The organism is Variovorax boronicumulans, from assembly GCF_019352895.1.
GTDB lineage: Bacteria > Pseudomonadota > Gammaproteobacteria > Burkholderiales > Burkholderiaceae_C > Variovorax > Variovorax boronicumulans_A.
The window spans coordinates 274,134-322,121 of sequence record NZ_JAAAFX010000014.1 but is presented as its reverse complement, the minus strand read 5'-3'; the positions used below and the strand labels follow the sequence as shown (position 1 = coordinate 322,121).

The following is a 47,988-nucleotide window of genomic DNA, read 5'->3' as shown; positions in this document are numbered from 1 at the left end:
CAGCCGGCGGGCGGCGTGGTCGGCGATGGCGCGGGTTCGTTGAGCACGTCGTGCAGGATGGCCGACTGGTAGAGGCCGCGGTTGATGGTGCCGCTCTCGAGCCGCACCACATAGGGCACGCTCTTGCCGTTGACCGTGAGGTAGGTCATGTTGGCCGGATAGGCCGTGATCGACGAGGGCTCGAAGCGCGTGTTGCCGCCGCTGCTGTTGCGGTAGTAGTAGTCGACCCGCGTCTCGACCGAGCACTTGCCGTCGTCCAGCGATTTGAGCGGCTGCCCGCCCATGCGGGTGAAGGTGGCGTAACCGCACACGAAGGGTTCCTCATGCGGGCCCGAGATCACCGGGCCGGTGACCGGGTAGGCCGTGAGCGACAGCGTGGTGCTGTAGTCGCCATAGCGCGTGACCAGCTGGTTCTCGCCGACCTTGAGCCCCGTGACCTTGCCCAGCAGGCGGCCGTCGGCGGGGTTGCGGGCGAAGGCGGCCGTCACGTCACGGCCGTCGACCGTGACCGACAGCGTGCTCAGTGGCTTGTCGCTGAGCAACTGGAGTTCGACCAGCGCATCGTCGCCGGTCACGAGCTTCGGCGAGGACGACAGCACGCTGACCTTGACGGTCGCATCCGCCGGCGCACCGGGGTTGGGGCTGCCGGGGTCCGGCACGGGCGTGACCGGGTTGCCGCCGGTGGGTGGGCTGGTGCCGCCGCCGTCGTTGCTGCTGCCGCCGCAGGCCGACAGGATCAGCGCGGCCAGCAGGGCGCTGACGCGTGCCGAGTTCCTGCCGAAGCGGGAGGTGTTTTGGAATCTCATGCTCAAGGTCTCCGTCTTTTTTGTGAAGGGAAAAGGTTCGGCCCATGCGGCGGCGCGACTCGGCGAGAAACCGGGTCGTCGCTCCGGGCGTGCGGCGTCAGTGCGGGGGCGGGAAGAAAGGCGCAGGCGCCGACCTCGCCCGTGAAAGCGATGCCGGGGGTGCGCGGGTCGTGCAGTGCTGCATGCTCATCGGTGTCTCCATCCTCGGGTGTTGTGCCTGTTCAATAGCAACCGACGTGCCACGCCACACACGCGATGCAAGTGATTGAATTCAAAGGATTTTTTTCCGCAGCGTCGTGGTTTTCCCGCGCTGCGGCGGATGAAAATCCGGCCACGCGGCGAGCGCCCTGTCCGGGAATCCGCACGCCCGCCGCAGCCATGGCGGCGCTGGCGACCGCGGGCGCTTCAGGCGAAAAAAAACCGCCCGAAGGCGGTTTTCCGAGGCGGCGGTGTCAGCACCGGGGCGATGTCACCACTTGTCGTCGCGCGCCGGCGCCACCGCGGGTGCCTCGCTGCGCGCCGCTGCCGGGCGTGCCGGCCGGGGCTTGGCCGCAGCCGCGGGCGCCGCTGCGGTGTCCGTCGCCGCCGCCACACGCGCCGTCACCAGGCCGCGCAATTGCAGCGCGCCGGGCTGGAGCCCGTCGAGCGGCATCTGCACGCGTTCGAGCCGGCCCTGCGCCATGGTCGGCGTCACGCGGTCGATCACCACTTCGCAGCAGTCGGATTCGACCCGGCCCAGCGACTGGTTGGTCTGCGGGTCGAACATCTCCTTGCCCATGTAGGCCAGCTGGTAGCGACCGCCTTCGCGCACCGCCTGGCCGCCCTGGCTCAGCACCACGGCGTTGCCGTCGCGCGAGATCACGGTCACCGGGTAGGTGCGCGAAACGATGCCCGAGACGATGCGGTTGGCGATCTCGCTCTGCATGCCTTCGCTGACCTGCGCGCCGTCGATGCCCGAACCCAGCGTGGTGGCCGCGACCTTGGGCGCTTCGCCGCGCAGCGACTCCGACAGCATGACCTGCCGCGTCGCCACGTTGACCAGCTTCTGCGAGACAGCCCAGCCACCCGAGTAGCTCACGAGTTCGCGGTCGCTGGTCTGCAGCTGGCGCGCGTGGCGGTTGTAGGCAAAGGAAGTGATCTTGCCGACCCAGATCACGTCGGCGCTCATGGCCTGGCCCAGCTTGCCGAACTCGGCGCGCGGCGCCTGGCCCGAGCTGATCATGTCGAGCTCCTGTGCCACCTCGCCACCCATGTCGCGGTCGAGCACGGTGAAGCGCCCGGTGTTGGTCAGCGCGGTGAGGATCTGCTGGCGCAGGTCCTCGGCCACCTTCTCGGACGGCACGCTGCGTCCGCCCATCGGGAAGGACGCGGTGTCGTAGCGCAGCGGCGCAATCACGATCTTGAGCTTCTTGCTGTCGGCCGCGGGCGGCGTGTACTTGGCGACCGAGGCCTCGATGTCGGCCTGGTAGAAGCCGCGGCTGTCGGGACCGTCGAGCGCGTTGACCTTGAAGCCGGTGATGGCGCCCCCGGCGCTCTGCACCACCTGCTCGGCGAAGGCCGTGCCGCGCAGGGCATCGGTGTTCCGGCCACGCGACAGCGTCAGCGTGACCTTGAGCTGTTCGGAGCCCAGGTCCATGGTCGTGCCGTTGACCATCTTGAGCGCCAGGCGCATCGCTTCGTCGACGGCCTCGGCCGCGCTGGCACCCGTGCCCTGCGCGTTGACCGTCACCGAGCCGACCTTGCCGGCGTCGGGCAGTGCGGACACGGGCGACGCAGCCGGTGGCGGCGCGACAGGCGCGGGCGGTGTGTCGACCACGGCCGGCACCGGCTTTTTCTTGCCGGTGTACTTGTCGAGCAGGGTCTGGGCCTGGTCGCAGGCCGAGACCGAGAAGGCCAGCGACAGCGCCAGCGTCAGTCGGAGGGTGCGCATGGGATCAGAACGCGCCCAGCGCCTTGGTCGCGTCGGTCGGCACGGGGATGTCGTGGCTCTTGGCGTACGCCGTCGAGTAGCTCAGCGTGTCGTAGACGTTCTTCGCATTGCTCGGGAAGTTGGTCACCACGTAGGCACCCGCGTTGAGCTTGGTCATGGCCAGCATCGGCGAGGCCTTGAGCGTGTTGCTGAAGGCCAGCACGTGCGGGCGCAGGCCGACGTACTTGACCACGCCCAGGCCCAGCGAGGCCATGCCCGACTGGTAGAGCGCCTGCGACTGCGCATCCATCTTCAGGTTGCCGTCGTTGAGGCGGGCACTGATCTCCTTGGACGAATCGCTCTGGATCTTGTCGGCGTCCGACAGGTTGCCCTTGGTCGCGCCGTCGCCCAGCGCATCGGCGGTGGACTTGAGCTTGGCGGCCGATTCCTTGAGGCCGACGGCCTCGGCCATCTTCGACTGCGCGACCAGCACCTCCTTGTTGGCCGACACGTAGGCGCGCACCAGCGAGTCCTGCTCGGCACCCTGGTCGCCGCCGCCCGAGGCCGCGCCACCGGTGATGCTGCTGATCGAGGGCATCGAGAATTGCGCGAAGGCGCAAGGAGCGATGAAGGCTGCGGCGAGTGCGATGGCGGTCAGTTTCTTGGACATGTTGTTGTGTTCTTTGGAGTGAAAGAAAAAAGAAGAGAAGGAAGGTGTGCGGTGTTCAGCGCAGGCCGAGGTTGGTGACCTGGCTCACGAGTTCGCGCGCCGCGCTGTCGGCGGCCTTCTTGAGCGCGTTGCCGCGCGCTTCGGCTTCGGTCGGGCCGACGCCGGCGTACTGCACCGGGCCGACCGTCGAGATGTTCTCGGGGATGCCGCTGGTGAGGTCGAGGATCTTGCCGGTCACGGTCACGGCCACGCGCTGCAGGCCGCTGGACGGATCGGTGTCGGTCATGCCGACATCGAGCGTGCCGAAGGCCAGGTAGGGCACCTGGGCCGCCTGCAGGCCGCGCACCACGTCGCGCAGCGTTGCGGGGTCGAGGTCGTTGCCGGTCTTGTAGTCGTTCTCGACGTTCTTGATCTTCATCAGGCCGTTGGTGTAAGGCTCGACGAAGCCGGCCTCGAGCACCTTGAAGCCGGCCGAGGCGAAGATGCCGGTGAACACCGAATTCAGGTTGGCGCTCGGGAAGATGCGCCAGGTCGATTCGCTGGACTTGCGGGTGGTGCTGCCGCCGGTCTCGATGGTGTCGGTGCGCTTGGCTTCGAACGCCGTCTCGCGGCTGCGCGATGCGTTGGTGCCGATCTGGCCGCCACGGATCGATTCGCCCTCGGCGCCGCGGCGCTTGTCGGAGCCCCGCGCATCGACCTTCACGCCGCGGTCCACGCGCTGGTAGACGCGGTCGTCGAAGGTCTTCTCGGAGTCGACCTGGCGCGACACGAACAGGAAGGTCAGCTTGGAGCGGTCGCCCTTGGCCGTGGCCGTGGTGGCCGATCCGGCCTTGACCGCATTGCGCAGCTTGGCGACGTTGATCGAGGTGCGCACCGTGACGGTGTAGACGCGCTTGTCGGTCTGGTCCTGCTCGTCGAGGACGGTCGCATCGAGGATGAACTTGTCGAGGTTGGCGCCCACGCGCTCGCGGATCGCGTCGAAGTTGGCCGACTCGGACTCGCCGGCTTCGGCGTAGTAGAACTCGACCGCCTTGACCTGCGCCTCGCGCATCGCGCGTTCCTTGACCTCGGGGCTGGCCTTGCTGCCGAACACCGAGCCCTCGTAGGTCACCGAGGCCTTGCCGCGTGCGGTCGCGACCTGCGCGTGCGCGCTCAGGCCCATGAAGAACAGGCCGAAGGCGAGCAGCATCAGGACGATGCTGCGCATCGGGTTGCGCGCGATCGGCGCGGCGAGTGGCAAGGCTATTTGCATGACTGGAGTACCTCTTTGGTGGCGGTGATTTGCTTGTCGATGTCCGAGGCGGCGGCCGCATCCTTGAGCCACGGATCGTTGCCTCCGGCGAGCACGCCGGAGAGCTTGGTGAACAGGCCGCGCAGGCTGTCGCTGTAGGCGGGGAAGTCGTCCACGCTGCGCTGCGAAGAAGGCACGGTCTTGACTTCGCCGTTCTTGAATTCCGAGTTCATGTAGACACGGTTGGCCAGCGGCTGCTGCACCTTGATCGCAACTTTCGAGGCGTAGATGTAGCTGGTGCCGGCCGCGACCTTGGCATGCTCGAAGCGCCCGAAGCGCGTGAGGTCCACCGAGATCGCGTAGTCGGGCTCGGGCAGCTTGAGCTCGTACACCGAGCCGTCGGCCACGCGCATCGACATCACCTTGCCGATCGCGTAGCCCTTGGCGTAGGGCAGGATCGGCACGCCGGTGCGGCTGGAGATCGACTCGGCCAGCATGTCGGCGACCCAGGTCTCGGCCACGCCGGGCTGGCTCGCGAGTTCGGCCGGCAGCAGCTTGCGCACCTCGTCGCTCACGCTGGCCTGCGACACCTGCAGGAAGCGCGGCACCTGGGCCGGCAGGCTGGCGCGCGCGAGCGCTTCGGAGAAACGGCTCAGGATGCCGGGCGTGGTGCCCGCACCCAGGTAGAGCGTGCGCACGCGCTCGGCGATCTCGTCGTCGGTGGGCGCATGGTCGAGCAGGTCGACGTAGGCCACGCTGAACGGATAGGCGCGCAGCACGGTCATGGTCTTGAAGTCGAAGAACATGGCCTGCGCGCGCAGCTGGATGAAGACCTTCGACAGGCCGCCGAAGCGCTCGGTCGACACGGTCTCGCCGTTGAGCATCAGCGCGACGGCGACGGCCTGGTCGCGGCCCTTGAGCTCCATCAGGTTGGCCGTGTCGAGTTCGAAGGCGGTCGGCGGCTGGGCCGCGACCACCTGCCGGATCAGGCCGTTGATGCCGCCCGCGCCCAGCGATTTGTCGAGGCGCTGCGAATGCGGGAAACGGGCCGCGATGCTGGCCGCATCACCCGAGTAGGCAAAGCCGGCGAGCGAGACGCTCAGCGCGGATGCCTGGCCGACAAGGCCTCCCCAAAACAGAAAGAGAAAAGCCATCCACCTGCAATGCCGAACCATCCGTCCCCCTCGTTGTAAAGTTCGGCGAGTCTATGTGAATAAGTGTTTTTTCCCCTGTCAGACAAAGGCCTTTTCAATGAAAAAAGCCAGCGATGTGCTGGCTTTTCCGGATGCATTCGAAAGGCTTACTTGAGGGCCTTGTAGCGCATGCGCTTGGGCTTGGCGCCCTCTTCGCCGAGACGCTTCTTCTTGTCGGCTTCGTACTCCTGATAGTTGCCGTTGAAGAAGGTCCACTGGCTGTCGCCTTCGGCCGCGAGGATGTGCGTGGCGATGCGGTCGAGGAACCAGCGGTCATGGCTGATGACCATCACAGTGCCGGCGAATTCGAGCAGCGCGTCTTCGAGCGCACGCAGGGTTTCCACGTCGAGGTCGTTCGACGGTTCATCGAGCATCAGCACGTTGCCGCCGGCGATCAGGGTCTTGGCCAGGTGCAGGCGACCGCGTTCGCCACCCGACAGCGTGCCCACCTTCTTCTGCTGGTCGGCGCCGTTGAAGTTGAAGCGGCCCGCGTACGCGCGGCTGGCCATCTGGAACTTGCCGACGTTGATGATGTCGAGGCCGTTCGAGATGTCTTCCCATACGGTCTTCTGGCTGGCCAGTTCGTCGCGGTGCTGGTCGACGAAGGCCGCACGCACGGTGGAGCCGATCACGACTTCGCCGGTGTCGGGTTGTTCCTTGCCCGCGATCAGCTTGAACAGCGTCGACTTGCCGGCGCCGTTGGGGCCGATGATGCCGACGATCGCGCCCGGTGGCACGGTGAAGCTCAGGTTGTCGATCAGCATGCGGTCGCCGAAGGACTTGCTGACGTTGTGGAACTCGAACACCTGCTGGCCCAGCCGCTCCGCCACAGGAATGAAGATTTCCTGCGTCTCGTTGCGCTTCTGGTATTCCATGTCGCTGAGCTCTTCGAAGCGCGCAAGACGCGACTTGCTCTTGGCCTGGCGAGCCTTCGGGTTCTGGCGTGACCATTCCAGTTCCTTCTTCAGCGCCTTGGCATGGGCTTCTTCGCTCTTCTGCTCCTGCGCCAGGCGTTCGCCCTTCTGCTCGAGCCAGGTGCTGTAGTTGCCCTTCCATGGGATGCCGCGTCCGCGGTCCATTTCCAGGATCCATTCGGCCGCGTTGTCGAGGAAGTAGCGGTCATGGGTGATGGCCACCACGGTGCCGGTGAAGCGCTTGAGGAAGACTTCCAGCCACTCGACCGATTCGGCGTCCAGGTGGTTGGTGGGTTCGTCGAGCAGCAGCATGTCGGGCTTGGACAGCAGCAGGCGGCACAGCGCCACGCGGCGCTTCTCGCCGCCCGACAGCAGGCCGACCTTGGCGTCCCACGGCGGCAGGCGCAGCGCGTCGGCCGCGATCTCGAGCTGGTGCTCGGAATCGGTGCCGGCGGTGGCGATGATGGCTTCGAGCTGGGCCTGCTCGGCGGCCAGCGCGTCGAAGTCGGCGTCTTCGGCACCGTAGGCGATGTAGACCTCCTCGAGCCGCGCCTTGGCCGCGAAGACGGCGCCCATCGATTCCTCGACCGATTCGCGCACCGTGTGCTCGTTGTTGAGCTTGGGTTCCTGTTCGAGGTAGCCGATCGACAGGCCCGGCATCGGCAGCGCCTCGCCTTCGTACTCCTTGTCGACGCCGGCCATGATTTTGAGCAAGGTGGACTTGCCGGAACCATTGAGGCCGAGCACGCCGATCTTGGCGCCGGGGAAGAATGAGAGCGAAATGTCCTTCAAGAGCTGCCGCTTGGGCGGCACGGTCTTGCTGACGCGGTTCATCGAATAGACGTATTGGGCCATATCTCTTGCAGTGTGGAGCAGGTTGGAACAAGGGCCGCGCGACGCGCTGCGGGCGGTCAGCGAGGGGCGGCGAACCTTCTATTATCCCCAATGGCGCAGACGCCCCCGCCCGCGCCGCCCGGTTCTGGCACCGGGGCCGAGGTTTTACGACCGCACACCCGCCCGCCGCAAGGCCTTGCGCAAGATGTTTCCAGGCGTGGCGCCGACTCGTGCGACAATGGGCCTTCGTTGCCGGGTCCAGTTGCCCGCAACAGCGGCTCTTCTGCCGGGGACAAGAAGGCTTTGCGCACACCCATGCGACTGGCTCTCGGCTCCCACCCTTGATACATCAGCCTTGACTGACCGGGTCGCCCCAACAAAGGGCACCACGGTGGGCCGATGCCACTGCGCCATGCAAGGCGCTATTGCTTCCAAATGACTTTTGAAGATCTGAAGTTGGCCCCGGCCATCCTGAAGGCTGTGCTCGAGCACGGCTACGACACGCCCACGCCCATCCAGGCCCAGGCGATCCCCGTGGTGCTCGAGGGCCACGACCTGCTCGGCGGCGCCCAGACCGGCACCGGCAAGACCGCGGCCTTCACGCTGCCCATGCTGCACAAGCTCACCATGAGCCGCAGCGCCACCAACAAGTTCGGCGGCGTCGGCATCCGCGCCCTGGTGCTGACCCCCACGCGCGAACTCGCGGCCCAGGTCGAAGAGTCGGTGCGCACCTACGGCAAGTACCTGCAGCTCGACTCGACCGTGATCTTCGGCGGCGTCGGCATGAACCCGCAGATCAGCAAGCTCAAGAAGGGCGTCGACATCCTCGTGGCCACGCCAGGCCGCCTGCTCGACCTGCAGCAGCAAGGCATGCTCGACCTGTCGCAAGTGCAGATCCTGATCCTCGACGAAGCCGACCGCATGCTCGACATGGGCTTCATCCACGACGTGAAGAAGATCCTCGCGCTGGTGCCCAAGGACAAGCAGAGCCTGCTGTTCTCGGCCACCTTCAGCGACGAGATCCGCGACCTGGCCGCCCAGCTGCTCAAGAACCCGCAAAGCGTGCAGGTCACGCCGCGCAACACCACCGTGCAGCGCATCACCCAGGTGATCCACCCGGTGGGCCGCGGCAAGAAGAAGGCCCTGCTCGCCCACATCATCAACGAGCACAATTGGAGCCAGGTGCTGGTGTTCACGCGCACCAAGTTCGGCGCCAACAACGTCGCCGAATTCCTGACCAAGAACGGCATCGAGGCGATGGCGCTGCACGGCAACAAGAGCCAGAGCGCACGCACCCAGGCCCTGGCCGGCTTCAAGACCGGCGCCATCCGCGCGCTGGTGGCGACCGACATCGCGGCCCGCGGCATCGACATCGACGAACTGCCGCACGTCGTGAACTACGAAATCCCCAACGTCAGCGAAGACTATGTGCACCGCATCGGCCGCACCGGCCGCGCGGGCAACAGCGGCGAGGCGGTAAGCCTGGTCTGCCTGGACGAAGAAGGCTTCATGCAGGAGATCGAGCGCTTCACCAAGCAGCAGATCCCGGTGAAGATCGTCGAAGGCTTCGGCCCCGAAGAAGGCGAACACGCCGAGCCGATCGCCATGGGTCGCCAGACGATCTGGGGCGGCGCCGGTCGTCCGCCGAGCCGTGACGTGATGCAGGCGGCCGCCAAGGCCGCTCGCACCGAGATGCTGCAGCGCGTGCGCGACAACAAGGCCGGCCAGGGCGATCGCTCGGGCGGCGGCGGCGGCGGCGGTGGCGGTGGCGGTCCCCGTCGCGGCGGCGGTGCGGCACCCCAGGGTGCACGCAGCGGCGGCGGCGGCCAGGGTCCTGCACGGGGCCAGGCACCGCGTCCACAAGGCGGTCCGGGTCGCGGCCCGCAGGGTCCGGCGCGCGCGCCGCACCATGCGCCGCAAGGCCTGCCGCATGACGAGCGCCAACCGCGCCATCACGGCAACAGCCACAGCCCGACGCAAGCCAACCAGGTCGCGCACCTGCGTGCCGAAGCGGTCGGCGGCGGCGACGGTCAGCCCGATCCGCTGCGCACCAGCGTCGACAGCATGGGCGGCGGCCGTGGCCGCCGTGGTGGTGGCGGCGGCGGTGGCGGCTACGGCGGCAACCGCTCGGGCGGCGGCGGTGGTGGTGGTCGCTCCGGCGGCGGCGGTGGTTACGGCGGTGGCGGCGGTGGCCGTTCGGGCGGCGGCGGTGGCCGGTCCTTCGGCCGCTGAGCCGGGACCGCGGCCTTCGGGCCGCGTCACTCGCTGACTCACACAAGGGCGCTTCGGCGCCCTTTTTCCTTGGCGGGCCCCGATCGCGCTGGGGGAGCGATGGGCGGGCCGCGGCCTTCGCCGTGGTGTCACACACGCGGCGAACAATGCCCGCTTCCACGCTCGCTCTCCCCCACGATCATGAGACTTCTGCGCCCCGCATCGCGCCCGGCCGGCCGACGCTTCCTTCCGTCGCTGCTCGCGCTGGCCTGCACCATCGCCCTGTCCGCCTGCGGCGGCGGCAGCCACAACGACGTGACGCCGGGCACGCCCGTCGCCGGCGGCCCGGGCCAGCCCTCGACACCGCCGGTCACGCCGCCGCCGGAAGTCGTGGCGCCCACCATGCAGGTGACGCTGGCCGGCTGGCCGGGGCTGGCCGCGCTGACGATCAAGGCCGACGGCACGGCCATCACGCCCGATGCCAACGGCAGCTTCACCGTCAGAAGCGACAGCAGCCTGCGCTTCGAGGCGGCCGGCGTCGAGCTCGCGACGATCGCACCGAAGAGGAACATCACGCTGTTCGACCTGGCGGGCGCCACCGATTGCACGAGCGCGCCCGAACTGGGCAAGCTCGTGAGCTTCCTGATGGCGCTGGACAAGGACCAGGACCCGAGCAACGGGATCACCCTCCCCGCGCTCGCGGCACCGGCCCCGGCCGGCACCCGGATCGCCACGCTTGGCGAGGCCGACCTGCTGGCGCTCGAGCAGCGCCTGGTCGGCCGCAACGTGCCGATCCAGACCGCGCTGTGGTCCGCCAATGCGGCACTCGACGCCGAGTCGTGGACCGAGGACGTGGCCCGGCGCACGCAGTTCACCAACGACATGGGCGTGCTGCAGGGCTACCTCGACCGCGTGCTGGCCGTGCTGGCGGTCGCGCCGGGCGACCTGCGGGGCTTCGCCTACCTGAGCAACGAAGAGGCCGCGAAGATCCCCGCGACGCTCAAGGGCCAGGGCATGGCCTACGACGGCGACACGCCCGTGTTCTCGTGGCGCTACGGCCTGCAGCGCGCCGATGCCGACTTCAACGGCACGCTGACGCAGGCGCTGGCCCTGCCGGCCGAGATCCAGGCCGAGTACGCCGCCAACCCCGCGGGCGTGCACCTCGGCCACATCGGCGACATCGACATCTTCGAAGGCAAGCTGTATGCGCCCATCGAGGACGAGGACGACTCCTCGCAGCAGTCCTACGTGGCGGTCTACGACGCCAGGACGCTGCAGTACACGGGCCAGAAGTTCGCGCTGCCGCGCGCCGAGCATGCCGACGGCGTGCCATGGGTGGCGGTGGACGGCCCGCGCAAGCTGGCCTACACCGTGACCTGGAGCACCTTGGCCGCGGACAAGCTCAACGTGTTCGACCTGGCCACCTTCAAGCTGCTGCGCTCGGTGCCGTTGCAGACCTCGTTCAACGGCAAGCGAGTGCAGGGCCTCAAGGTCTTCAACGGCATGCTCTACGCGGCCGCCGACACCAAGGACAACGTGAGCGAGACCGGGCTCAAGCGCAAGCGCCTCTACAAGGTCGACCCGGTCAGCGGCTCGGTGATCGAGCTGCTGCACTACGACGAGCCCAACCGCTCCGAAGGCGAAGGCCTGGCCTTCAGCCCCGACGGCAAGCTGCACCTGGCCGTGCTCGCGCCCTACACCACGCCGCTGTATGCGCCCGCCACGGGCAACCCCAAGCCCTTCGACGAGAGCTACAGCATCGACGGCGACGACTGGAACCCCTCGGGCTCGCTGCGCCACTTCAGCCGCGATGCGCTGCCGGCGCGCGAGAAGCTCTGCGCGCTGTCGGCCGCGCGCTGATCACTTCGCCGCAATGCGGCGAGGGCGCGTCGGCCGCGCCTGCGCGCCCAGCACCGCCTCGATGTCGGCGCGCGCGCTGTCGATCAGCGCCAGCACCGCGCGCTCGGCGCGGTCGGGGTCGCGCGCACGCACCGCATCGAGCACCGCGCGGTGCCGCGGCAGCGACAGCGCGGGTCCGTTGTGCCGCGTGCTGGAAATCTCGAAGCTGGTGCGCAGCAGCGCGTTGAGCGCCTTGCTCATCTGCGCCAGCATCAGGTTGCCCGCCGCGCGCAACAGGCCGTGATGGAAGCGCAGGTCATGGGTCGTGTAGTCGTCGCCCTGCGTCGCCACCGCCTGCGCCATGCCGGCATAGGCGTCTTCCAGTTCCGCGATGTCCTGCGCGGTCGCGCGTTCGGCCGCCAAGCGCACGGCGGCCGGCTCGACCATGCACCGCAGGTCCTGCAGGTCGCGCAGGAACTCCGGCGTGAGGCCGACCTTGGCCTTCCAGGTGATCACGTCCGGGTCGAACCAGTTCCACGCCTCCTGCGGCAGCACACGGCTGCCGACCTTGGGACCGGTCACGACCATGCCCTTGGCCGCCAGCGCCTTGATGGCCTCGCGCACCACCGTGCGGCTCACGCCCAGTTCCTGGCCCAGCAGCGGCTCGGGCGGGATCACGCCGCCCTGTGCGTAGCGGCCTGCGACGATCGCCTCGCCCAGCAGGTCGACCGTCTGGCCGTGCGCGTTCTTGGCCATCGCCTTGTGCAGGCTTCTCAGGCGGGGACCGGCGTGAGCAGCGGCTGGCCCGCGAAGTGCGCGCGCAGGTTGTCGAAGGTGAGCTGCGCCATCGCCTCGCGCGTCTGCTTCGTGCCGCTGCCGATGTGCGGCGTGAGCACCACGTTGTCCATGGCCAGCAATTCGGCCGGCACGTTGGGCTCGTCGGCGAAAACGTCGAGCGCGGCACCGGCGATGGTGCCGGCCTGCAGCGCCGCGATCAGCGCCGGCTGGTCGACCACGCTGCCGCGCGCCACGTTCACCAGGTAGCCCTGCGGGCCCAGCGCCTGCAGCACCTTGGCGTCGATCAGGCCGCGCGTGGCCGCGCCGCCGGGCGTGATGACGACCAGGAAATCGACCGCGGCCGCCAGCGATGCGGCGTCGGGATGGTAGGCGTAGGGCAGGTTCGCGCGCGGCGAGCGCGCGGTGTAGGCCACGTCCATGCGGAAGGCCAGCGCGCGCTGCGCGATCGCCTGGCCGATGCGGCCCATGCCGACCACGCCCAGGCGACTGCCCGCGACCTTGCGCGCCACCGGGATCGGGCCCTTGAGCCATTCGCCGCCGCGCACGAAGCGATCGGCCTGCGGGATGCGCCGCGCCGCGGCGATCAGCAGCCCCAGCGCGAGGTCGGCCACGTCGTCGTTGAGCACGCCGGGTGTGTGGGTCACGGGCACGCCGCGCGCCCGGGCCGCGGCCACGTCGACGCCGTCGTAGCCCACGCCGAACACCGTGATCATCTCCAGCGCGGGCAACTGCGCGATGAGTTCGGCCGGCACCTTCGACTCGCCGGTCGCAACCACCGCGCGGATGCGCGGCGCCACCGCCGCGAAGGCGGCCGGGTCGGTCAGATGAAGACGGTCGTGCACGGTGACGGCACCGCGCAGCGCGTCCATCAGGAAGGGCATCACCGGTGCAACGACCAGCACCTCCGGGCGTTCAACGCTCATGCGCGGATCCCCACCTTCTGCACCAGCTCCTTGAAGTAGAGGTGGTCACGCTCCATCGACTGGCCGAACTCGGCCGCATCGAGGTAGGAGAAGCCCAGGTTGAGCTTCTCGAGCGCCTCGCGCAGGGCCGGCTCCTCGGCGGTCTTGCGCGCCACGGTGCGCAGCACGTCGACCACCGCCGTCGGCGTGGCCTTGGGGACGGCCAGGCCGCGCCAGGTGCCGATCGACAGGAAGATCTTGCGTTCCTTCAAGGTCGGCACCTGGTCGAAGGCCTTGAGGCGCTGGTCGGCCATCACGGCCAGGATCTTGAGCTTGCCGGCCTGCACGTGCACGGCGACTTCGCCCGGGCTCACGGCCACCGCATCGATGTGGCCGCCGAGCAGCGCCACCACGCCGGGCGCCGCGCCCTGGTAGGGCACATGGTTGAACTTGACGCCGGTCTTGTCCTCGAGGCCCGCGGCCGCAAGATGCCAGATCGAGCCGTTGCCCGAGTTGCCGACCCGCATCTCGCCGGGCTTGGCGCGGGACGCCGCGAGGAACTCCTCGATGGTGTTCCAGGGCGCATCGGCCTTCACCGTGATGGCCGCCGGGTCGGCATTGAGACGCGCGATGGGTCGGAAGTCGGCATAGGTGAACTTCGACAGGTTCAGGTGCGGCAGGATCACCAGCTCGGCGATCACCACCGACACCTTGTAGCCATCGGGCTTGCTGTTGAGCACCTCGCCCATGCCGACCACGCCGCTGGCGCCAGGCTTGTTGTTCACGATGAAGGGCTGCGGGAAGTGCTTCTTCGCGATCTCGGCGAAGCCACGCGCCAGCGCGTCGGTGCCGCCGCCCGCCGAGGCCGGCACCACCAGTTCGACGGGCTTGCTCGGATAGTCCTCGGCGAAGGCCGCGAAGGGCAGCGGCAGCAGCATGGCGCCGAGCCCCTGGAGAAGGTGGCGGCGCTGCGCCGAGAGGGTGTCTTGCATGGCTCTGTCTCCTGTTGTGGGATCGACGATGCACGTGTTTCCGGGCATCGGTCGGCTTATCATATGATGATTGAAAATGCCGTTTTCGCGGGACAAACCCTGAAGAACGGCCCCTTCGAACGATGAAATCCGGAGACAGGCAAGGATGCAATGGGTCGCTGTGGATTGGGGCACGAGTTCGCTGCGCGGCGCGCTGCTGGATGCCGATGGCAAGGTGCTCGAGGAACAGAGCCACGCGCGCGGCATCCTCAGCGTGCCGGCCGGCGGCTTCGGTGCCGCCTTCGATGAACTCTTCGGCGCGTGGATGGCGCCCGCGGGCACGCGCTGCCTGATCTCCGGCATGGCCGGCAGCAAGCAAGGCTGGGTCGAAGCGCCCTACTGCGCCTGCCCGGCCGGCCTTGCCGACATCGCGGCCAAGGTGATCGAGATCGAGCCCGGCCGCATCGCCATCGTGCCGGGCCTCAGCGACGAGCACGACGGCGTGCCCGACGTGATGCGCGGCGAGGAAGTGCAGATCTTCGGCGCCATCGCACTGACCGGCCTGCGCGACGGCCTCTTCGTGCTGCCGGGCACGCACAACAAATGGGTGCGCGTGGCCGAGGGCCGCGTGGCGGGCTTCCGCACCTTCATGACCGGCGAGTTCTACGCGCTGCTGGGCACCCATTCGATCCTGGCGCGCACCCTCGACACCACGGCACCGCTCGACGAAGCCGCCTTCCTGCAGGGCGTGATGCAGTCCGGCAACAACGAAGGCCTGCTGCACAACGCCTTCGGCGCGCGCACGCTGGCCCTGTTCGGTCGCATGTCGGCCGGCGACCTGGCGAGCTATCTCTCGGGCCTGCTGATCGGCGAAGAGCTGCGCACGCAGTCGCTGCGCGCCGCGGGCGAGGTCGTGCTGATCGGCTCGCCCGCCCTCACCCAGCGCTACGCGCTGGCCCTCCATGCCAGCGGCGTGACCAGCCGGACCCTGGGCGCCGAAGCGACCTGGGCCGGTCTGCATGCCGTGGCCACCACACTCGCACCATGACCACCGCCCTCGACACCTTCCACGCCGCCGTGCGCCAACTCCCGCTGGTCGCGATCCTGCGCGGCCTCACGCCGGCCGAAGCGCCCGCGGTCGGCGACGCGCTGGTCGACGCCGGCTTCCAGCTGCTCGAAGTGCCGCTCAATTCGCCGCAGCCGCTCGAGAGCATCGCGCTGTTGCGCCAGCGCTTTCCCGCTGCGCTGGTCGGTGCCGGCACGGTGCTGACCGCGAAGCAGGTGCGCGAGGTGCATGCGGCCGGCAGCGCACTGATCGTGGCGCCCAACTTCAACGCCGAGGTGGTGGCCGAGGCGGCCCGGCTCGGCATGGTGAGCCTGCCCGGCGTGGCCACACCCACCGAGGCCTTCGGCGCGCTCGCGTCCGGTGCCACCGGGCTCAAGCTGTTCCCGGCCGAAGCGGCCTCGCCGGCCGTGGTCAAGGCCTGGCTGGCGGTGCTGCCCAAGGGCACGCCGCTGATGCCCGTGGGCGGCATCACGCCGACCAACATGGACGCCTGGCGCGCGGCCGGCGCCACCGGCTTCGGCATCGGCTCCGCGCTCTACAAGCCGGGCAAGAGCGCCGCCGCGGTGCGCGACGACGCGCTGCAGTTCGCCGCCGCCTGGAACCACGCCGTGCGCACCTGAGGGCCCATCCCATGCAGAACGCCGACGCCCAATACCAAAGCCCGCAGGTGCGCCAGCTGCGCGAAGACCTCGCGCTCGCGCTGCGCGCCGCCGCGCACCATGGCCTGTCAGAAGGCGTGTGCAACCATTTCAGCGTGGCGCTGCCCGGGACCGTCGACCGCTACCTGATCAACCCGCGCGGCCTGCACTGGAGCGAGGTGCGGCCCGACGACATCGTGCTCATCGACCTGCACGGCGAAGTACTGGCCGGACGCCACCGCGTCGAGCCGACCGCCCTGTTCATCCACGGCGCGGTGCACCGCCTCACGGGCCATGCGGTGGTGCTGCATTGCCACATGCCCTACGCCACCGCGCTCACGCTCACGGCCGACCGCGCGCTCGACCCGACGCTGAGCCAGAACGCGATGCGCTACATGGGCCGGATCGCGATCGACGCGCAGTACAACGGCCTGGCGCTCGACGATGCCGAGGGCGAGCGCATCGCGCGCACCATGGCCGCCGGCAAGGACGTGGCCTTCCTGGCCAACCATGGCGTGATCGTCGCTGGCGGCACCATCGCCCATGCCTACGACGACCTCTACTACCTCGAGCGCGCCTGCCTGCACCAGGTGATCGCGCAGTCGACTGGCCGGCCGCTGGCGCCCGTCGATCCCGCGCTGGCGGCGCGCGTGGCGGCCCAGGTGCAGGGCGAGCGCGAGCAGTCCGACCTGTTCTTCGAGGCGTTGCGCCGGTTGCTGCCTTAGCCCTTGCACCGCACCGACACGGGCCGTGCCGTACCATGCACGCGCCCGAGCGACCTGCCGGGCTCTCCAGGAAAAGAACCCACCCATGACCAGCCCCCTCTACAGCGCCAGCATTCCCGTCCTCAAGCAGATGCTCAGCGCCTTGTCCGATGTGCTCGCGAAGGCCGAAGCCCATGCCACGGACAAGAAGATCGAACCCAATGCCCTGCTGCAGGCGCGCCTGTTTCCCGACATGTTTCCGCTCGTTCGCCAGGTGCAGATCGCGGCGGATTTCGCCAAGGGCATCGGCTCGCGCCTGGCCGGTGCGCCCGTGCCCTCGTGGCCCGACACCGAGACCAGCTTCGCCGACCTGCAGGCGCTGATCGCCAAGGCCAAGGACCATCTGGACAGCTTCACGCCCGAGCAGTTCGCGGCCAGCGAATCGCTGGAGATCGTGCTGCGCCCCGGCACGCCCAAGGAGAAGAAGCTCTCGGCCAGTGCCTACCTGCTGCACTACGGCCTGCCGCAGTTCTTCTTCCATGTGACGACCACCTATGCGATCCTGCGCCACAACGGCGTCGAGGTCGGCAAGCGCGACTACATGGGCGCGTACTGAGCCCTGCCGCTCACAGCGCGAGGTGCAAGGCCTCGCCTGAAGACGCCGCCGGCACGGCGCAGCAGATCAGCGCGGCGCCCTCCTCCACCGCGAAGGACGGCGGCGTCGCATAGCTGACCGCGCCCTGCAGCACGCGCGTGCTGCAGCTGCCGCAGCTGCCGCCGCGGCAACCGAAGGCCGGCGACAGGCCGCGCGCTTCGGCCACTTCCAGCAGAGACCCGTCGCCCGGCTTCCATCGCGCCTCCTTGCCAGAGCTGGCGAAGACCAGGCGCACCGGCTGCGTGGCCGCGGGTACCGCCGGCGCTTCGCTTCCGCTGCGACGCAGCGACGCGGGCCCGAAGACTTCGGCATGGATGCGCGCATCCGCCACGCCGAGGCCGCGCAGGCCGTCGTAGACCGACTGCATGAACGCTGGCGGGCCGCACAGGTAGAAGTCGTGGTCGCCGAAGGGCAGCGTGGCCTGGAGCAGCGCCATGTCGATGCGGCCTTCGACATCGAAGTCCGGCCCCGCCTTTGCATCCTGCGGCGCGCTCAGCACGCGGACCCAGTGCAGGCCGCCCTTCCCGGCCTGCACGAGCGCGGCGATCTCCGCATCGAAAGCGCGCTCGCCCGCGGTACGCGCCGACTGGAACAGCCAGGTCGGCCGCAGCGTGCGCGTGCGTGCGCCCTCGTGCACCACGTGCCGCAGCATCGCGAGCAGGGGCGTGATGCCGACGCCCGCGGCCAGCAGCACGGCCGTCCGGCGCTGCGCCGCATCGAGCGTGAAGCGGCCCGCGGGCGCGCGCACTTCGAGTACATCGCCTTCCTTCAACGCATGCAGGTGCTGCGACACGCGGCCTTCGCGCTTGACACTGATGCGGTAGGCGCCATCGGCCGGCGCGGTCGACAGCGTGTAGCTGCGCTGCACCGGCGCATCGGTGCCGGGCAGCGCGACGCGGATCGGCAGGTGCTGCCCGGCCTGGTGCGGGATGCGTGCGATGCCATCGGCCGGTTCGAGATGCAGCGATCGGATCGTCGTGCTCTCGTCCACCGTGCGCACCACGCGAAAGGGCCGCCAGCGCTCGGCCAGCGCCGCGGCCTCGCGGCGTTGCGCGGCCTGCGCCCAGTCGCCGGTCATCGCGAGATGGGGCGACGCGCCGTCGGGCTCGAAGCTCCAGCGCAGCGGCAGTCCCTCGGGCCGATGCACGACGCGCCGCGGCCTGAAGCGCCACAGGCGCTCGGCCCCTTCGAAGGCAGCAATCTCGGGTGAGTCGAGCACCAGCTCGGTGTCGCCGCTCATCTGCAGCATGTCGCCCGTGGCCGAATCGACGAACAGCAGGCCGGCCTTCGGATGGAGCAGCAGGTTGCCCAGCGTCATGAAGAACAGGTTGCCGTTGAAGTCCGGGATGGTGAGCACGCCATCGTCGCCGATGCGCACGAAGCCGGGCTTGCCGCCGCGGTGCGACACGTCGACCTGGCGCGTGCCGTCTTCGCGGACCACGTACGAGGCCACGTAGAAGGTGTCGGCGGCCGTGATCAGTTGCCGTGCGCGCGCATCGAGGGCATCGAGATGCACGGCCGGTGGCCGGGCCGGCTCTTGTGGATCGCGCACCAGCGCGAAGCGGCGATTCTGGATGTAGCGCGGGCAGTTGCCGAAGCTCTGCGTGACGGCCAGGTCGAAGCCTTCGGTGCCCTCGCGCCGCACCGTGCCGTTGACGCGGTTGCGCCGTCGCGTCATCGGGTCGACGCCCACCATGCCCAGTGCATCGCCGTCTTCCATGCCCGCCTCGGCCGGATCGGCGGCATCGCGCCGCGAACGCACATGCAGCGTGCCCGGGTCGGGCGCCTGCAGGAAGCCGGGTTCGCCGGCCCGCATCGTGGCCCACACATCGCCCGCGGGGTCGACCGCGCCGATCGCGATGGAGGGCAGCAGCGGATAGAACGCACGGTGCTGGTCGAGCAGGAAGCTGCGCACATAGAGCCGGCCCGGCCGGTCCATGTGCTCGACCACGCCGACGCTCTGCTGGATCGCGAGCTCGCCCGCATGCCAGGGCGAGTCGAGACGCGGTGAGGACGGGTTCGACATGGCCGTGCGCTTTCGTGAAGGCTCAGGCCTCGAGCCCCGCCGGCGTGCGCTGGAAGTCGACGAAGCCCGGCAGCGCCTCGATGCGCGCGAGCCAATCGCGCACCTGGGGATAGGCCGAGAGATCGACAAACCCTTCGGGTGCGCGGGCGATGTAGCTGTAGAGCGCCACGTCGGCGATGGTCGGCTGCGAGGCCGCGATGAAGGCCTGCGACGACAGCTGGGCCTCGATCAGCGCCAGCACGCCGTGCGCGCGCTGGATCACCTCCTCGGACCGGAAGTCGGCGCCGAAGACCGTGATCAGCCGCGCCGCGGCCGGGCCGTAGGCGATCTGCCCGGCGGCCACGCTGAGCCACTTCTGGATGCGGGCCTCGGCGAGGGGTGAGGTGGGCAGCCATTCGGTCTTGCCGAGCTTGCGTGCGAGGTAGACCATGATCGCGTTCGAGTCGGTCACGATGGTGCCGGCGTCGTCGAGCGCGGGCACCTGGCCGAAAGGGTTGATGCGCAGGTACTCGGGCGCCTTGTGGGCACGCTGGGCCAGGTCGACCTCGACCAGTTCGTGCGGCACGCCGAGCAGCGACAGGAACAGGCGGGCACGATGAGAATGGCCGGACAGCGGGTGGTGGTAGAGCTTCATGGGGATCTCCAGGGTTCGAGAAAAGGACCGGTGGCACCGGCTTAGGTGCAATGATCTTTTCTTCGGCCGCTCTCTAGAATCCCCGTCTGCGGCAAGTCACTCTTGCCGATTCACGAACAACGACACGCTGGCGCGGAGGAACCCGGGTATGGATCGCATACAGGCCATGTCGGCCTTCCTGGCCGTGGTCGACACGGGCGGCTTCGCCTCCGCTGCGCGCAAGCTCAACGTCTCGCCCTCGGTGGTGACGCGTGCCGTCACCGAGCTCGAGGAGCGCCTGGGCACGCGCCTGCTCACGCGCACCACGCGCTTCGTGCGGCTCACCGAGACCGGTGCCGGCTATGCCGATGGCTGCCGGCGCCTGCTTGCCGAACTCGAGGAGGTGGAAAGCTCGGCCGCGGGCACGCATGCCGCACCGCGCGGGCAACTGACCATCACCTCGCCGGTGAACTTCGGCCGCATCCATGTGGCGCCCATCGTGCGCCACTACCTCGGGCAGTACCCCGAAGTCGACATGCAGTGCTGGTTCCTCGATCGCGTGGTCAACCTGGTCGACGAAGGCGTCGACGTGGCGGTGCGCATCGGCGCGCTGCCCGATTCGTCCTTGCAGGCCACGCGGGTCGGCCGCGTGCGGCAGGTGCATTGCGCCTCGCCCGACTACCTGGCGCGCCACGGCGTGCCACGGCGGCCCGAGGACCTGGCCGCGCACGTGATCGTGGCCGCCACCGGCGTGTCGCCCACGCTGGAGTGGCGCTTCCTCGAGGGCGACAAGCCGGTGCAGGTGCGCTTCCAGCCGCGCCTGTCGACCAACACCAACGAGTCGGCCGCCGACGCCGCCACCGCGGGCTTCGGCATCACGCGGCTGCCGATGTACCACATCGCGCAGGCGCTGCAGCAGGGCACGCTGAAGCTGGTGCTCGAGGACTTCGAGCGCCCCGCGCTGCCCATCCACGTGGTGCACCGCGAAGGCCGGCATGCCACGCGCAAGGTGCGCGCCTTCATCGACATGGCGGTGGAAACGCTGCGCCAGAACCCGAACCTGCAGTGAGGCCGCGGCGAAGAAAAGTGCATTGCCGATTCCGCAGCACTGCAGCGCAAGGCCCGGTGCTAGCCTTCGGATCGATCACCCTGCCCCATCGATCCACAGGAGCCCCGCCATGGACACGCGCCCACCCCTTCCGCCCTTCACGCACGAGACGGCCGTGCAGAAGGTTCGCCTGGCCGAAGACGGCTGGAACACCCGTGACGCCGCACGCGTCAGCCTGGCCTACACGGAAGACACCGTGTGGCGCAACCGCACCGACTTCCCCGTGGGGCGCGAAGCCGCGCGCGCGTTCCTCGAGCAGAAGTGGGCGCGGGAACTCGACTACCGGCTGATCAAGGAGCTGTGGGCCTTCGCGGGCAACCGCATCGCGGTGCGCTACGCCTACGAATCGCATGACGCCTCGGGACAGTGGTTCCGCAGCTACGGCAACGAGAACTGGGAGTTCGCGCCCGACGGCCTGATGAAGCGCCGCTTCGCCTGCATCAACGACCTGGCCATCGACGAGTCCCAGCGCCTGTTCCACTGGCCGCTGGGCCGCCGCCCCGACGACCATCCGGGGTTGAGCGAACTCGGGCTCTGACGGCGATCGGGACGTTGTCGCGCGCTCAGCCCGCGTAAGCCGGCGTGGCGCTCGACAGGCTGGCCTTGACGCCGCGGCTCACGTCGTCGGCCAGCACCTCGAACAAACCGGCCTCCACGCCTTCGAGCGTGACGCGTGCCACGTCGGCCGGTGCGCTCTTCGGGGCGTCGATGCCGTCGGTCATGTCGGTGTCCATGTAGCCCACGTGCAGGCTGGTCACCTGCGTGCCCTGCTCGCGCAGTTCGTTGCGCAAACCGTTGCTCAGCGACCAGGCCGCGGCCTTGGAGGTGCTGTAGGTCGCCACGCTCGGGAAGGTGGCCCAGGCCAGTGCCGACAGCACGTTGACGATCGCCCCGCCGCCGTTGGCCTTGAGCACCGGCGCGAAGGCCGCGGCCAGCGCCCAGACGCCGAAGAAGTTGGTCTCGAACTCGGCGCGCGCCTTCTCGACCGAGCCCGGCGACAGCAGGTCGGCGCCCAGCGAGATGCCGGCGTTGTTGATCAGCAGCGTGACATCGCCGCAGGCGCGCACCGCGGCCGCGACCTGCGCCGCATCGGTGACGTCGAGCGCGATCGGCACCACGCCCGGGAGCGTGATGCTGGCCGGGTTGCGGGCGGCCGCATAGACCTTGCGTGCGCCAGCGGCCAGCGCGGCCTGTGCGAAGGCCAGGCCCAGGCCGCGGTTGGCGCCGGTGATGAAGACGACGGAATCTTGGAGCTTCATGGATTGCTTTCGGGGTGAGGAGAAAAGGAGAGATGAGGAACCGCGCCTACGCGCCTTGCAGCCGCTGCATCAGCGCACTCGGCGTGCGCGGCCAGCCCACGCGGCCGAACCAGGCGCCGCCGGCGATCGCGGCGGCCGTGATCACGCCGTAGACCACCAGGGCCACGCCCTGGGCGACGAAGACATGGCTCAGCTGGCCGCTCCAGCGCAGCGCCAGCCAGCCGCCCAGGCCCGCGACCGCGAGCCGCGCGAGGTTGCCCATCACCGGCCAGTAGAGGCGCCCTGCCCCCTGCGAGGCGAAATACAGCACCAGGCCGACGCCGAAGAAACCGTAGAACGGCCCCACCGCGCGCAGGTAGTGCGTGCCGGCATCCAGCATGGCCGGGTCGTTGCCGAACAGCAGCAGCCAGGGGCGCGGGAACAGCGCCGCGGCCAGGCCGATGGTCTCGGTCAGCGCGAAGGCCATGCCCACGCCGATCCAGCTGGCACGCAGCGCGCGCTCGCGCTGGCCGGCGCCGATGCAGGTGCCGACCATGGCCAGCAGCGGCGCGCCCAGCCCGAAGACCAGCGGCACCAGCAGGTACTCCAGGCGCGAGGCGGTGCCGTAGCCCGCGATGGCGCCGGGCCCGAACTGGCCGGCCAATGCGGTCGCGACGCCGATCGACAGGTTGACGCAGACCGTCGCGATGGCCGAGATCAGGCCCACGCGCAGGATGTCGCGGAACAGCGGCCAGCGCAGCTGCAGGCCGGCGAACGAGAGTTTGAGCAGGCTGCGCTTCGAGCGCATGTAGAGCAGCAGTGCCGCGGTGCCCAGCAGGTAGTACAGCAGCAGCGCCATCGCGCCGCCCGCGATGCCCATGGCCGGCACCGGGCCCCAGCCGAAGATCAGCAGCGGCGACAGCGGGATCAGCACCACCACGCCGGCCACCGTCACGTTGGCGGGCACGGCCATGTTGCCGGTGCCGCGGATCACGGCTGCCAGCGAGTTGAAGAGCCAGACCAGCACTGCGCCCGCGAACACCCAGTGCGAGTAGGTGATGGCCGCCTCCAGCGAGGCGCCGCTGCCGCCCATCTCCGCATAGAGCCAGCGCCCGCCGAACAGCAACACCACGCTGAACAGCACGCCGAAGCACAGCGCCACCGCGATGGCATGCAGCACCAGCGCGCGCGCATCGTCCATGCGCTTGGCGCCCAAGGCGCGCGCGATGGCCGAGGCGATGCCGCCGCCCACGGCGCCGGCCGAGGTCATCTGCATCAGCATCACGATCGGAAACACCAGCGCCATGCCGGCCAGTGCGTCGGTGCCGAGCTTGCCGACGAAGTAGGTCTCGATCAGGCCGACGGAGGCCTGCGCCACCATCACCACCACGTTGGGTGCGGCCAGACGCAACAGCGTGGGCACGATGGGCGCCTCGAGCAGCTGGCGTGTGCGGGGGTCGAGGTCCGAGGTGGTCATCGCAGTTCCTGGCGCGGGTGTTCAGGCACGGGCCGCAGCCGGGACGGCCGCACCGGTCTTGGCCGCGGGACGGCGGATCAGCAGCACGATCACCGCGGCCACCAGGCAGGCGGCACCGGCGGCGTACAGGGCCGGGGTGTAGGTCAGCAGCAGCGTGCGCGCGAAGCCCGCGCCGTACGCGGCCGTGGCGGCGCCCAGCTGGTGCGCGGCGAAGATCCAGCCGAAGACCAGGCCGACCTTGGCCGGGCCGAAGGTGGCGCCCGCGAGCTTGACGGTCGGCGGCACGGTGGCGATCCAGTCGAGGCCGTAGAACATCGCGAAGATGCCCAGGCCGTAGATCGTGAACTCCGAATGCGGCAGCCAGAACAGCGAGAGCCCGCGCAGGCCGTAGTACCAGAAGAGCAGCTTGCGGTTGTCGTAGCGGTCCGACAGCCAGCCCGAAAGGATGGTGCCCACGAAGTCGAAGGCACCCATCATCGCGAGCACCGAGGCCGCGGGCACGGCGCTCATGCCGTAGTCGCCGCACAGCGAGATGAAATGGGTCTGCACCAGGCCGTTGGTGCTCAGGCCGCAGATGAAGAAGGTCCCGGCCAGGATCCAGAAGGTGCGGTTGGTCGAGACTTCCTTGAGCACGCGGAAGGGCGTGGCGAAGTTCATCATGGGCGCAGCGACGGCGGGTGCCGCGGGCTGCGTGCCGGGCTTCTCACCGTAGGGCAGCAGGCCGATGTCCGAAGGCCGGTTGCGCATCAGGCACAGCGCGAGCACGCCGATCAGGATGCTGCCGATCACGATCGGCACGATGGCCGAGCGCCAGCCCCAGTGCTCGATCATCCAGGCCGCGAAGGGCAGGAAGGCCAGCTGGCCGGTGGCCGAACTGGCGGTGAGCATGCCGATGACGAGGCCACGGCGCGCCACGAACCAGCGGTTGGCCACCACCGCGCCGAGCACCAGCGCGGTCATGCCGGTGCCCAGGCCCAGCAGCAGGCTCCAGAGCACGAACAGCTGCCACAGCTGCGAAGCCATGGTGACCAGCGCCATGCCCAGGCCGACCAGCGTGAGCCCGGTGCAGATCACCGCGCGCAGGCCGTAGCGTTCCATCAGCACCGCGGCGAAGGGGCCCATCAGGCCGAACAGCGCGAAGCGCAGCGCCAGCGCCGACGAGATCTGCTCGGTGCTCCAGCCGAACTCCTTGGTCAGCGGCTGCAGCATCGCGCCCGGCAGGCCCAGCGCCGCCGACATGGTCAGCATGGTCAGGAAGGTGATGGCGGCGACGATCCATCCGTAGTGGATGCCGCGGCGCTGGAGCCATGCGGAGACTTGGGTGGCGAACATGGGACCTCGGCTGTTGGAATGGAATGTGAGGAGGCGAGAGACGCATGCCTGCGTAGGGCTGGCACGCGCGAGAAAAAGGTGTGGGAGGTCCTGAGTGGGATGGCGATCAGTCGTCGACGGCCGAGCCGTCGTCGGCCCCGAGCAGCGCCATCGCCTCGTCGATCAGCTGGTGCAGCGCGATCACGCGCTCCACGCCCAGCAGCGCGTTCATCTTCTGCTGCGCCGTCTTCCAGTACTGCTGCGCCTCGCGGCGCTTGGCCTCGCCCGACGCGGTGACCTGCACCAGCTGGCTGCGCGCGTCGGCACCCGCGCTCTGCACGATCCAGCCCGCGCCGATCAACGGCTGCAGGTTGCGGCTCAGCGTCGAGGCCGTCATCTGGAGTTCGGCCGCCAGGTCCACCGGCCGCGACGGACCCAGCCGCGCCAGGTTCGACAGCAGCGAGTACTGCGTGGTCTTGAGCCCGCTCTGCGCGACCTCGGCGTCGTAACGCTGCGACAGCCGGCGCGACAGTTGCCGGACCTTGAAGTTGGTGCAGCCGCTCGGCTTGAGGGAGGTGTTCATGGGATATTATTGTAGGTGCAACTGTTGCATATGCAACTCACCCTCCATCCCAAAGCCCACAAGGGGAACATAGGCATGACATCACCCAGCCACCAGCTCGAAGCCTGGATCGAAGAAGAGCGCCGCGTCACCAAGCGGCTCGATGCGGGTCCCGGCCCCGGGGTCGCCAGTCTCGAAGAGATCGAAGGCAAGAGCGGCCTCGAGATCATGCAGGCCATGATCGACGGCGAGATCCCCTACGCCGCCATCGCCAAGACGCTCGACTTCACCGTGCTCTCGGTGCAGGCCGGCGTGGCGGTGTTCCAGGGCACGCCGATGGCGCGGCACCTGAACCCGCTGGGCACGATCCACGGCGGCTGGGTCGCGACGCTGCTCGACTCGGCACTGGGCTGCGCGGTGCACACCATGCTGCCGGCGGGCCGCAGCTACACCACGGCCGAGCTCGGCGTGAACTATGTGAAGGGCGTCACGCCCAAGGTGCAGCGCGTGCGCGCCGAGGGCCGGGTGATCCATTGCGGTCGCCAGCTGGCCACGGCCGAGGCGCGGCTGGTCGGGCCCGACGGCACGCTGTACGCGCACGCCACCACCACCTGCCTGGTGTTCGAATTGAAGAGAGCCTAGGTCTGGCGCGCCATCGACCTTTGAGGTGCCCTACTCCACGAATTCCTGGGAATCTCTTTCTGTCGCACCGTCTTGGCGAACACGCGTCGCCGCAAGCTGGCCGTCGTCGCGTTTGGTAGAGAGGTTGTATTTCCTCAGCTTGTCGGCCAGCGTGGTCTTGGGCACCTTCAGCGACCGGGCGCTCAATGACGCGTTGCCGCTGTGTTTGACCAACACGCTTTCGATGATCGCCTTCTCGAAGTTCTCGACCATGTCGACCAGCCCCGGATCGTTGTCCAGGTCGGGGTCCGCATCGGGCTCGCGCCGCGTGATGACGCCGCACGGCACGTTCAGCACCAGGCATTCGGCGATGTTCTTGAGTTCCCGCACATTGCCGGGCCAGTCGTGTGCCAGCAGCTGGTGCTGCTGCGCCTGGCTGATCTCGGGCAGCGGCCGCGCATAGCGGCTGGACGCCAGCAGCAGGAAATGGTTGAGCAGGACCGGAATGTCCTCCCGCCGCTCGCGCAACGGCGCCATCTTGACCGACGCGATGTTCAGCCGGTAATACAGGTCGGCCCTGAACGTCCCTTCCTGCGCGGCCTGAAGCAGGTTGATCTTGGTCGCCGCGATGATGCGGACGTCCACATGCAGCTGCTCATTGGAGCCGATGCGCTCGATCTTCCGGTCCTGGATCACCCGCAGCAGTTTCATCTGCATCGAGATGGACATCGACTCCAGTTCATCCAGGAACAAGGTGCCCCCGTTCGCGAACTCGATCTTTCCGATGCGCTTCTCGAGCACGCCGGGCATCGCGCCAGGCTCGTGCCCGAAGAGTTCGTCATCGAGGAGCGGATCGGACATGGCGCCGCAGTTGATGACGACGAACGGCCCCTGACGGCGGTCGGACTGGGTGTGCAATGCCTGCGCGACGACTTCCTTGCCGGTCCCTGTTTCACCGGAGATCAGTACATCGACAGGGGAAGCCGCCAGCTCGGCCGTCAGGAGCCGTACGCTCTTGATGTGTTCGGAGGCGCCGACGAGCTGCCTCTCAAACCCGTGCAGATCGGCCAGGCTTTGCCTCAGCTTCAATACTTCCAGCGTGAGCTTCCGTTTCTCGAGCGCGCGCCGGGTCACGTCCAGCAGCGTTTCCCTGGAAAAGGGTTTGGTGATGAAGTCGTAGGCGCCGTTTCGCATGGCTTCCACGGCCAGTCGAACGTCTCCATGCCCGGTGATCATCACCACCGGCAGTTCTGCGTCGAGCTGGCGGCAGAACTTGATGAGCGCCAGACCGTCCTCGCCAGGCAGCTTCATGTCGGTGATGACCACGCCCGCAAATCCGGGCTGCAACAAGGGCCGTGCGTCCTCCACGCTCGCCACCGCTCGGGAGGGTATGCCTTCGAGGTCGAGGGCCTGTGTGCAGCCCAGGCGCATGTCGGGTTCGTCTTCCACCAGCAGGACCATCAGGTTGCTGCCGGGACATTCATCACGATTCATACGACGGTATCCTCAAACGAAAGCAGGTGCCGCGGGACGGCGTGGACACGATTTCGATCGTGCCGCCAAACTCGGTCAGGATGTCACGCGAAATGACCAGGCCCAGGCCGAGGCCCGCGCCGCTTTCCTTGGTGGTGAAAAAAGGTTCGAACAACCGGGCGCGCGTGGCTTCGTCCATGCCCGAGCCGTTGTCCGAAACACTGATGCGGGTCATGAACGCATCGCATGACCCATCGCCGCCCTGCTCTGCGCGGATCGTGATGACCCTCGGCAGATCCTGCTCTCCGAGTGCGTCCAGCGAATTGCTCAGGAGGTTGATCAACACCTGCTCGAGTCGATTCTGTTCGCAACGAACGAAGAACTGCCCCTTGCCGACCGGGTTGGAAATTTCAACCTGGAGCGCTCGTATCCTGCTGCTGAGCAGAAAAAGCGCGTCGTCGAGCGATTTGCTCAGATCGACTTTCTGAAAGACGGGCTCCGACTTCCGGGCGAAGTTCTTCAAGGGCTGGATGATGCTGCCCATCTGATCGACCAGCCGGCCGAGGATCTTCAGGTTCTGTGTCGCGCTGTCCAGCTTCCCGCGAAGCAGGAATTCCTCTGCATTGCCTGCAATCGTGCGCATCGCGCCCAGCGGCTGGGTGAGTTCATGGGTGATGCCGGCCGACAGCTGTCCCAGGACCGCCATCTTGCCCGCCTGCACCAGTTCGCTTTGCGCGGCGCGCAACGACTGCTCGGCCACATTGCGTTCGTGCACTTCGCGGCGCAACTGATCGTTGATGGTGCTCAGGTCGTGCGTGCGCTCCGCCACCTTGATTTCGAGGGCCACATTCGACTGCTCCAGCATCCGCCGCACCAGCCGACGCTGCTTGGCGATGCGACGCCATTGGACCGCAGCCAGCGCCAGCAGCAACAGCAAGGTGGCGCCGCCGCCGCCGGTGAGCGCCGCCATCCGCGCCGCGCGGTGCACCTGCTTCAGGTCGAGCACGATGCTCACGCGCCAGTCCATGCCGTCGAGCGGCCGGATCAGCGTCATTTTCTGGCTGTCGGTTCGGACATCGACATCGTCGCCGACGGTCGGAAAACCCTGAATGGGCAGAATTTCGAGATCGGAATAGGCCCGGGTGAGCTGCAAGTTCACGCGCTGCTCCACGGTCAGCGGCGAGATCGCGCGGTATTGCCATTCGGGCCGGGAGGCCAGGATCACCACGTTGTTGGCATCGGCGATCAGCGCGGGCGAACCGACCAGGTTCCACAGCTGATCGACCGGGTGCAGCCCGATCTTGATCACCGCCACGCCCACCACCACCGCCCCGTCACGCACCGGGTACGAGACGAAGTACCCGGCGCCGCCGCCGTCGATGCCGATGGAGAAATGCTTGCCCACACGACCGGCAAGCGAGTCGAGGAAGTAAGGCCTGAAAGACACGTCGGTGCCCAACAGGCTGTCGTCATGCGTGGTGGTGTTGCTCGAAGCGACCACCACGCCCCTCACGTTCACGGTGAACGCCGCCAGCCCGCCCACATGGGCGTTGAGACGCCGGAGGTAGTCGTTCACCGCGCGGGTGGAGCGCAAGGTGCCGGGCGTGCGCAGGATCTCCAGCACCTCCGGGTGCAGCTGGATGGTGGCCGGAATGTTCTCGAGGGGTTTGGCGACGCCCTCTACCGCCGACGCAAAAAGGTCGAGCCGATGGTTGGCTTCGGTCTGGAGTTGCCGAATACCGACCTCCTTCCCCCGCTGGTAGGAAAAGAAGGCAGCGGCAAATACCAATAGCAATGCCACGACGCCGCTGGCGCCCTTGAGAATATTGGCAACTGCCGCACCCCGCAACATGGGCGCGTTATTCCGACGGCTGGTCGTTGGGGTGTGCGTACAGCTGCCGCAATTCCGGCGAAGGCGGCCAGGCCAAATTCAGTCCGCGTGGTGGAATCGGCCTTTGAAACCACTTCTGGTGCACCTTCAATATTTCACCGCTCGTCATCATTTTTATCAGCGCACCATCGACGATCTGCTTCAGCTGTTGATCCTTCAACCGCATCATGCATCCGTACACCTCAGAAGACATTGGCGTGCCCACGACGTCCCAGTCCTGGGGATTGGCAACCTTTGCACGCTCGCCATACAACAAGGCGTCGTCCATCATGAAAGCATCGGCCTTGCCGCTGGTCACCAATTCAAAAGATTCGCCGTGGTCCTTGCCCACCAGGATGCGAAATCCTTTCACAGAACGTTCATTGTAGGTTCTCAGGAGGCGCTCGGAGGTCGTCGCCGAAGTCACCGCCACGCGTTTACCCGCGAGATCGGAGAAATCATGGATGCCCGAGGATCGATGTGTAAGAAGACGTGTCCCGATCTGGAAAAAAGATGTGGAAAAGGCGACCTGCCGGGCGCGTTCCTGGTTGTGGGTGGTCGATGCGCATTCGATGTCGACGCTGCCGTTCTGAACCAATGCCAGACGATTTTGCGGCGTGACAGGAACCAATTTGATCGTCAAACCCGGGAGCCCGAGATTCGACTTGAGGGTGTCGACGATTTTGAGCATGAGGTCGTGCGAGAAGCCGACCGCATTGCGTTTTTCGTCGTAATAGGAAAATGGAATGGACGATTCGCGATGGCCCAGGCGAACGGTACCGGTGTCCGCGATGCGTTTGAGCGTGTCGATGTCCTGGGAATGAACGACGCCCGCGCTGCCAAATACAAAAAATGCAATGGACCCACAAAGCACCAGCCAGCCACGACGTGCCTTTGGCCGTCTCAAATCCAAGCCTCTAGAGCTTCCATAAATTCTCGATTCGCCTACGGCATTCATGCATCTGGATTGCAGGCCCGTGCAGGCACTTCCGAAATGGATGAGGCATTCGCACGCCCCTTTTTTACTGGGCGGCGATGCCGGGCGTCAGTGCGCCCTGCATCGCCGCCCGATGGGTTAACGCTGGGTCACGGTGTAGCGGATATCCGCCCGCGCGCCAGCCGTCAGTTCACCCGCCTTGACGCCCCGGAAGGCGTTTTCCGCATCGGCGCCTGATTTGGCCGCTGCCGTGATCTTGGCCACCACGTCGGCATAGGCCGTCGCGTCGGCCGCGGTCAGCCGCAGTTCGATCAGTCCATCGGATGCGATGCTGTTGACCGAATTGCCGCCGGTCACGTTGGTGATGACGTAGCTGCCGCTGAGAAGGTTGGCCTGCTGCAGGAAGATCACTGCACGCCCTGCGGCATGAAGGGCGCTGGTGCGACCGTAGTTGCCGCTGCTGTGGCCTCCCGGCCCCTGGAACTCGACGGCGACGCTGCCCGTCTGTTGGGCCTGGGCGGAAAAGCCAGCCAGTGCCAACGCGGCCAGGCAAAGGGATTTGGTCAGAGATTGGGTGTTCATGTTTGCTCCTTAGCGCACTTCGCGGGTGCGGTTGCCGATGGGACCGACGGAGGGCTGGATGATGGTGCCGTCCGCGGCGTGGTAGCCGGACTGGATCAGGGTGGCGGTGAGCACCCGGCGCATGCGCTGCACTTCCAGCTCAGGCGTGCCGCGTGTGCCCCACTCCCAGAAGGCATGGCCGCCCGCACCGGCGGCATTGGAGGCCAGGGTGAAGTTGTAGGTCGGCACACCGGTGTTGGCCGGCACGTTGTCGTTCAGGCTGCCCGAAGACGTGTTGACCGTGGTGCGGGTGTCCGTTCCGGTGGTCAGGCCCGACTGGATGCCTGCATGGATCGCGGGGGTGTTGGGCTGCGTCAGGACGAAGGCGGGACGCAGTCCGTACCAGACCTGTTCCATGGACAGGGCTTGCGCGCTGCCCTCGGCACGGCTGTAACGCGCGTTCTCCGCGACCAGGCCGGCCTGGAACTGCGGCACGATGGACGCGCGCACCTCGTTGAGGGTTTCCGTGATCGGCGAACGCATGTCGACTTCCAGCGAGCAGCTCGGCACGACGCTGCTGCCGACGGCCGGCGCCTCGCACGATGCACGGCCGACCGTGTAGGTCGTCCGGGGCGCATCCTTGCGAAGTTCGGACGGGGTCTTCACGTCGGCGATCTTCGCGATGGCCGCTGCCATGGCTTCCGGGGCGCTCGGGTCGCCGGTGCCGGGCGTGGCTGGCGCCTTGAACTTCATCTCGAAGCGGTAGCTGCCCAGGAAGTTGACGGTACCGCCGCCTTCCAGGCCCATGCTGGAGACGAAGTTCAGCGGGTTCGATCCGGTGCCGAGGTCCTGCTCGAAGCCGAAGAGCTGCTTCATGCCGGCCAGGTTGCCCTTGCCTTCCTCGCCCGCCGTGCCGCAGATCCAGACGTCGTAGACCGGCCGGATCTTGAACTTCTTCATCGCCGCGGCCAGCACGAAGGCGTTGGAGGTGCTGGACATCATGTCGCCGTAGCCCGGCACATACACCCGCACGCCGCCGCCGTCCTTCGCGGCGGCTTCGTTGGCGAAGACCTTGCTGGCGATCCCGTAGTTCGTATCTTCGATGACCCGGCCGGTCCCATCGAAGCGCAGCACGTCGTTGATCGCGGCGAGTTGGGCCGGCGTCTCGACCACGGCCTGGCTGAAGGGCTGCAGGCGGATCTTGTTGAAGGGATCGCCGGCCGGCGGCAGGCTTTCCGGGTTGACCACGTCGATGTGCCCTTCGACCAGCACCTTCGGGAATTGGCCGTTGTAATGCTTCGCGGCGTCAGAGCTGGAATACGAGCCCTTGATTTCGACGCAGGCGTTATAGACCGGCAGGCCGTCGACCACATTCACGTCGGTGCCAAACATGATGCCGTCGGCACGGGTCTTGACCTCGGTGGCAGAAAATCCCCATTCGTTCCTCATGCGCTGGTGAATTTCGGCAGCCATGCGGAGTTCGGAGCGCGACGGCGACGCGATTTTCACCAGCTCGAGGAATTGATTCCAGCGCGATTTCGCGGCGGTGGCCGAACTCTGGTCCGCCAGCAACGCCTTGATTTGCGCATCGCCATCGATCTTGGCCGCAGCCGCGACGACTTCCGGCGGAATGACGAATTTATTGGGATCGGTCGGGGTCGATGGATCGGGGGAAGGCGTGGGTGTTTCGCTCACCGGAGGCGTGGTCGAGACCTGCGTGTCGTTGCTGCCGCCGCACGCAGCAAGGGCCAAGGCGGCAGCCAATACCGAAAGACGCAAATTACTTATATCAATCATTTCTACTCCTGGAACTACGAATTGATGCAAAACCGCTTTGGACGGCCTTTGCACGGGGTCGCTCACGAGAATCGGGGCATGCGTACTGGAGCATGGTCTGTGCCAGCTTGTTTACCTCGTAAACCCGAGTTTCGATATGAAAACCCACAAATCCGGCGTTTGAAGTGCGTTTGATCATTCAAGCGCGTACGGATATTCGTACAACGCTCAATTTCGTCGAACGGGAATCCGTCCGGAATATCTTTCGCGCCAGAATCAGGTGCATCAATTGGCAAATATTTGCCGAATTGCGCCATGTTGGCGGCCATTTGTGCTTCTTTGGTGCGGTGTTCGGCGCCCGGGCGGACCGCGCAGCGGCCGGCGCTCGGGGAGCACCTCCGGACAAGCCGACCGATCCCCGGCCCGGCGCTTTCGAGGCGGAAGCCCTGTCCCCTCGACAGCCCGCGTCCCTAGGGTCGCCGCCCCTCTTCCTTCGCTCGTTCGAGGATGAAGTCGATGAAGGTGGAGGCCGCGCGCGTGTGGTGGCGGTTGGGCATGTAGAGCATGAACATGCGGGTGCCGAAGATGCTCAGCTGCAGCGCGTCGAGCGCCGTCACCACCTCGCCGCTCGCGATGTCGGGCTGCACCACGTAGTCGGGCACCAGGCCGATGCCCAGCCCGGCCAGGATGGCCTGGCGCAGGAACACGAAGTTCTCCGAGATCAGCGTGGGTTCGAGCAGCAATTCCTCGCGCTCGCCCTCGGCATAGGCCGACACGCGAAGTTGCTTGCCGACCACCGAGGCGGTGATCACCGGCGCGCCCGCCAGGTCCGCGAGTTGCGTCGGCAGCGCATGCGCCGCCGCATAGGCGCGCGAGGCGCAGGCCACGTAGCGCACCACGCCCAGCTCGCGCGCCACCAGCGCGGCCGGCGGTTCGGGCATCACGCGGATCGCGAAGTCGACTTCGTCGCGCAGCAGGTCGTCGACCCGGTTCTCGAACATCACGTTGAGCACGATGCCCGGGTAGCGCCGCTTGAAGTCCAGCAGCCAGTCGGACATCACGAGCTGGCCGTAGCCGCTGGGCACGCTCAGGCGCACCTGGCCGCGCAGTTCGTCGCCCAGGGACGAGACCGACTCGCGCGCGGCCAGCAGCTCGTTCTGGATCCGGCGCCCGTGCGCATAGAGCCGCAGCCCGATCTCGGTCGGCTCGGCGCGACGGGTGGTGCGGCGCACCAGCTGCGCGCCCACCGAGCGCTCGAGCTGCGCCAGGTGGTAGCTGACGTTGGCCCGGCTCATGCGCAACCGCCGCGCGGCCTCGCTGAGGTTGCCCGCGTCCAGGATCTCCACCAGCAGCGCGAGCGCGCTCAAGTCCATCTCCGTTGCCATCCTTGCGCCACCCTCGCCGGTTGATTGTCAAAATTTCTTTGACAGCATGTCAATCAGCCATCCCATTGTCAAGACGCCCTGGGCCCCGAAGAATGCGGCACCGGCTCCTTTCCCAGGCCGTGCCTCGGCACGCGCCGCCCGCACGAGACAACGACGATGACCGACGCCCTTCCCGCCTCTCCCTCCCCCGTGAACTACCGCATCGCCGACGGCGTCCTGGTCGTGACCGTCGACAACCCGCCGGTCAACGCGCTCGGCGCGGCCGTGCGCCGCGGCCTGCTGGCCGCCGTCGAAGCGGCCGAGGCCGATGCCTCGGTGCGCGCCCTGCTGCTGGTGGGCCGGGGCCGCGGCTTCATCGCTGGCGCGGACATCCGCGAGTTCGGCCAGGCGCCGCAGCCGCCCGCGCTGCCCGAGGTCTGCCGCCGCCTCGAGGGTTGCGCCAAGCCCGTGATCGCCGCGCTGCACGGCGCCGCGCTGGGCGGCGGGCTCGAGGTCGCGCTGTCGGCGCACTACCGCATCGCCTTGCCCGACGCCAGGCTCGGCCTGCCCGAAGTGCTGTTGGGCCTGCTGCCCGGCGCGGGCGGCACGCAGCGCGCGCCGCGGCTGATCGGCGCCAAGGCGGCCCTCGAGCTGATGCTCAGCGGCCGCCACGTCGGTGCCAAGGAAGCGTTGGCGCTGGGCCTGGTCGACCGGCTCGGCGAGGCCGCCGATGCCACGCAAGCCGGCCTCGGCTATGCGCGCGAACTGCTCGCCAGCGGCGCCCTGCCCCGTCCCACGCGCGATGCGAGCGGCCTGCAGGACCGCGCCGGGAGCCAGGCCGCGATCGATGCCGCGCGTGCCGAGACCGCGAAGAAGGCGCGCGGCCTGTTCTCGCCGCTGAAGATCGTCGACGCGGTGCAGGCCGCGCTCGACCAGCCCTTCGACGAGGGCCTGGCGTTCGAACGCGCGGCCTTCACCGAATGCCTGGCCAACCCGCAGCGCGCCGCGCTGATCCACGCCTTCTTCGCCGAGCGCGAAGTGGCCAAGGCGCCCGAGACACGCAGCGCCAAGCCTCGCACGTTGGCCCACGTGGGCATCGTGGGCGGCGGCACCATGGGCGCGGGCATCGCGGTGTCGGTGCTCGACGCGGGCCTGCCCGTGACCATGGTCGAGCGCGACGAGGCCGCGCTGGCGCGCGGCCGTGCCAACGTCGAGAAGGTCTACGACGGCCTGATCGCCAGGGGCCGCATCGGCGCCGAAGCCAAGGCCGCGGTGATGGCGCGCTTCACCGGCAGCACGCGCTACGACGCGCTGGCCGACGTCGACCTGGTGATCGAGGCCGTGTTCGAGGACATGGACGTCAAGCTCGCGGTCTTCGCCGAACTCGACCGCGTGTGCAAGCCCGGCGCGCTGCTCGCCACCAACACCTCCTATCTCGACATCGACCGCATCGCCGCCGCCACCTCGCGCCCGGCCGACGTGATCGGCCTGCACTTCTTCTCGCCGGCCAACATCATGAAGCTGCTGGAGATCGTGGTGCCCGCCACCACCGGCGCCGAGGCCGTGGCCACGGCCTTCGCGCTCGCCAAGCAGCTGAAGAAGGTGCCGGTGCGCGCGGGCGTGTGCGACGGCTTCATCGGCAACCGCGTGCTGGCGGTGTACCGCGCCGCGGCCGACCACATGGTGGAAGACGGCGCCTCGCCCTACCAGATCGACCAGGCGCTGCGCGACTTCGGCTACCCCATGGGCCCGTTCCAGGTGGCCGACCTCGCGGGCGGCGACATCGGCTGGGCCACGCGCAAGCGCCGCGCCACCACGCGCGACCCGAAGGCGCGCTATGTGCAGATCGCCGACCGCATCTGCGAGCGCGGCTGGTTCGGCCAGAAGACCGGCCGCGGCTACTACCTCTATCCCGAAGGCGCGCGCACCGGCCAGCCCGACCCCGAGGTGCTGGCCATCGTCGAGGCCGAGCGCGCCCGCGCCGGCGTCACGCCGCGCCCCTTCAGCGACGCCGAGATCGTGCGCCGCTACATGGCGGCGATGGTCAACGAGGGCGCCAACGTCGTGCACGAAGGCATCGCGCTGCGCCCGCTCGACGTGGACGTGGCCTTCCTCTCGGGCTACGGCTTCCCGCGCTACCGCGGCGGCCCGATGCACTACGCCGACACGGTCGGCCTGGCCACGGTGCTGGCCGACATCGAGGCCTTCGCCAAGGAAGACCCGATCTTCTGGCGGCCCTCGCCGCTGCTGGTCGAGCTGGTGGCGCGCAGCGCCGACTTCGCCAGCCTGAACACGACCGAATAACCCACCCCTTCATTTCCGGAGACCACACACCATGCGCGAAGCCGTCATCGTTTCAACCGCCCGCACCCCGCTCACCAAGGCGCACCGCGGCGAATTCAACATCACGCCCGGCCCGACGCTGGCCGCCTTCGCGGTGCGCGCCGCGGTCGACCGCGCGGGCATCGACCCCGCGCTGATCGAGGACGCGGTGCTCGGCTGCGGCTACCCCGAAGGCCGCACCGGCCGCAACATCGCGCGCCAGAGCGTGATCCGCGCCGGCCTGCCGATCGGCATCGCGGGCACCACCGTCAACCGCTTCTGCGCCTCGGGCCTGCAGGCCATCGCGATCGCCGCGGGCCGCATCGTGGTCGACGGCGCGCCGGCCATGATCGCGGGCGGCGTCGAGAGCATCTCGGGCATCCGCTCGCGCGAAGACGGCGAGACCGGCATCGACCCGTGGATCCAGCAACACAAGCCCGAGCTCTACCTCTCGATGATCGAGACCGCCGACATCGTGGCCTCGCGCTATGGCATCAGCCGCGAAGCGCAGGACATCTTCTCCGCCGAGAGCCAGCGCCGCACCGAGGAGGCCCAGCTGGCCGGCCGCTACCGCGACGAGATCGTGTCGGTCACCACCACCATGGCCGTCACCGACAAGGCCACGGGCGCGGTGACGGAGCGCGAGGTCACGGTCGATGCCGACACCTGCAACCGCCGCGGCACCACCTACGAGGCGCTGGCCAAGCTCGCGCCCGTCAACGGCCCCGACAAGTTCATCACCGCCGGCAACTCCTCGCAGCTGTCCGACGGCGCCTCGGCCTGCGTGCTGGTCGAGGCCAGGGAAGCCGAGCGCCTGGGCCTCAAGGCCCTGGGCGCCTTCCGCGGCATGGCCGTGGCCGGCTGCGAGCCCGACGAGATGGGCATCGGCCCGGTGTTCGCGGTGCCCAAGCTGCTGCAGCGCCATGGCCTGAAGGTCAGCGACATCGGTTTGTGGGAACTCAACGAGGCCTTCGCCTCGCAGTCGATCTACTGCCGCGACAAGCTCGGCCTGCCCGACGAACTGCTCAACGTCAACGGCGGCAGCATCTCCATCGGCCACCCCTTCGGCATGACCGGCGCGCGGCTCGCGGGCCATGTGCTGATCGAAGGCAAGCGCCGCGGCGCCAAGTACGCGGTGGTCACGATGTGCATCGCCGGCGGCATGGGCGCTGCGGGCCTGTTCGAGATCTTCTGAACCACTGCATTCATGGATCTGAATTTCACCCCTGAAGAAGAAGCCTTCCGCCGCGAGGTGCAGGCCTTTCTCGCGGCCAAGGTGCCGGCCCGCCTGTCGGACCTGGTGCGCAGCGGCAAGCGGCCGGCCAAGGCCGACATGGTCGAGTGGCACGCGATCCTCAACGCGCAGGGCTGGCTGGGCAACCACTGGCCCAAGGAGCACGGCGGCCCGGGCTGGACCGCGATCGAGAAGTTCATCTTCGAGAACGAGTGCGCGCTCTACGGCACGCCGCGCGTGGTGCCCTTCGGCGTCAACATGCTCGCGCCGGTGCTCATCAAGTACGGCAACGAAGCGCAGAAGCGCCACTGGCTGCCGCGCATCCTCGACGGCAGCGACTGGTGGTGCCAGGGCTACTCGGAGCCCGGCGCCGGCTCCGACCTGGCCTCGGTCAAGACCACCGCGGTGCGCGACGGCGACCACTACGTGGTCAACGGCCAGAAGACCTGGACCACGCTGGGCCAGCACGCCAACATGATCTTCTGCCTGGTGCGCACCTCGAAGGAAGTCAGCAAGCAGGCCGGCATCAGCTTCCTGCTGGTCGACATGGCCTCGCCCGGCGTCGAGGTGCGGCCCATCATCACGCTCGACGGCGAGCACGAGGTCAACGAGGTGTTCTTCACCGATGTGCGCGTGCCGGCCGAGAACCTGGTGGGCGAGGAGAACAAGGGCTGGACCTACGCCAAGTACCTGCTGACCTACGAGCGCACCAACATCGCGGGCGTGGGCTTCTCGGTGGCGCTGATGGAGCGCCTGCGACGCACCGCCGCCACGCAGCGCCGCAACGGCCGCCCGCTGGCCCAGGACCCGCTGTTCGCCGCGCGCCTGGCACGCGCCGAGATCGACCTGGAGAACATGAAGACCACCAACCTGCGCGTGCTCGCGGCCGTGGCCGGCGGCGGCGTGCCCGGCGCCGAGAGCTCGATGCTCAAGATCCGCGGCACCGAGCTGCGGCAGGAGCTGTCGTCGCTGATGCGCCGCGCGATGGGCCCCTATGCGCAGCCCTACATCGAGGCCGCGCTGCGCGAGGGCTATGGCGAGGCGCCCGTGGGCCCGGCCGACGCGGCCGGCGCCGCGGCGCTGTACTTCAACAACCGCAAGCTGTCGATCTTCGGCGGCTCCAACGAAATCCAGAAGAACATCATCTCCAAGATGATCCTGGGACTGTGAACGCCACACCATGAACTTCGAACACACCGAAGAACGCCGCATGCTGGCGGAAACGCTGGACCGCTTCGTGGCCGAGCAGTACGGCTTCGCCACCCGCGACCACATCGCGCAATCCACGCGCGGCTTCAGCACCGAGCTCTGGCAGCGCTTCGCCGAACTCGGCGCGCTGGGCGCGCTGTTCGGCGAGGCCGAGGGCGGCTTCGGCGGCGACGGCTTCGACATCGCCGTGGTCTTCGAGAGCCTGGGCCGCGGCCTGGTGGTCGAACCCTTCCTCGGCGCGCTGGTGGTGGGCAGTGCGATCGCACGGGCCGGCGGCTCGGCGCACAGGCCGCTGCTGGACGCGGTGATCGAAGGCCGCACCGTGGCCGCGCTGGCGCACGACGAACCCGCATCGCATTACGAGCTGGCCAACGTCGCCACCACCGCACGCCGCAGCGGCGAGGGCTGGCGCCTCGACGGTGCCAAGGCCGTGGTGCTGCAGGGCGAGCAGGCCGAGCTGTACCTGGTGAGCGCGCGCACCGCCGGTGAGCAGTACGACGAGGCCGGCCTTTCGCTGTTCCTGGTGCCGCGCGACACCGCGGGCCTGGCACGGCGCGGCTACCCGCGCGTGGACGGCGGCCGGGCCGCGGAGCTCACGCTCGACAACGTGGTGCTGGGCGCCGAGGCACTGCTGGGCACCGAAGGCGAAGGCTTCGCGCTGCTCGAGTATGCGGTCGGCCGCGGCCTGCTCGCGCTGTGCGCCGAATCGCTGGGCGCGATGGACGCGGCGCGCCAGGCCACGCTCGAGTACCTGCGCACGCGCAAGCAGTTCGGCGTGCCCATCGGCAGCTTCCAGGCGCTGCAGCACCGCATGGCGCAGCTGCTGCTGGAGATCGAACAGGCGCGCTCGGCCGTGATCAACGCCGCGGCCGCGCTCGACGACGCCGACCGCCCGACGCGCGAACGCGCGCTGTCGGCCGCCAAGTTCACCATCGGCCGCGTGGGCACGCTGGTGGCCGAGGAAAGCATCCAGATGCACGGCGGCATCGGCATGACCTGGGAACTGCCGCTGGCCCACTACGCCAAGCGGCTGGTCATGATCGACCACCAGCTGGGCGACGAGGACCATCACCTGGCGCGCTACATCGCGCTCGGGACGCAGGTGGCGAACTAGCCCGTCGAGGCAGAACGCCGATGGCCTCGGCGTTCTGTATCGGAGTGTCTCTGCGCACCCAGCGGCTACACGGGCATGCAAATCGGCCCGATCCGAACACACCCCGGATACATCGCGCGGGCCCACTGTCTCCATCGCAAACGCCCTGGAGAAAACCGATGCCCGCCCCCCTCGACCCCCAACGCCGCCACTTCTTCGGGACGGCCGCCGCCACGCTCGCTGCCGCGCAACTGGGCCTCGCGGCCAGTGCCCACGCACAAGCCACTGAAGCGGGCCCGGCCGCGGGCCGAAGCGGTGACCACACGGCCTTCGCTTCGATCCGGCAGATCGACGCCGGCCTGCTGAACATCGGCTATGCCGAGCTCGGCCCGGCCGACGGGCCGGTGGCCCTCCTGCTGCATGGCTGGCCCTACGACATCCACAGCTTCGTCGACGCCGCGCCGCTGCTCGCGGCCGCGGGCTACCGCGTGATCGTGCCGCACCTGCGCGGCCACGGCAGCACGCGCTTTCTTTCCGCCAGCACCCTGCGCAACGCGCAGCAGTCGGCCGTGGCGCTCGACATCCTGGCCCTGATGGATGCGCTGAAGATCGAACGCGCCAGCATCGCCGGCTTCGACTGGGGCGCGCGCACGGCCTGCATCATGGCCGTGCTGTGGCCCGAGCGCTGCCGCTCGCTGGTCTCGGTGAGCGGCTACCTCATGACCAACCTCGAAGCGGGCAAGCGCCCGCTGCCGCCCAAGGCCGAATTCGACTGGTGGTACCAGTACTACTTCACGACGGCGCGCGGCGCGGCCGGCTACACGCAGTACCGGCGCGAGTTCGCGAAGCTGATCTGGGAGAGCGCATCGCCGAAGTGGCGCTTCGATGCCGCGACCTTCGAGCGCAGCGCCGCATCGCTCGACAACCCCGACCACGTGGCCATCGTGCTGCACAACTACCGCTGGCGCCTGAGCCTGGCGCCGGGCGACGCGCAGTACGACGCCATCGAGCAGCGGCTGTCGACGGCGCCTGCGATCGACGTGCCCACCATCACGCTCGAAGGCGATGCCAACGGCGCGCCCTTCCTCGATCCGTCGAAGTACCGCGCCAAGTTCTCGGGGAAGTATGCGCACCGCACGCTCACCGGCGGCATCGGCCACAACCTGCCGCAGGAGGCACCGCAGGCTTTCGCACAGGCGGTGATCGACGCCGATCGGCTCTGACCAGGCCAGGCGCCGGTGCGCGTCCGCGCCTCAGGCCGCAAGCGCGAGGATCTCGCGCACGTCGGCCGGCGTGGTGATCTGGCGTGCGTTCCCGCGCGTGAAGATCTCGTGCATGCTGATCCTCGCGATCTCGTCGAAGCGGCTCTCGTCCACGCCCACCGCGCGCAGGTTGGCCGGCAGGCCCAGCGACGCGACCAGGCGCGCGAAGGCCTCGCTGGCCGACAGCCCGGGCTGGCCCAGCGCCTGCGCGAGCAGCCGCTGCCGGTCGGCCGTGGCGCCCTCGCTCCAGCGCAGCACGGCCGGCATCAGCACCGGCGTGCAGTGGTAATGCGGCACGCCGCAGGTGCCGCCCAGCACATGGCCGATCGCATGGCTCGGCCCCATCATCACGCCGCCCTGCGCGCCGCGGCTCGACAGGCCGTAGGAGCACAGCCACGAGGCGATCTGGCATTCGGCGCGCAGCGCGAGGTCGTGCGGCGCGGCTTGCCACTTCGGCAGCACCGCCGCCATGCGCGCGATGCCCGACAGCACCACCGCGTCGGCCAGCGGCGTGGCCGTGACCGACAGCAGCGCCTCGATCGCATGGTCGAGCGCGCGCGTGGCCGAGCCCAGCCACAGCGTCTCGGGCGTGTGCAGCGTGAGCGCCGGGTCGAGCACGATCGCGCGCGGCATCATGTGGATGTGGAAGAAGGTCTGCTTGTGCTTGCGGCGCTCGTCGGTCACCAGGCAGCCGGCGTTGAACTCGCCGCCGTTGAGTGTGCTGGGCACCGCGACCATGCGCACCGTCGGGCCGTCGAACATCGGCCGCACGGGCTTGCCGTCGTCGCCCAGCTTGACCTCGAAACGGTCGAGCGCCTCCAGGTGCGCGTCGGTCATGCCGTGGCGCAGGCACAGCGTGACCATCTTCGCGCCGTCGATCACCGAGCCGCCGCCCACCGCCATCACCAGGTCGGCACCGGCCTCCTGCGCCGCCAGCGCGGCCCGCGCCACGCCGGTGCGCGTGGTGTGCTGCGGCATGCCGTCGTAGGTGCCCGCATGGCGCGTGCCCAGCGCGGCCTCGATCTCGCGGATCGCCTCGGTGCGGGTGTTGAGCGTGCGGCTGGCCATGACGAACACGCGCTGCGCGCCGGCCTGCGCGGCTTCGATGGCCACGGCCGCGGCGGCCGGCTGGCCGAAGCGCACGCGCTCGATCGCGGGAAAGCTGTGGATGCCGGTGGGCGTGAGAGTGGGCATGAAGGTCTCCTGTGGGATTGGTCGCCGAGGGCTCAATGTTTTGCAATGCAGTCTAGAATTCTGCAATCGATTCGTTTGAAGAGACTAGAGGGACCATGCGGGGTCGGAGCACCTCCGTGGCAGATTAAAAAACCGCTGTGCAGCACCACACCATGACCAAGAGATCGACCCCCTCCCCCGTCGATGCCGAGGAAGCGCCCGACGACGACGCCACCGGCAGCGCCCACGGCAAGGAAGACCGCCATTTCGTGACCGCCCTCGCGCGCGGCCTCGAGGTGCTGCGCTGCTTCAAGTCGGGCGAGGAGCGGCTGGGCAACCAGGACCTGTCCGAGCGCTGCAAGCTGCCCAAGTCCACCGTGACGCGGCTGACCTACACGCTGACCAAGCTGGGCTACCTGCACCACGTCGAGGAGTCGGGCCGCTACCGGCTGGGCATGGCCACGCTCACGCTGGGCGGCACCACGCTGGCGCGGCTCGACGTCAAGGAGGTCAGCCGGCCATTGATGGAAGACCTGGCCAACGCCACCGGCAGCCAGATCTCGCTGGGCATCCGCGACGGCATGTCGATGCTCTACATCGAGGTCTGCCGCGGGCAGTCGATCGTGACGCTGCGGCTGGACATCGGCTCGCGCATCCCGCTCGCGACCACGGCCATGGGCCGGGCCTACCTGGCGGGCGTGACGCCTAGCGAACGCCAGGGCCTGGAAGAACGCATCGAGGCGCTCGACCCGACCTCGTGGCCGCGCGTAGCGCAGGGCATCCGCCAGGGCGTGTCGGACCTGGCCGAGCACGGCTGCTGCAGCTCCTTCGGCGAATGGCAGAAGGAGATCCACGGCATCGCGGTGCCGCTGCGGCTGGGCCAGGGCCTGCCGGTGATGGTGATCAACGCGGCCGGCCCGGCACAGTTGCTGTCGCGCGAGAGCTTCATGCAGGAGATCCGCCCGCGCGTGATCGAGACGGTGCGCCGCATCGAGCAGCAGCTCGGCGCGCGGCGCTGAGGCCGGGCGCGGCCTGCTTACTTGTCGCGCACGAAGCCGATCTCGTCGAGCAGCGTCTTCTCGCGCTTGACCGAGGCCGCGGCGAATTGCTGGTACTGCACCGAGCTCATGTACGAAGGCTCCATGTAGTACTGGGCCAGCGCGTTGCGGAAGCCCGGCAGCTCCATCGCCTGCTTGAAGGCGTCGTGCAGCTTCTGCACCACCGCCGGCGGCGTGTTCTTCGGCACCGCCAGGCCCCAGGCGGCCGAGGGCGGCGGGAAGTCGATGCCGACATCCTTGAGCGTGGGCACGTTGGGGAACTTGGCCATGCGCTTCTCGTTGAAGGTCACCAGCAGCCGCAGCCGCCCGGCCTCGACCGCCTGGCCCCAGCCCGAGGTGTCGGCCGCGGCCATCACATGCTCGCCCATCACCGCGTTCAGGGCCTCGGCCGTGCCCTTGTAGGGCACGTGGTTGAACTTCACGTTCTTGATGCGCGCGATCTGCTCCATCGTGATGTGCTGCGCGAGGTAGGCGCCCGAGGTCGCATAGGTCAGCTGGCCCGGGTTGGCCTTGGCATAGGCCAGCAGGTCGTCCCAGGTCTTGAACGGCGAGTTGGGCGGCACGACCACGCCGTAGACGAACTGCGTGAGGCCGATCACATACGTGATGTCGGTGGCCGGATTCCAGTTCATGGTCCCGGTGTAGGGCAGCCGGAACAGGTTGCCCGGGATCACGCCCACCGTGTAGCCGTCGGCCGGTGCCGACTGCAGCAGCTGCGCGGGCATGAGGCCGGCCGCGCCGGGCTTGTTCTCGATCACCACGGGCTGCTTGAGGATGCGGCCCACGTCCTCGGCCAGCACGCGCATCGGCGTGTCGGTCGAGCCGCCGGGCGGGAAGCCCAGCATGACCTTGATCGGGCGCGCGGGGAAGGCCTCCTGCGCGATGGCCGCCGAGGCCCCGCCCAGCAGGCCCACGGCGGCGGCGGCCAGGCCGCCCGCGAGGAACTGTCGTGTCTTCATGGTCTTGTCTCCGTCTTTCTGCTTGTGCGCCCGGTCATTGCCGCGCGCGGCTCAACCCCAGCGTGTCGAGGATGGCCTTCTCGCGCTTCATCGACTCGACGGCGAAACGCTGGAAGTCCTTGGAACTCCGGTAGTCGGGTTCCATGTCGTAGCGCGCCAGCACCTCGAGGAAGACCGGCGAGGCCATCGCCTCCTTGAAGGCGTCGTGCAGCCGCGCGACGATGCGCGGGTCGGTCCCCTTGGGCGCGACCAGGCCCCAGGGGGAGGTCTGGACGATGTCGATGCCCAGCTCGCGGAGCGTGGGCACGTTGGGGTAGCGCGCCATGCGCTTGGCGCCCCAGACCGCGATCAGCCGCAGCTTGCCGCTGTCCACCTGCGGCACGAAGGCCGAGGTTTCGGCGGCCGAGTCGACCTGGCCCGCGAGCAGCCCCTGCAGCGATTCGGCCGAGCCCTTGTAGGGCACGTGGTTGAGCTGGATGCCCGCGATGCGCGACACCTGCTCCATCGTCAGGTGGTTGGTGGTCGCCACGCCCGGCGTGCTGTAGGTGACCTCGCCGGGCCGGGCCTTGGCCTGCGCGATGAAGTCGGCCATGGACTTGATCGAGGACGAGGCCTGCACCACGGTGCCGAAGGCATAGCCGGTGATGCCGATGACGTAGCTCAGGTCGGTGGCCGGGTCCCACTTGAGGTCGGTGGTGTAGGGGATGCGGTAGACGCCGGCCGGCGCGATGGCCAGCGTGTAGCCGTCGTTGGGCGAGGACTGCAGCACCTGCGTCGGGATCACGCCGGCCGCACCGGGCTTGTTCTCGATCACCACCGGCTGCTTGAGGATCTTGCCCACGCGCTCGGCCAGCACGCGCATCGGCGCATCGGTCGAGCCGCCGGGCGCGAAGCCGATCATCACGCGGATCGGCCGCACGGGGTAGTGGGTGACGCTGTCCTGCGCCTGCGCCAGCGGCGCAAGAGCGGCCAGCGCGCAGGCCGCACCGAGCGTGCGCATGAAAAGTCGAGTGTTCATTGTTGTCTCGTGTCTCTCTTGGGATGGGGTCGTCGGCGCGCTCAGGCCGCGGCGGCCTGAGCGCGCACGATCTCTTCCTCGACTTCGCGCAGCCGGTCCTTGCCGAAGAAGATCTCGTCGCCGACGAAGAAGGTCGGCGAACCGAAGGCGCCGCGTTCGTAGGCGCGCTGCGTGTTGGTCATCAGCTCGGCCTTGACCTCGGGGTCCTGCGTGCCCTCGTAGATCGCCAGGCCGTCGAGGCCGGCCGCGTCCAGCGTGCGCACGATGACCGCGCGGTCGGCCATGTCCAGGCCCTGCTCCCACATGGCGGCGTAGACCGTCTCCACGTAGGGCTCGAAGCAGCCCAGCTTCTGCGCCGCCACCGCGCCGCGCATGGTCTGCAGCGTGTTGACCGGCCAGAAGGGGTTGGACCGGTAGCGCGAGAGGCCGTGCTTCGCGACGAAGCGGCGCACCTCGAGCTTGTCGTAGGCGCGCTTGTTCGCGATGTCCGCGAAGGCCTCGGCCGGTGAGCGGTTGTTGCTGAGCTTGAACAGCCCGCCCAGCAGCACCGGCACGTAGGTGAACACGGCACCGGTGCGGGCCTCGATCTCGGGGATCACGCGGTGGCACATGTAGGCATTGGGGCTGCCGAAGTCGAACAGGAAGTGGACGGGAACGGTTCGCACGGGATGTCTCCTTGTCTTGTCTTCAGGGTCTGGAAGGTCGGCTCAACCGCCCTTGCCGCGCTGCAGGAATGCAGCGAAGGCGGCCTTGGCCTCGGGCGATGCGAGCAGCTGCGCGAACTGCGCGTTCTCCTGCGCGATGCGGGCCTCGTAACCCGCGAGTTCCTCGCCGCGCATCAGCGCCTTGGTGGCGCGCAGCGACGGCGCCGAGGTCGCGGCCAGTTGCGCCGCCGCCTTCAAGGCCTGCGGCAGCACTTCGGCCGGCGGCAGCACCGCGTTGACCAGGCCCAGCGCCTGTGCCTCCTGTGCGGTGCAGGGCTCGCCCAGCATCAGCAGCGCCGCGGCGCGCTGGTGGCCGAGCTTGGCCGGCAGCAGCAGCGTCGAGGCGAACTCCGGGCACAGGCCCAGCTTGGCGAAGGGGAACACCAGCTTCGCGGTGCTGCCCGCATAGACCAGGTCGCAGTGCAGCAGCATCGTCGCGCCGATGCCCACGGCCGGCCCGTTGACCGCCGCCACCACGGGCTTGCCCATGCGCAACAGCGCCTTCATGAAACGCGCCGAGGGGCGCTCGCCCTCGCTGGGCGCGGCCGCCGCGAAGTCGCCGATGTCGTTGCCCGCGCAGAAGGCCTCCTCGTTGCCGTGGATCAGCACCACGCGCACCGCGTCGTCGGCATCGGCCTGCTGCAGCGCCTCGGCCAGGGCGAGGTACATCGCGCCGGTCATGGCGTTCTTGCGCGCCGGGCGGTCGAAGCCCAGGCGCAGCACGCCGGCCTCGAGCCCGCGCGAGATGTCGTTCGTCGTGTCGTTCATCACCAGGCCTCCATCCAGGGACGCAGCTCGGTCTCGTGCGTCCACGCGTTGCGCGGCTGCATGTGGATCTGCCAGTAGGCGTCGGCGATGGCCTCGGGGCTCAGGATGCCGCCCTGTTCCTTGAGCGCGTAGCGCTCGGGGAAGGTGGTGCGGATGAACTCGGTGTCGATCGCGCCGTCGATCACCGGGTGCGCCACGTGGATGCCCTTGGGCCAGAGTTCGCGACCCATGCTCTGGGCCAGCGCGCGCAGGCCCTGCTTGGCGGTCGAGAAGGCCGCATAGCCGTCGCGCCCGCGCAGGCTGGCCGTGGCCCCCGTGAAGATGATCGTGCCGCGGCCGCGCGGCAGCATCACCTTGGCGGTCTCGCGGCCCATGAGGAAGCCGCCGAAGCAGGCCATCTCCCAGACCTTGAAGTACACGCGCGCCGTGGTCTCGGTGATGCTGAAACGCACATTGGCGCCGATGTTGAACACCGCCACCTCGATCGGCGCGATGTCGCGCTCGATCTGCGCCACCAGCGCCACCATCTCCTCTTCCTTGCGCGCATCACTGCCGAAGCCGTGCGCCTCGCCGCCCTCGGCCTTGATCTCGTCGACCAGCGGCGCGAGCTTCTCGGCTTGGCGGCGCGTCACGCAGGCGATGTAGCCCTCGCGCGCGAAGCGCTTGGCGATGGCGCCGCCGGTGGCGTCGCCCGCGCCGATCACCAGGATCGCCTTCTTTCCTGTCTTGTTGTCCTTCATGTGCAGCTCCTTCGTTGTGCTGATGTGGATCGGCCTGTGCGGTGTGCGCGGCCTACTCGATCGCCTTGCCCATGTCTTCCACGACCTTCTTGGCGTCGCCGAAGACCATCATGGTCTTGTCCATGTAGAAGAGTTCGTTGTCCAGGCCCGCATAGCCCGCGGCCATGCTT

At 68.5% G+C, this 47,988-nt stretch carries 44 protein-coding genes; 15 read left to right on the top strand and 29 right to left on the bottom strand.

Annotation, left to right across the window (positions count from 1 at the left end):
• From K0H49_RS30840 to ettA, 6 genes are all read right to left on the bottom strand, one after another.
• Positions 1-806, bottom strand: an 806-nt coding sequence (locus K0H49_RS30840) for a DUF6351 family protein (protein WP_257625253.1), incomplete at its 3' end; no start/stop codon positions are given.
• A gap of 469 nt (positions 807-1,275) precedes the next feature.
• Positions 1,276-2,736, bottom strand: a complete 1,461-nt coding sequence (locus K0H49_RS27900; RefSeq protein WP_219219779.1) for a CsgG/HfaB family protein — start codon at positions 2,734-2,736, stop codon at positions 1,276-1,278.
• Between the two features lie 4 nt (positions 2,737-2,740).
• A complete protein-coding gene (locus tag K0H49_RS27895) occupies positions 2,741-3,385 on the bottom strand; it encodes a hypothetical protein (protein WP_219219778.1) in 645 nt (214 codons plus the stop codon).
• 55 nt (positions 3,386-3,440) lie between these two features.
• The gene (locus tag K0H49_RS27890) at positions 3,441-4,637 is read right to left on the bottom strand and encodes a hypothetical protein (protein ID WP_257625252.1); all 1,197 of its coding nucleotides are present in this window, start codon (positions 4,635-4,637) and stop codon (positions 3,441-3,443) included.
• A complete protein-coding gene (locus K0H49_RS27885; RefSeq protein ID WP_219219776.1) occupies positions 4,628-5,770 on the bottom strand; it encodes a hypothetical protein in 1,143 nt (380 codons plus the stop codon). The genes K0H49_RS27890 and K0H49_RS27885 overlap by 10 nt, the downstream gene beginning before the upstream one ends.
• 146 nt (positions 5,771-5,916) lie before the next feature.
• Positions 5,917-7,578: an energy-dependent translational throttle protein EttA gene (gene ettA, locus K0H49_RS27880; RefSeq protein ID WP_219219774.1), complete on the bottom strand. Its 1,662-nt coding sequence runs from the start codon at positions 7,576-7,578 to the stop codon at positions 5,917-5,919.
• A gap of 414 nt (positions 7,579-7,992) precedes the next feature.
• On the opposite strand from ettA, the gene K0H49_RS27875 reads away from it, so the two are divergent.
• Together K0H49_RS27875 and K0H49_RS27870 are read left to right on the top strand one after the other, a co-directional pair.
• Entirely contained in the window at positions 7,993-9,789 is a 1,797-nt protein-coding gene (locus K0H49_RS27875; RefSeq protein ID WP_219219772.1) for a DEAD/DEAH box helicase, read from the top strand.
• A gap of 180 nt (positions 9,790-9,969) precedes the next feature.
• A complete protein-coding gene (locus K0H49_RS27870) occupies positions 9,970-11,628 on the top strand; it encodes a YncE family protein (protein WP_219219770.1) in 1,659 nt (552 codons plus the stop codon).
• Here the strand turns inward: K0H49_RS27870 and K0H49_RS27865 are convergent, their stop codons facing one another.
• From K0H49_RS27865 to K0H49_RS27855, 3 genes are read right to left on the bottom strand one after another with little or no spacing between them, the layout of a single operon-like run.
• Positions 11,629-12,363, bottom strand: coding sequence for a FadR/GntR family transcriptional regulator (locus tag K0H49_RS27865; protein WP_219219768.1), 735 nt, complete (start codon positions 12,361-12,363; stop codon positions 11,629-11,631).
• Positions 12,364-12,380: 17 nt separating this feature from the next.
• A complete protein-coding gene (locus K0H49_RS27860; protein WP_219219765.1) occupies positions 12,381-13,328 on the bottom strand; it encodes a 2-hydroxyacid dehydrogenase in 948 nt (315 codons plus the stop codon).
• The gene (locus K0H49_RS27855; protein WP_219219764.1) at positions 13,325-14,299 is read right to left on the bottom strand and encodes a Bug family tripartite tricarboxylate transporter substrate binding protein; all 975 of its coding nucleotides are present in this window, start codon (positions 14,297-14,299) and stop codon (positions 13,325-13,327) included. The genes K0H49_RS27860 and K0H49_RS27855 overlap by 4 nt, the downstream gene beginning before the upstream one ends.
• Before the next feature lie 145 nt (positions 14,300-14,444).
• On the opposite strand from K0H49_RS27855, the gene K0H49_RS27850 reads away from it, so the two are divergent.
• The 4 genes from K0H49_RS27850 (at position 14,445) to K0H49_RS27835 (ending at position 17,302) form a co-directional block, all read left to right on the top strand.
• Positions 14,445-15,326, top strand: a complete 882-nt coding sequence (locus K0H49_RS27850) for a 2-dehydro-3-deoxygalactonokinase (RefSeq protein WP_219219762.1) — start codon at positions 14,445-14,447, stop codon at positions 15,324-15,326.
• Positions 15,323-15,964: a 2-dehydro-3-deoxy-6-phosphogalactonate aldolase gene (locus K0H49_RS27845; protein ID WP_219219760.1), complete on the top strand. Its 642-nt coding sequence runs from the start codon at positions 15,323-15,325 to the stop codon at positions 15,962-15,964. The genes K0H49_RS27850 and K0H49_RS27845 overlap by 4 nt, the downstream gene beginning before the upstream one ends.
• An 11-nt stretch (positions 15,965-15,975) precedes the next feature.
• A complete protein-coding gene (locus K0H49_RS27840) occupies positions 15,976-16,707 on the top strand; it encodes an aldolase (RefSeq protein ID WP_219219758.1) in 732 nt (243 codons plus the stop codon).
• 85 nt (positions 16,708-16,792) lie between these two features.
• Positions 16,793-17,302, top strand: coding sequence for a DUF1993 domain-containing protein (locus K0H49_RS27835; protein ID WP_219219756.1), 510 nt, complete (start codon positions 16,793-16,795; stop codon positions 17,300-17,302).
• 10 nt (positions 17,303-17,312) lie between these two features.
• Here the strand turns inward: K0H49_RS27835 and K0H49_RS27830 are convergent, their stop codons facing one another.
• Both K0H49_RS27830 and K0H49_RS27825 read right to left on the bottom strand, forming a co-directional pair.
• On the bottom strand, positions 17,313-19,367 hold the full coding sequence (locus tag K0H49_RS27830; RefSeq protein WP_219219755.1) for a 2Fe-2S iron-sulfur cluster-binding protein: 2,055 nt from the start codon (positions 19,365-19,367) through the stop codon (positions 17,313-17,315).
• Positions 19,368-19,389: 22 nt separating this feature from the next.
• Entirely contained in the window at positions 19,390-20,001 is a 612-nt protein-coding gene (locus K0H49_RS27825; protein ID WP_219219752.1) for a glutathione S-transferase family protein, read from the bottom strand.
• Positions 20,002-20,149: 148 nt separating this feature from the next.
• On the opposite strand from K0H49_RS27825, the gene K0H49_RS27820 reads away from it, so the two are divergent.
• Together K0H49_RS27820 and K0H49_RS27815 are read left to right on the top strand one after the other, a co-directional pair.
• Positions 20,150-21,049: a LysR family transcriptional regulator gene (locus tag K0H49_RS27820; RefSeq protein WP_219219750.1), complete on the top strand. Its 900-nt coding sequence runs from the start codon at positions 20,150-20,152 to the stop codon at positions 21,047-21,049.
• Positions 21,050-21,158: 109 nt separating this feature from the next.
• Positions 21,159-21,626, top strand: a complete 468-nt coding sequence (locus tag K0H49_RS27815; RefSeq protein WP_219219748.1) for a nuclear transport factor 2 family protein — start codon at positions 21,159-21,161, stop codon at positions 21,624-21,626.
• A gap of 25 nt (positions 21,627-21,651) precedes the next feature.
• On the opposite strand, the gene K0H49_RS27810 is transcribed toward K0H49_RS27815, so the two are convergent.
• From K0H49_RS27810 to K0H49_RS27795, 4 genes are all read right to left on the bottom strand, one after another.
• Entirely contained in the window at positions 21,652-22,347 is a 696-nt protein-coding gene (locus tag K0H49_RS27810; protein ID WP_219219747.1) for an SDR family oxidoreductase, read from the bottom strand.
• Positions 22,348-22,393: 46 nt separating this feature from the next.
• Positions 22,394-23,803: an MATE family efflux transporter gene (locus K0H49_RS27805; protein WP_219219745.1), complete on the bottom strand. Its 1,410-nt coding sequence runs from the start codon at positions 23,801-23,803 to the stop codon at positions 22,394-22,396.
• A 21-nt stretch (positions 23,804-23,824) separates the two neighbouring features.
• Complete coding sequence (locus K0H49_RS27800) at positions 23,825-25,135, bottom strand: MFS transporter (RefSeq protein ID WP_219219743.1); 1,311 nt, start codon at positions 25,133-25,135, stop codon at positions 23,825-23,827.
• A 106-nt stretch (positions 25,136-25,241) separates the two neighbouring features.
• Positions 25,242-25,697 carry a MarR family winged helix-turn-helix transcriptional regulator gene (locus K0H49_RS27795; protein ID WP_219219741.1) on the bottom strand — a complete coding sequence of 152 codons (456 nt, stop codon included), beginning with the start codon at positions 25,695-25,697 and terminating at the stop codon, positions 25,242-25,244.
• Between the two features lie 75 nt (positions 25,698-25,772).
• Between K0H49_RS27795 and K0H49_RS27790 the strand changes: the two genes are divergently transcribed.
• Positions 25,773-26,318 carry a PaaI family thioesterase gene (locus K0H49_RS27790; RefSeq protein WP_219219740.1) on the top strand — a complete coding sequence of 182 codons (546 nt, stop codon included), beginning with the start codon at positions 25,773-25,775 and terminating at the stop codon, positions 26,316-26,318.
• 30 nt (positions 26,319-26,348) lie between these two features.
• Here K0H49_RS27790 and K0H49_RS27785 read toward each other — a convergent pair whose 3' ends face one another.
• From K0H49_RS27785 to K0H49_RS27755, 7 genes are all read right to left on the bottom strand, one after another.
• Positions 26,349-27,791, bottom strand: a complete 1,443-nt coding sequence (locus K0H49_RS27785) for a sigma-54-dependent transcriptional regulator (protein WP_219219738.1) — start codon at positions 27,789-27,791, stop codon at positions 26,349-26,351.
• A complete protein-coding gene (locus K0H49_RS27780) occupies positions 27,781-29,622 on the bottom strand; it encodes an ATP-binding protein (protein ID WP_219219736.1) in 1,842 nt (613 codons plus the stop codon). Before K0H49_RS27780 ends, K0H49_RS27785 begins: the two co-directional genes overlap by 11 nt.
• Before the next feature lie 7 nt (positions 29,623-29,629).
• Positions 29,630-30,547, bottom strand: coding sequence for a transporter substrate-binding domain-containing protein (locus tag K0H49_RS27775; protein ID WP_374122444.1), 918 nt, complete (start codon positions 30,545-30,547; stop codon positions 29,630-29,632).
• Positions 30,548-30,715: 168 nt separating this feature from the next.
• On the bottom strand, positions 30,716-31,159 hold the full coding sequence (locus tag K0H49_RS27770) for a peptidase dimerization domain-containing protein (protein ID WP_219219733.1): 444 nt from the start codon (positions 31,157-31,159) through the stop codon (positions 30,716-30,718).
• Between the two features lie 9 nt (positions 31,160-31,168).
• Positions 31,169-33,001, bottom strand: coding sequence for a peptidase M20 (locus K0H49_RS27765; protein WP_219219731.1), 1,833 nt, complete (start codon positions 32,999-33,001; stop codon positions 31,169-31,171).
• On the bottom strand, positions 32,998-33,243 hold the full coding sequence (locus K0H49_RS27760; protein ID WP_219219728.1) for a hypothetical protein: 246 nt from the start codon (positions 33,241-33,243) through the stop codon (positions 32,998-33,000). Before K0H49_RS27760 ends, K0H49_RS27765 begins: the two co-directional genes overlap by 4 nt.
• Positions 33,244-33,384: 141 nt before the next feature.
• On the bottom strand, positions 33,385-34,287 hold the full coding sequence (locus K0H49_RS27755) for a LysR family transcriptional regulator (protein ID WP_219219727.1): 903 nt from the start codon (positions 34,285-34,287) through the stop codon (positions 33,385-33,387).
• Between the two features lie 168 nt (positions 34,288-34,455).
• On the opposite strand from K0H49_RS27755, the gene K0H49_RS27750 reads away from it, so the two are divergent.
• From K0H49_RS27750 to K0H49_RS27730, 5 genes are all read left to right on the top strand, one after another.
• Positions 34,456-36,582 carry a 3-hydroxyacyl-CoA dehydrogenase NAD-binding domain-containing protein gene (locus tag K0H49_RS27750; protein WP_219219725.1) on the top strand — a complete coding sequence of 709 codons (2,127 nt, stop codon included), beginning with the start codon at positions 34,456-34,458 and terminating at the stop codon, positions 36,580-36,582.
• Positions 36,583-36,613: 31 nt separating this feature from the next.
• Entirely contained in the window at positions 36,614-37,795 is a 1,182-nt protein-coding gene (locus K0H49_RS27745; protein WP_219219723.1) for an acetyl-CoA C-acyltransferase, read from the top strand.
• Positions 37,796-37,807: 12 nt separating this feature from the next.
• On the top strand, positions 37,808-39,004 hold the full coding sequence (locus tag K0H49_RS27740) for an acyl-CoA dehydrogenase family protein (RefSeq protein WP_219219722.1): 1,197 nt from the start codon (positions 37,808-37,810) through the stop codon (positions 39,002-39,004).
• Between the two features lie 10 nt (positions 39,005-39,014).
• Positions 39,015-40,157, top strand: coding sequence for an acyl-CoA dehydrogenase family protein (locus K0H49_RS27735; RefSeq protein WP_219219720.1), 1,143 nt, complete (start codon positions 39,015-39,017; stop codon positions 40,155-40,157).
• Positions 40,158-40,315: 158 nt separating this feature from the next.
• Positions 40,316-41,359 carry an alpha/beta fold hydrolase gene (locus K0H49_RS27730; RefSeq protein ID WP_219219718.1) on the top strand — a complete coding sequence of 348 codons (1,044 nt, stop codon included), beginning with the start codon at positions 40,316-40,318 and terminating at the stop codon, positions 41,357-41,359.
• 30 nt (positions 41,360-41,389) lie between these two features.
• Here the strand turns inward: K0H49_RS27730 and K0H49_RS27725 are convergent, their stop codons facing one another.
• Positions 41,390-42,592 carry an iron-containing alcohol dehydrogenase gene (locus tag K0H49_RS27725; RefSeq protein WP_219219716.1) on the bottom strand — a complete coding sequence of 401 codons (1,203 nt, stop codon included), beginning with the start codon at positions 42,590-42,592 and terminating at the stop codon, positions 41,390-41,392.
• Positions 42,593-42,744: 152 nt separating this feature from the next.
• Here K0H49_RS27725 and K0H49_RS27720 point away from each other — a divergent pair, with 152 nt between their 5' ends.
• Positions 42,745-43,590, top strand: coding sequence for an IclR family transcriptional regulator (locus tag K0H49_RS27720; RefSeq protein ID WP_219219714.1), 846 nt, complete (start codon positions 42,745-42,747; stop codon positions 43,588-43,590).
• Between the two features lie 17 nt (positions 43,591-43,607).
• Here the strand turns inward: K0H49_RS27720 and K0H49_RS27715 are convergent, their stop codons facing one another.
• The 6 genes from K0H49_RS27715 to K0H49_RS30835 all read right to left on the bottom strand — a co-directional run.
• Positions 43,608-44,588, bottom strand: a complete 981-nt coding sequence (locus K0H49_RS27715; RefSeq protein WP_219219712.1) for a tripartite tricarboxylate transporter substrate binding protein — start codon at positions 44,586-44,588, stop codon at positions 43,608-43,610.
• 34 nt (positions 44,589-44,622) lie between these two features.
• On the bottom strand, positions 44,623-45,606 hold the full coding sequence (locus tag K0H49_RS27710) for a tripartite tricarboxylate transporter substrate binding protein (protein ID WP_219219710.1): 984 nt from the start codon (positions 45,604-45,606) through the stop codon (positions 44,623-44,625).
• A 41-nt stretch (positions 45,607-45,647) separates the two neighbouring features.
• Positions 45,648-46,271 carry a 2-hydroxychromene-2-carboxylate isomerase gene (locus K0H49_RS27705; protein WP_219219708.1) on the bottom strand — a complete coding sequence of 208 codons (624 nt, stop codon included), beginning with the start codon at positions 46,269-46,271 and terminating at the stop codon, positions 45,648-45,650.
• Between the two features lie 42 nt (positions 46,272-46,313).
• Positions 46,314-47,078 (bottom strand): enoyl-CoA hydratase, encoded by a 765-nt coding sequence (locus tag K0H49_RS27700; protein WP_219219706.1) that lies wholly within the window; start codon positions 47,076-47,078, stop codon positions 46,314-46,316.
• Positions 47,078-47,818 carry an SDR family oxidoreductase gene (locus tag K0H49_RS27695; protein WP_219219705.1) on the bottom strand — a complete coding sequence of 247 codons (741 nt, stop codon included), beginning with the start codon at positions 47,816-47,818 and terminating at the stop codon, positions 47,078-47,080. Before K0H49_RS27695 ends, K0H49_RS27700 begins: the two co-directional genes overlap by 1 nt.
• Before the next feature lie 52 nt (positions 47,819-47,870).
• Positions 47,871-47,988 (bottom strand): NAD(P)(+) transhydrogenase (Re/Si-specific) subunit beta (locus tag K0H49_RS30835; RefSeq protein ID WP_257625297.1); only part of this gene is annotated, 118 nt, incomplete at its 5' end.

What these genes read in the sequence shown, in the direction of transcription:
- K0H49_RS27820 (WP_219219750.1), top strand. Translation starts at nt 20,150, where the DNA reads ATGGATCGCATACAGGCCATGTCGGCCTTCCTGGCCGTGGTCGACACG.
- K0H49_RS27835 (WP_219219756.1), top strand. Translation starts at nt 16,793, where the DNA reads ATGACCAGCCCCCTCTACAGCGCCAGCATTCCCGTCCTCAAGCAGATG.
- K0H49_RS27845 (WP_219219760.1), top strand. Translation starts at nt 15,323, where the DNA reads ATGACCACCGCCCTCGACACCTTCCACGCCGCCGTGCGCCAACTCCCG.
- K0H49_RS27730 (WP_219219718.1), top strand. Translation starts at nt 40,316, where the DNA reads ATGCCCGCCCCCCTCGACCCCCAACGCCGCCACTTCTTCGGGACGGCC.
- K0H49_RS27800 (WP_219219743.1), bottom strand. Translation starts at nt 25,135, where the DNA reads ATGTTCGCCACCCAAGTCTCCGCATGGCTCCAGCGCCGCGGCATCCAC.
- K0H49_RS27745 (WP_219219723.1), top strand. Translation starts at nt 36,614, where the DNA reads ATGCGCGAAGCCGTCATCGTTTCAACCGCCCGCACCCCGCTCACCAAG.
- K0H49_RS27865 (WP_219219768.1), bottom strand. Translation starts at nt 12,363, where the DNA reads ATGGCCAAGAACGCGCACGGCCAGACGGTCGACCTGCTGGGCGAGGCG.
- K0H49_RS27760 (WP_219219728.1), bottom strand. Translation starts at nt 33,243, where the DNA reads ATGGCCGCCAACATGGCGCAATTCGGCAAATATTTGCCAATTGATGCA.
- K0H49_RS27785 (WP_219219738.1), bottom strand. Translation starts at nt 27,791, where the DNA reads ATGAATCGTGATGAATGTCCCGGCAGCAACCTGATGGTCCTGCTGGTG.
- K0H49_RS27875 (WP_219219772.1), top strand. Translation starts at nt 7,993, where the DNA reads ATGACTTTTGAAGATCTGAAGTTGGCCCCGGCCATCCTGAAGGCTGTG.
- K0H49_RS27710 (WP_219219710.1), bottom strand. Translation starts at nt 45,606, where the DNA reads ATGAACACTCGACTTTTCATGCGCACGCTCGGTGCGGCCTGCGCGCTG.
- K0H49_RS27725 (WP_219219716.1), bottom strand. Translation starts at nt 42,592, where the DNA reads ATGCCCACTCTCACGCCCACCGGCATCCACAGCTTTCCCGCGATCGAG.
- K0H49_RS27850 (WP_219219762.1), top strand. Translation starts at nt 14,445, where the DNA reads ATGCAATGGGTCGCTGTGGATTGGGGCACGAGTTCGCTGCGCGGCGCG.
- K0H49_RS27735 (WP_219219720.1), top strand. Translation starts at nt 39,015, where the DNA reads ATGAACTTCGAACACACCGAAGAACGCCGCATGCTGGCGGAAACGCTG.
- K0H49_RS27840 (WP_219219758.1), top strand. Translation starts at nt 15,976, where the DNA reads ATGCAGAACGCCGACGCCCAATACCAAAGCCCGCAGGTGCGCCAGCTG.
- K0H49_RS27810 (WP_219219747.1), bottom strand. Translation starts at nt 22,347, where the DNA reads ATGAAGCTCCAAGATTCCGTCGTCTTCATCACCGGCGCCAACCGCGGC.
- K0H49_RS27715 (WP_219219712.1), bottom strand. Translation starts at nt 44,588, where the DNA reads ATGAAGACACGACAGTTCCTCGCGGGCGGCCTGGCCGCCGCCGCCGTG.
- K0H49_RS27815 (WP_219219748.1), top strand. Translation starts at nt 21,159, where the DNA reads ATGGACACGCGCCCACCCCTTCCGCCCTTCACGCACGAGACGGCCGTG.
- K0H49_RS27805 (WP_219219745.1), bottom strand. Translation starts at nt 23,803, where the DNA reads ATGACCACCTCGGACCTCGACCCCCGCACACGCCAGCTGCTCGAGGCG.
- ettA (WP_219219774.1), bottom strand. Translation starts at nt 7,578, where the DNA reads ATGGCCCAATACGTCTATTCGATGAACCGCGTCAGCAAGACCGTGCCG.
- K0H49_RS27790 (WP_219219740.1), top strand. Translation starts at nt 25,773, where the DNA reads ATGACATCACCCAGCCACCAGCTCGAAGCCTGGATCGAAGAAGAGCGC.
- K0H49_RS27750 (WP_219219725.1), top strand. Translation starts at nt 34,456, where the DNA reads ATGACCGACGCCCTTCCCGCCTCTCCCTCCCCCGTGAACTACCGCATC.
- K0H49_RS27830 (WP_219219755.1), bottom strand. Translation starts at nt 19,367, where the DNA reads ATGTCGAACCCGTCCTCACCGCGTCTCGACTCGCCCTGGCATGCGGGC.
- K0H49_RS27895 (WP_219219778.1), bottom strand. Translation starts at nt 3,385, where the DNA reads ATGTCCAAGAAACTGACCGCCATCGCACTCGCCGCAGCCTTCATCGCT.
- K0H49_RS27870 (WP_219219770.1), top strand. Translation starts at nt 9,970, where the DNA reads ATGAGACTTCTGCGCCCCGCATCGCGCCCGGCCGGCCGACGCTTCCTT.
- K0H49_RS27700 (WP_219219706.1), bottom strand. Translation starts at nt 47,078, where the DNA reads ATGAACGACACGACGAACGACATCTCGCGCGGGCTCGAGGCCGGCGTG.
- K0H49_RS27825 (WP_219219752.1), bottom strand. Translation starts at nt 20,001, where the DNA reads ATGAAGCTCTACCACCACCCGCTGTCCGGCCATTCTCATCGTGCCCGC.
- K0H49_RS27860 (WP_219219765.1), bottom strand. Translation starts at nt 13,328, where the DNA reads ATGAGCGTTGAACGCCCGGAGGTGCTGGTCGTTGCACCGGTGATGCCC.
- K0H49_RS27795 (WP_219219741.1), bottom strand. Translation starts at nt 25,697, where the DNA reads ATGAACACCTCCCTCAAGCCGAGCGGCTGCACCAACTTCAAGGTCCGG.
- K0H49_RS27885 (WP_219219776.1), bottom strand. Translation starts at nt 5,770, where the DNA reads ATGGCTTTTCTCTTTCTGTTTTGGGGAGGCCTTGTCGGCCAGGCATCC.
- K0H49_RS27890 (WP_257625252.1), bottom strand. Translation starts at nt 4,637, where the DNA reads ATGCAAATAGCCTTGCCACTCGCCGCGCCGATCGCGCGCAACCCGATG.
- K0H49_RS27740 (WP_219219722.1), top strand. Translation starts at nt 37,808, where the DNA reads ATGGATCTGAATTTCACCCCTGAAGAAGAAGCCTTCCGCCGCGAGGTG.
- K0H49_RS27770 (WP_219219733.1), bottom strand. Translation starts at nt 31,159, where the DNA reads ATGAACACCCAATCTCTGACCAAATCCCTTTGCCTGGCCGCGTTGGCA.
- K0H49_RS27780 (WP_219219736.1), bottom strand. Translation starts at nt 29,622, where the DNA reads ATGTTGCGGGGTGCGGCAGTTGCCAATATTCTCAAGGGCGCCAGCGGC.
- K0H49_RS27855 (WP_219219764.1), bottom strand. Translation starts at nt 14,299, where the DNA reads ATGCAAGACACCCTCTCGGCGCAGCGCCGCCACCTTCTCCAGGGGCTC.
- K0H49_RS27720 (WP_219219714.1), top strand. Translation starts at nt 42,745, where the DNA reads ATGACCAAGAGATCGACCCCCTCCCCCGTCGATGCCGAGGAAGCGCCC.
- K0H49_RS27755 (WP_219219727.1), bottom strand. Translation starts at nt 34,287, where the DNA reads ATGGACTTGAGCGCGCTCGCGCTGCTGGTGGAGATCCTGGACGCGGGC.
- K0H49_RS27900 (WP_219219779.1), bottom strand. Translation starts at nt 2,736, where the DNA reads ATGCGCACCCTCCGACTGACGCTGGCGCTGTCGCTGGCCTTCTCGGTC.
- K0H49_RS27695 (WP_219219705.1), bottom strand. Translation starts at nt 47,818, where the DNA reads ATGAAGGACAACAAGACAGGAAAGAAGGCGATCCTGGTGATCGGCGCG.